The sequence below is a fragment of the Mesorhizobium sp. B283B1A genome (assembly GCF_020165735.1).
Taxonomy (GTDB): domain Bacteria; phylum Pseudomonadota; class Alphaproteobacteria; order Rhizobiales; family Rhizobiaceae; genus Mesorhizobium; species Mesorhizobium opportunistum.
The window spans coordinates 111,668-166,610 of record NZ_JAIUIQ010000011.1 but is presented as its reverse complement, the minus strand read 5'-3'; the positions used below and the strand labels follow the sequence as shown (position 1 = coordinate 166,610).

The 54,943-nt window shown below is 64.3% G+C and carries 58 protein-coding genes, 1 pseudogene and 1 riboswitch (2 of these 60 cut by a window edge); of the genes and pseudogenes, 24 read left to right on the top strand and 35 right to left on the bottom strand.

All coding sequences use genetic code 11. From position 1 onward, the window contains the following. Positions 1-76, top strand: the 3' end of a protein-coding gene (locus LB577_RS12285) for an adenylosuccinate synthase (RefSeq protein WP_023766155.1). The gene continues 1,223 nt to the left of window position 1, outside the view; only the last 76 of its 1,299 coding nucleotides appear in the window; its start codon lies beyond the left edge, outside the window; it ends in the stop codon at positions 74-76. 76 nt (positions 77-152) lie between these two features. After that, positions 153-1,802: a hypothetical protein gene (locus LB577_RS12280; RefSeq protein ID WP_224686892.1), complete on the top strand. Its 1,650-nt coding sequence runs from the start codon at positions 153-155 to the stop codon at positions 1,800-1,802. A 26-nt stretch (positions 1,803-1,828) separates the two neighbouring features. Here the strand turns inward: LB577_RS12280 and LB577_RS12275 are convergent, their stop codons facing one another. The 4 genes from LB577_RS12275 to LB577_RS12260 form a co-directional block, all read right to left on the bottom strand. Beyond that, on the bottom strand, positions 1,829-2,128 hold the full coding sequence (locus tag LB577_RS12275; RefSeq protein ID WP_023776983.1) for a CcdB family protein: 300 nt from the start codon (positions 2,126-2,128) through the stop codon (positions 1,829-1,831). Next, positions 2,128-2,370 carry a type II toxin-antitoxin system CcdA family antitoxin gene (locus LB577_RS12270; protein ID WP_224686891.1) on the bottom strand — a complete coding sequence of 81 codons (243 nt, stop codon included), beginning with the start codon at positions 2,368-2,370 and terminating at the stop codon, positions 2,128-2,130. Before LB577_RS12270 ends, LB577_RS12275 begins: the two co-directional genes overlap by 1 nt. Positions 2,371-2,448: 78 nt before the next feature. Continuing rightward, positions 2,449-4,269, bottom strand: a complete 1,821-nt coding sequence (locus LB577_RS12265; protein ID WP_224686890.1) for an ABC-F family ATP-binding cassette domain-containing protein — start codon at positions 4,267-4,269, stop codon at positions 2,449-2,451. A gap of 1 nt (position 4,270) precedes the next feature. Then, positions 4,271-4,915 (bottom strand): thiamine diphosphokinase, encoded by a 645-nt coding sequence (locus tag LB577_RS12260; RefSeq protein ID WP_224686889.1) that lies wholly within the window; start codon positions 4,913-4,915, stop codon positions 4,271-4,273. An 87-nt stretch (positions 4,916-5,002) separates the two neighbouring features. Beyond that, positions 5,003-5,117: riboswitch (TPP riboswitch) on the top strand. A gap of 43 nt (positions 5,118-5,160) precedes the next feature. Here LB577_RS12260 and thiB point away from each other — a divergent pair. From thiB to LB577_RS12240, 4 genes are all read left to right on the top strand, one after another. Continuing rightward, a complete protein-coding gene (thiB, locus tag LB577_RS12255; RefSeq protein ID WP_224686888.1) occupies positions 5,161-6,159 on the top strand; it encodes a thiamine ABC transporter substrate binding subunit in 999 nt (332 codons plus the stop codon). A 248-nt stretch (positions 6,160-6,407) separates the two neighbouring features. Beyond that, on the top strand, positions 6,408-8,027 hold the full coding sequence (gene thiP, locus LB577_RS12250; protein WP_224686887.1) for a thiamine/thiamine pyrophosphate ABC transporter permease: 1,620 nt from the start codon (positions 6,408-6,410) through the stop codon (positions 8,025-8,027). Further along, complete coding sequence (gene thiQ / locus LB577_RS12245; RefSeq protein WP_224686886.1) at positions 8,020-8,811, top strand: thiamine ABC transporter ATP-binding protein; 792 nt, start codon at positions 8,020-8,022, stop codon at positions 8,809-8,811. The genes thiP and thiQ overlap by 8 nt, the downstream gene beginning before the upstream one ends. A gap of 318 nt (positions 8,812-9,129) precedes the next feature. After that, entirely contained in the window at positions 9,130-10,536 is a 1,407-nt protein-coding gene (locus tag LB577_RS12240; protein WP_224686885.1) for a M48 family metalloprotease, read from the top strand. A 15-nt stretch (positions 10,537-10,551) separates the two neighbouring features. On the opposite strand, the gene LB577_RS12235 is transcribed toward LB577_RS12240, so the two are convergent. Further along, entirely contained in the window at positions 10,552-11,415 is an 864-nt protein-coding gene (locus LB577_RS12235) for an RNA polymerase factor sigma-32 (RefSeq protein WP_023769392.1), read from the bottom strand. Positions 11,416-11,736: 321 nt separating this feature from the next. Between LB577_RS12235 and LB577_RS12230 the strand changes: the two genes are divergently transcribed. From LB577_RS12230 to LB577_RS12220, 3 genes and pseudogenes are all read left to right on the top strand, one after another. Then, the gene (locus tag LB577_RS12230) at positions 11,737-12,510 is read left to right on the top strand and encodes an amino acid ABC transporter substrate-binding protein (protein ID WP_224686884.1); all 774 of its coding nucleotides are present in this window, start codon (positions 11,737-11,739) and stop codon (positions 12,508-12,510) included. Between the two features lie 118 nt (positions 12,511-12,628). Next, positions 12,629-13,308, top strand: a pseudogene (locus LB577_RS12225) (amino acid ABC transporter permease). Continuing rightward, positions 13,305-14,072: an amino acid ABC transporter ATP-binding protein gene (locus LB577_RS12220; protein ID WP_224686883.1), complete on the top strand. Its 768-nt coding sequence runs from the start codon at positions 13,305-13,307 to the stop codon at positions 14,070-14,072. Before LB577_RS12225 ends, LB577_RS12220 begins: the two are co-directional and overlap by 4 nt. A 159-nt stretch (positions 14,073-14,231) precedes the next feature. On the opposite strand, the gene LB577_RS12215 is transcribed toward LB577_RS12220, so the two are convergent. From LB577_RS12215 to LB577_RS12190, 6 genes are all read right to left on the bottom strand, one after another. Then, positions 14,232-14,813, bottom strand: coding sequence for a CarD family transcriptional regulator (locus tag LB577_RS12215; RefSeq protein WP_010911999.1), 582 nt, complete (start codon positions 14,811-14,813; stop codon positions 14,232-14,234). Between the two features lie 368 nt (positions 14,814-15,181). Beyond that, positions 15,182-15,520: a ferredoxin FdxA gene (gene fdxA, locus LB577_RS12210; RefSeq protein WP_013892564.1), complete on the bottom strand. Its 339-nt coding sequence runs from the start codon at positions 15,518-15,520 to the stop codon at positions 15,182-15,184. Between the two features lie 254 nt (positions 15,521-15,774). Next, positions 15,775-16,161 carry an RNA-binding S4 domain-containing protein gene (locus LB577_RS12205; RefSeq protein ID WP_013892565.1) on the bottom strand — a complete coding sequence of 129 codons (387 nt, stop codon included), beginning with the start codon at positions 16,159-16,161 and terminating at the stop codon, positions 15,775-15,777. A 27-nt stretch (positions 16,162-16,188) separates the two neighbouring features. Next, a complete protein-coding gene (locus LB577_RS12200; RefSeq protein ID WP_224686882.1) occupies positions 16,189-19,707 on the bottom strand; it encodes a helicase-related protein in 3,519 nt (1,172 codons plus the stop codon). A 725-nt stretch (positions 19,708-20,432) separates the two neighbouring features. Next, the gene (gene phbB / locus LB577_RS12195; protein WP_023776972.1) at positions 20,433-21,158 is read right to left on the bottom strand and encodes an acetoacetyl-CoA reductase; all 726 of its coding nucleotides are present in this window, start codon (positions 21,156-21,158) and stop codon (positions 20,433-20,435) included. A gap of 127 nt (positions 21,159-21,285) precedes the next feature. After that, complete coding sequence (locus tag LB577_RS12190) at positions 21,286-22,464, bottom strand: acetyl-CoA C-acetyltransferase (protein WP_224686881.1); 1,179 nt, start codon at positions 22,462-22,464, stop codon at positions 21,286-21,288. Between LB577_RS12190 and LB577_RS12185 the strand changes: the two genes are divergently transcribed. Further along, positions 22,445-22,678 (top strand): hypothetical protein, encoded by a 234-nt coding sequence (locus LB577_RS12185; RefSeq protein WP_224686880.1) that lies wholly within the window; start codon positions 22,445-22,447, stop codon positions 22,676-22,678. The two genes, LB577_RS12190 and LB577_RS12185, sit on opposite strands and share 20 nt — an antisense overlap. Positions 22,679-22,759: 81 nt before the next feature. After that, positions 22,760-23,368 (top strand): polyhydroxyalkanoate synthesis repressor PhaR, encoded by a 609-nt coding sequence (gene phaR / locus LB577_RS12180; protein ID WP_013892569.1) that lies wholly within the window; start codon positions 22,760-22,762, stop codon positions 23,366-23,368. A 19-nt stretch (positions 23,369-23,387) separates the two neighbouring features. Here phaR and LB577_RS12175 read toward each other — a convergent pair whose 3' ends face one another. Beyond that, a complete protein-coding gene (locus LB577_RS12175; RefSeq protein WP_224686879.1) occupies positions 23,388-24,530 on the bottom strand; it encodes a citrate synthase in 1,143 nt (380 codons plus the stop codon). Between the two features lie 91 nt (positions 24,531-24,621). On the opposite strand from LB577_RS12175, the gene LB577_RS12170 reads away from it, so the two are divergent. Both LB577_RS12170 and LB577_RS12165 read left to right on the top strand, forming a co-directional pair. After that, on the top strand, positions 24,622-25,710 hold the full coding sequence (locus tag LB577_RS12170) for a citrate synthase/methylcitrate synthase (protein WP_224686878.1): 1,089 nt from the start codon (positions 24,622-24,624) through the stop codon (positions 25,708-25,710). Between the two features lie 208 nt (positions 25,711-25,918). Next, positions 25,919-27,049: a patatin-like phospholipase family protein gene (locus LB577_RS12165; RefSeq protein ID WP_224686877.1), complete on the top strand. Its 1,131-nt coding sequence runs from the start codon at positions 25,919-25,921 to the stop codon at positions 27,047-27,049. Between the two features lie 335 nt (positions 27,050-27,384). Here the strand turns inward: LB577_RS12165 and LB577_RS12160 are convergent, their stop codons facing one another. Continuing rightward, positions 27,385-27,609: a hypothetical protein gene (locus LB577_RS12160; RefSeq protein ID WP_224686876.1), complete on the bottom strand. Its 225-nt coding sequence runs from the start codon at positions 27,607-27,609 to the stop codon at positions 27,385-27,387. 280 nt (positions 27,610-27,889) lie between these two features. Between LB577_RS12160 and LB577_RS12155 the strand changes: the two genes are divergently transcribed. The 3 genes from LB577_RS12155 (at position 27,890) to LB577_RS12145 (ending at position 32,569) form a co-directional block, all read left to right on the top strand. After that, on the top strand, positions 27,890-29,056 hold the full coding sequence (locus tag LB577_RS12155; protein ID WP_224686875.1) for an efflux RND transporter periplasmic adaptor subunit: 1,167 nt from the start codon (positions 27,890-27,892) through the stop codon (positions 29,054-29,056). Between the two features lie 78 nt (positions 29,057-29,134). Continuing rightward, complete coding sequence (locus LB577_RS12150; protein ID WP_224686874.1) at positions 29,135-32,311, top strand: efflux RND transporter permease subunit; 3,177 nt, start codon at positions 29,135-29,137, stop codon at positions 32,309-32,311. Between the two features lie 99 nt (positions 32,312-32,410). Then, positions 32,411-32,569 carry a DUF3309 family protein gene (locus tag LB577_RS12145; RefSeq protein WP_023763678.1) on the top strand — a complete coding sequence of 53 codons (159 nt, stop codon included), beginning with the start codon at positions 32,411-32,413 and terminating at the stop codon, positions 32,567-32,569. Between the two features lie 27 nt (positions 32,570-32,596). On the opposite strand, the gene LB577_RS12140 is transcribed toward LB577_RS12145, so the two are convergent. Further along, positions 32,597-33,556, bottom strand: a complete 960-nt coding sequence (locus LB577_RS12140; RefSeq protein WP_224686873.1) for an SDR family oxidoreductase — start codon at positions 33,554-33,556, stop codon at positions 32,597-32,599. Between the two features lie 112 nt (positions 33,557-33,668). On the opposite strand from LB577_RS12140, the gene LB577_RS12135 reads away from it, so the two are divergent. Then, the gene (locus LB577_RS12135) at positions 33,669-34,577 is read left to right on the top strand and encodes a LysR family transcriptional regulator (RefSeq protein ID WP_224686872.1); all 909 of its coding nucleotides are present in this window, start codon (positions 33,669-33,671) and stop codon (positions 34,575-34,577) included. On the opposite strand, the gene LB577_RS12130 is transcribed toward LB577_RS12135, so the two are convergent. The 4 genes from LB577_RS12130 to LB577_RS12115 all read right to left on the bottom strand — a co-directional run bounded on the left by LB577_RS12130 (position 34,541) and on the right by LB577_RS12115 (position 37,577). Beyond that, positions 34,541-35,716, bottom strand: a complete 1,176-nt coding sequence (locus tag LB577_RS12130; protein ID WP_224686871.1) for an MFS transporter — start codon at positions 35,714-35,716, stop codon at positions 34,541-34,543. The two genes, LB577_RS12135 and LB577_RS12130, sit on opposite strands and share 37 nt — an antisense overlap. A 412-nt stretch (positions 35,717-36,128) precedes the next feature. Further along, a complete protein-coding gene (locus LB577_RS12125) occupies positions 36,129-36,437 on the bottom strand; it encodes a DUF1244 domain-containing protein (protein ID WP_224686870.1) in 309 nt (102 codons plus the stop codon). An 11-nt stretch (positions 36,438-36,448) separates the two neighbouring features. Then, positions 36,449-37,246, bottom strand: coding sequence for an N-formylglutamate amidohydrolase (locus tag LB577_RS12120; RefSeq protein ID WP_224686869.1), 798 nt, complete (start codon positions 37,244-37,246; stop codon positions 36,449-36,451). A 142-nt stretch (positions 37,247-37,388) separates the two neighbouring features. Further along, positions 37,389-37,577 (bottom strand): hypothetical protein, encoded by a 189-nt coding sequence (locus LB577_RS12115; protein ID WP_198028412.1) that lies wholly within the window; start codon positions 37,575-37,577, stop codon positions 37,389-37,391. Between LB577_RS12115 and LB577_RS12110 the strand changes: the two genes are divergently transcribed. After that, positions 37,534-37,980 carry a DUF1036 domain-containing protein gene (locus LB577_RS12110; RefSeq protein WP_411969250.1) on the top strand — a complete coding sequence of 149 codons (447 nt, stop codon included), beginning with the start codon at positions 37,534-37,536 and terminating at the stop codon, positions 37,978-37,980. The genes LB577_RS12115 and LB577_RS12110 overlap by 44 nt on opposite strands. Beyond that, on the top strand, positions 37,977-39,410 hold the full coding sequence (gene pyk, locus LB577_RS12105; RefSeq protein WP_013892581.1) for a pyruvate kinase: 1,434 nt from the start codon (positions 37,977-37,979) through the stop codon (positions 39,408-39,410). Before LB577_RS12110 ends, pyk begins: the two co-directional genes overlap by 4 nt. 9 nt (positions 39,411-39,419) lie before the next feature. Here pyk and LB577_RS33455 read toward each other — a convergent pair whose 3' ends face one another. The 5 genes from LB577_RS33455 to ykgO all read right to left on the bottom strand — a co-directional run bounded on the left by LB577_RS33455 (position 39,420) and on the right by ykgO (position 41,946). After that, a complete protein-coding gene (locus LB577_RS33455) occupies positions 39,420-39,698 on the bottom strand; it encodes a hypothetical protein (RefSeq protein WP_411969247.1) in 279 nt (92 codons plus the stop codon). After that, complete coding sequence (locus LB577_RS33450) at positions 39,695-39,856, bottom strand: hypothetical protein (RefSeq protein WP_411969246.1); 162 nt, start codon at positions 39,854-39,856, stop codon at positions 39,695-39,697. Before LB577_RS33450 ends, LB577_RS33455 begins: the two co-directional genes overlap by 4 nt. A gap of 52 nt (positions 39,857-39,908) precedes the next feature. Then, complete coding sequence (locus tag LB577_RS12095; protein ID WP_224686868.1) at positions 39,909-40,976, bottom strand: alpha/beta fold hydrolase; 1,068 nt, start codon at positions 40,974-40,976, stop codon at positions 39,909-39,911. Positions 40,977-41,112: 136 nt separating this feature from the next. Beyond that, the gene (locus LB577_RS12090) at positions 41,113-41,712 is read right to left on the bottom strand and encodes a tetratricopeptide repeat protein (RefSeq protein WP_224686867.1); all 600 of its coding nucleotides are present in this window, start codon (positions 41,710-41,712) and stop codon (positions 41,113-41,115) included. Between the two features lie 108 nt (positions 41,713-41,820). Next, complete coding sequence (gene ykgO / locus LB577_RS12085; RefSeq protein WP_006327841.1) at positions 41,821-41,946, bottom strand: type B 50S ribosomal protein L36; 126 nt, start codon at positions 41,944-41,946, stop codon at positions 41,821-41,823. Positions 41,947-42,177: 231 nt separating this feature from the next. On the opposite strand from ykgO, the gene LB577_RS12080 reads away from it, so the two are divergent. Continuing rightward, positions 42,178-42,597: a lysozyme inhibitor LprI family protein gene (locus LB577_RS12080; protein WP_224686866.1), complete on the top strand. Its 420-nt coding sequence runs from the start codon at positions 42,178-42,180 to the stop codon at positions 42,595-42,597. A gap of 70 nt (positions 42,598-42,667) precedes the next feature. Here LB577_RS12080 and LB577_RS12075 read toward each other — a convergent pair whose 3' ends face one another. The 11 genes from LB577_RS12075 to LB577_RS12025 all read right to left on the bottom strand — a co-directional run bounded on the left by LB577_RS12075 (position 42,668) and on the right by LB577_RS12025 (position 50,939). Then, positions 42,668-43,744, bottom strand: coding sequence for a 5-(carboxyamino)imidazole ribonucleotide synthase (locus LB577_RS12075; protein WP_224686865.1), 1,077 nt, complete (start codon positions 43,742-43,744; stop codon positions 42,668-42,670). Further along, positions 43,741-44,238 carry a 5-(carboxyamino)imidazole ribonucleotide mutase gene (purE, locus tag LB577_RS12070; protein WP_023763690.1) on the bottom strand — a complete coding sequence of 166 codons (498 nt, stop codon included), beginning with the start codon at positions 44,236-44,238 and terminating at the stop codon, positions 43,741-43,743. Before purE ends, LB577_RS12075 begins: the two co-directional genes overlap by 4 nt. 86 nt (positions 44,239-44,324) lie before the next feature. Next, the gene (locus LB577_RS12065; protein WP_224686864.1) at positions 44,325-45,233 is read right to left on the bottom strand and encodes an anti-sigma factor family protein; all 909 of its coding nucleotides are present in this window, start codon (positions 45,231-45,233) and stop codon (positions 44,325-44,327) included. Then, positions 45,230-45,769 (bottom strand): sigma-70 family RNA polymerase sigma factor, encoded by a 540-nt coding sequence (locus LB577_RS12060; RefSeq protein WP_224686863.1) that lies wholly within the window; start codon positions 45,767-45,769, stop codon positions 45,230-45,232. The genes LB577_RS12065 and LB577_RS12060 overlap by 4 nt, the downstream gene beginning before the upstream one ends. A 46-nt stretch (positions 45,770-45,815) precedes the next feature. Next, positions 45,816-46,019, bottom strand: coding sequence for a hypothetical protein (locus LB577_RS12055; protein WP_224686862.1), 204 nt, complete (start codon positions 46,017-46,019; stop codon positions 45,816-45,818). A 137-nt stretch (positions 46,020-46,156) separates the two neighbouring features. After that, the gene (locus tag LB577_RS12050) at positions 46,157-47,362 is read right to left on the bottom strand and encodes an aminotransferase class V-fold PLP-dependent enzyme (protein WP_224686861.1); all 1,206 of its coding nucleotides are present in this window, start codon (positions 47,360-47,362) and stop codon (positions 46,157-46,159) included. A gap of 25 nt (positions 47,363-47,387) precedes the next feature. Next, complete coding sequence (locus tag LB577_RS12045) at positions 47,388-47,852, bottom strand: RidA family protein (protein ID WP_013892592.1); 465 nt, start codon at positions 47,850-47,852, stop codon at positions 47,388-47,390. Positions 47,853-47,921: 69 nt separating this feature from the next. Further along, complete coding sequence (locus LB577_RS12040; protein WP_013892593.1) at positions 47,922-48,716, bottom strand: amino acid ABC transporter ATP-binding protein; 795 nt, start codon at positions 48,714-48,716, stop codon at positions 47,922-47,924. Between the two features lie 4 nt (positions 48,717-48,720). Continuing rightward, entirely contained in the window at positions 48,721-49,371 is a 651-nt protein-coding gene (locus tag LB577_RS12035) for an amino acid ABC transporter permease (RefSeq protein WP_224686860.1), read from the bottom strand. Position 49,372: 1 nt separating this feature from the next. Beyond that, positions 49,373-50,038 carry an amino acid ABC transporter permease gene (locus tag LB577_RS12030; protein WP_013892595.1) on the bottom strand — a complete coding sequence of 222 codons (666 nt, stop codon included), beginning with the start codon at positions 50,036-50,038 and terminating at the stop codon, positions 49,373-49,375. A gap of 70 nt (positions 50,039-50,108) precedes the next feature. Then, complete coding sequence (locus LB577_RS12025; protein ID WP_174324795.1) at positions 50,109-50,939, bottom strand: transporter substrate-binding domain-containing protein; 831 nt, start codon at positions 50,937-50,939, stop codon at positions 50,109-50,111. 169 nt (positions 50,940-51,108) lie between these two features. Between LB577_RS12025 and LB577_RS12020 the strand changes: the two genes are divergently transcribed. Next, positions 51,109-51,897, top strand: a complete 789-nt coding sequence (locus LB577_RS12020) for an IclR family transcriptional regulator (RefSeq protein WP_224686859.1) — start codon at positions 51,109-51,111, stop codon at positions 51,895-51,897. Positions 51,898-51,932: 35 nt separating this feature from the next. Here the strand turns inward: LB577_RS12020 and LB577_RS12015 are convergent, their stop codons facing one another. Further along, positions 51,933-52,136: a YdcH family protein gene (locus LB577_RS12015; RefSeq protein ID WP_013892598.1), complete on the bottom strand. Its 204-nt coding sequence runs from the start codon at positions 52,134-52,136 to the stop codon at positions 51,933-51,935. Between the two features lie 239 nt (positions 52,137-52,375). Here LB577_RS12015 and LB577_RS12010 point away from each other — a divergent pair, with 239 nt between their 5' ends. From LB577_RS12010 to LB577_RS12000, 3 genes are all read left to right on the top strand, one after another. Continuing rightward, a complete protein-coding gene (locus LB577_RS12010; RefSeq protein WP_013892599.1) occupies positions 52,376-52,549 on the top strand; it encodes a YdcH family protein in 174 nt (57 codons plus the stop codon). A 310-nt stretch (positions 52,550-52,859) separates the two neighbouring features. Then, a complete protein-coding gene (ispG, locus tag LB577_RS12005) occupies positions 52,860-54,113 on the top strand; it encodes a flavodoxin-dependent (E)-4-hydroxy-3-methylbut-2-enyl-diphosphate synthase (protein ID WP_224686858.1) in 1,254 nt (417 codons plus the stop codon). 5 nt (positions 54,114-54,118) lie between these two features. Further along, positions 54,119-54,943 carry the 5' portion of a lytic transglycosylase domain-containing protein gene (locus LB577_RS12000; RefSeq protein WP_224686857.1) on the top strand. 30 nt of this gene lie beyond the right edge of the window, so only the first 825 of its 855 coding nucleotides appear in the window; its start codon is at positions 54,119-54,121; the stop codon falls past the right edge of the window.

Below are 54,943 nucleotides of genomic sequence, written 5' to 3'. Positions count from 1 at the left end.
CGCACCGGTAGCACTCCTCTCCACCAGTCCGGAACGGGACGATACGATACTTGTGACCGATCCGTTTCAAGACTAGTTTCTGAAGCCTTTCCGGGCATTGCGGCTGATTTGCGGGGGCCGGCGCGGAAGCAAAAATACAGGTCGACTGAAGCATGGCAGATTTCGTTGCTGTTCTGAAGAAAACGATAGACAACCTCAGCGATCAGTCGCCGGAGATGCGGGCGAGGGTCTATGACAAGGCCCGCTCGACGATCGCAGCCAAGATTGCCCTGCGCGATCCGCCGCTGTCGCCGTCGGATGCCGCCAAGCAGAAGCGCGGTCTGGAAGATGCTATCTCCAGTGTCGAGCGCGACTACACCAAGAGCGTGCCGGAGACGGATCCGCTCGCCGAGTTGGAAAACATCTTTTCCTCCATCGACCGCAACAAGAACCAGCCGAACCACACACGCCAGCCGGCGAATGCGGGGCCGTCGTGGCCAGCGCCCGCAGCGGCGCCCACCGCAAAGCCGGAACCTTACCGGCCCGCGCCGCCGCCCGCCGCCAAGCCCGAGCCAAGCTGGCCGAAGCCCGCGTCGGTGCAGCCGGCATCCTTCAATCTGGCTGACAAGAACCTGCCGGGCATGGACGCGGACCAGGAACACGACCAGCCGGATGTCTTTCCCAATGATGACGAGCCGGCCACGGCCGACACCTTCCAGCGTTTGCGTCCCGCCGAGCGCAAGCGCAGCTATGGCGGGCTGATTGCCGCCGTCGTCGCCCTGCTGGTCGTTGCCGGCGGCGGCTATGGCATCTGGCTGAACAAGGATGCCTTCGGCAAGATGCTGGGCCTGGACGGCAGCAAGGTTGCCAAGACCGAACCGGTGAAACCGGCGCCGGCCAAGCCGGCGACCGACGCGGCGGCGCCGCCGGCGGCAGGCGCCGAAGCGACGAAGTTCACGCAGCGGCTGACCCCTGAAGGCGGCGAAACCGATCCCGGCCCGGCCGGTGGGCAAAGCGGCATAGGCGAGGGCGAATCCGTCGCCGCGTTGACGACGCCGCCAACGGCAACGAACGCGCCGGCCAATACGCCTCCGGCCGCCGCCACGCCTGCCCCCGCCGCGACCCCGCCCGAGGCGGGTGCTGCGCCGGCAACGCCGCCCGCCAACGGCACCGCACCCGCGGCACCGGCCGATGCCGCCGCTACGCCGCCGGCTCCCGCGGCCGCCACGCCGCCCGCGGCCGCCGCTCCGGCGACGCAAGCCGCGGTGCCGGTTGGCCAGAAGGCGATCTTCTATGAGGAGCGCACCAGCACCGCGCAGGGTTCGGCCGAGCCCGGCAGCATCGTCTGGTCGCTGGTGCAGGAATCGCCCGGCGGCGACCTGCCGCCCGAGCCGGCGATCCGCGCCGAAGCGACCATCCCCGGCAAGGACATCCAGCTGCGCATGACCATCCGCCGCAACACCGACCAGACGCTGCCGGCGAGCCATATCATCGAGATGATTTTCCTGACGCCCGACGGTTTCGAGGGCGGCGGTGTCGACAACATCCTGCGCGTCGCCATGAAAAGCTCCGAACAGGATGCCGGCAGCCCGCTGATCGGCATTCCGGCCAAGATCGCCGACGGCTTCTTCCTCGTCGCGCTCAACGACACCAAGGCCGACGAGGACGCCAACATGACCTTGCTGCGCGGCCAGGACTGGATCGACGTGCCGGTCGTCTACAAGACCGGACGGCGGGCGCTGCTGACCATGGAAAAAGGCATACCCGGCGAGAAGGTGTTCGACGAGGCGATCAAGGCCTGGCAGGCCAAGACGGCGGGTTGAGGGGGCGGCCTAACGATCGCCTTCGTTCAGAAACCCTGGAACAGCATGTCGAGCGCGGCGACGATGTCGTCGTGATGCTTCGTCAGGTTCAGCCGACTTTCACTCAATTCAGTAGCCGGAACGGTGGCAATCAGGTGTGTCGCCATTACCAGCTTCCGGCCGCTGATCTCAAAAATGGGATGAAGCTTTCGCATCGGGGGTGGCACCATTGCAACCGGCAGCAGCGGAACGACTACCCGCGTCTTGAAGTTGTCGAGCAGGTCGGATTGAACGTCGAGCAGATAATTGCCCTCGACGCGACTGGCGAAGACGTCGTAACGCGCCATCAGAACTGCCGATATTCTTCCAGCGGAATACCGTTCTTTTCGACATAGTCGTTCCACGCCTCCATTGTGGCGCGGTTCTCAAGTTTCCACAGCCGCGTTTTTTCCGCAGCTACCGCCTCCGCGATGCCCGCTTCCGCAGCGCGCGAGACATTGACGTCAAGCCCTTTGGCTTCTCTCATGAGGTTCGAATCGATCGACAGGTTTGCTGGCTGACGGATCGCATTCAAGGCAATCTTTCGCATGGCGACCTCCGCAACATGCGCATAATGTATGCGCATATCCGCATCATGGCAAGCAACACCAATCGCGGTTAGCGAGACCTAGCCTTCCATCTCCTCGCGCAGCATCTCCAGTTCCAGCCACTCTTCTTCCAGTGCGGCCAGCGTAGCGCGTTCCTTGTCGAGGGCGGCGATGGTCTTTTGGAACGAGGCTGGATCGCGCTCGTAATAGGCCGGATCGGCGATGTTGTTTTCAAGCCGAGAGATCGAGGCGGTCACCGCCTCGATTTTCTTGGGGAGCGATTCCAGTGCGAATTTCTGCTTGAACGATAGCTTCTTCGCCGGCCCTTTTGGCGCTGCCGGCTCGCTCCTGGCCTGGGCCGGCATATCGGCGGCTTCAGTCTTGGCGCGCGCCTTGCGGTCGTCGAGCCTGGTGCCGCCGCGTTGGGCCAGCATGTCGGAATAGCCGCCGGCATATTCGACCCAGCGGCCGCCGCCGTCCGGCGCGATGATGCTGGTGACGGTGCGGTCGAGGAAATCGCGGTCGTGGCTGACCAGGATGACGGTTCCGGCAAAACCGGCGACCAGTTCCTGCAGGAGTTCCAGCGTCTCCATGTCGAGATCGTTGGTCGGCTCGTCGAGCACCAGGAGGTTCGCCGGCCGCGCCAGCACGCGCGCCAGGATCAGCCGCGCCCGCTCGCCACCGGACAGTTCACGCACCGGCGTGCGCGCCTGTTCCGGCTTGAACAGGAAATCCTTCATGTAGGAGACGACATGGCGCTGCTCGCCATTGATGACGAGGTTTTCGCCGCGCCCGTCGGTGAGATATTGCGCCAGGGTCTCCTGCGGGTCGACCGCCTCGCGCTTCTGGTCGAGCGTGGCGATTTCGAGATTGGTGCCGAGCCGGACCGAGCCTGCATCCGGCGCCAGTTCGCCGGTCAGCATCTTCAAAAGCGTCGTCTTGCCGGCGCCGTTCGGCCCGACGAGGCCGACGCGGTCGCCGCGCTGGATGCGGGTCGAGAATCCCTTGACCACGGTGAGATCGCCAAAACTTTTCTCGATGTTCTTGGCTTCGATCACCAGCTTGCCGGATTCGGCGGCGTCGCTGGCCACCATGGTCGCCGAACCCTCGGCGCCGCGATGGCCGCGAAAATTCTTGCGCATGGTCTGCAGCTCGCCGAGGCGGCGCATGTTGCGCTTGCGCCGCGCCGTCACGCCATAGCGCAGCCAGTGCTCCTCGCGCACGATCTGGCGGCCGAGCTTGTGCTGCTCGCGCTCTTCCTCTTCCAGCACCTGATCGCGCCACTCCTCGAAATGGCCAAAACCCTTGTCGAGCCTGCGGGTCTGGCCGCGGTCAAGCCAGATGGTGGCGCGCGAGACGCGTTCGAGGAAACGGCGGTCGTGCGAGATGACGATAAGTGCCGAGGAGGTGCGGACAAGCTCTTCTTCCAGCCACTCGATGACCGACAGATCGAGATGGTTGGTCGGCTCATCAAGCAGCAGGATGTCCGGTTCCGGCGCCATGACGCGGGCAAGGGCGGCGCGCCTGGCCTCGCCGCCGGACAGATCGTTCGGCCGCTCCTCGCCCGACAGGCCGAGATGCTCCATCAGATAGCTGGCGCGGTAGGGATCATCGGCGGGGCCGAGGCCTGCCTCGACATAGGCGCGGACCGTCGCGAAGCCTTCCATGTCGGGCATCTGCGGCAGATAGCGCACGGTCGCCGACGGTTGGCGGAACACCTCGCCGTCCTGGGGTTCGATCAGGCCGGCGGCGATCTTGAGCAGCGTCGACTTGCCCGAGCCGTTGCGGCCGACCAACGCGATCTTGTCGCCGGCCGAAGCGGTCAAGGCGGCGCCATCGAGCAGCGGCGTGCCGCCGAAGGTCAGTTTTATCCCGTCGAGATTGAGAAGAGGCGGGGCCATGTCAGCTTTCGGGCAAGGGATAGGGATGAGCGAGCAGCAGCGCGCGGCCATGGCCGAGCGCGATTTCGAGGCCCCCCCTGACCTCGTTGGAGATGGTCAGCGATGAACCGAAGGCCACCTCGACATGGTTCAGCGGCCATTTGGCGCCGGTGACGGTCAGGCCGGCGAGGTCTGAAAAGCCGAGGATCGAAAACAGCGTGCCGTCGGCATAGTCGAAGCCCGCCTTTCCCAACAGCAAGGGCACGCCTTCCTGGGCGCCGCTGGTCAGCACCACTCCGGTGCCGGTCTCGGCCAGCCGCAGGGCGAGCGACAGATGCAGGAAAGCATGGTCGGCCCGTTTGCCGCCGAAAGCGCCTGCCAGCACCAGGCGGGTCGCGGCGCGCGCGAGCGCGGCGGCGATCGCCAGTTCGCCATCGGTCTTGTCCTTCTCCGGCGGAAAGGTCTGGCGGGGCACGGCGGCCAGATCGTCAGGCAGATTGGCCGGCACCGAATCGAAATCACCCACCCAGAGTTCCGGGACAAGGCCGAGCAGCCGCGCATGGCCGATGCCGGCGTCGGCGGCGATCACGCGGCAGCCTTCGATCTGGCGGTCGAGCCGCGGCGTGCGGATGAGATCGCCGCCAAGCAGGATGGTGAATGTGCTCATATCGTGTGGCCCTTACCAGCCCGACACGCGAAACGGAAGGCGGCAAACTCCCACTTGCGCGGTTCATTGGCCCGGCCTATGTGTCGAAACGCTCTAACGGGGTGCCGGACGCGATCTTCGCGGACCGGCTGAGAGGCAGTCTCGCCAACCCGCTGAACCTGATCCGGTTTGTACCGGCGGAGGGATTAGACGTTTCGGACAGTCCGACGCCTCAATTCCTTTCAACTCGAACGAAGGAGGCGCCGATGCGCACGCTTTTATACTCTCTTGTCTCGGCAGCGGTTCTGGCGCTGTCCGGGCCGGCCTTGGCCAAGGACAAGCTCACCGTCTACACCTATGAAAGCTTCACCGCCGACTGGGGTCCAGGCCCTGTGGTGAAGAAGGAATTCGAGGCCGAATGCGGCTGCGATGTCGAGTTCGTCTCGGTCGCCGACGGCGTGGCGCTGCTCAATCGCGTCAAGCTCGAAGGGGTCTCGACCAAGGCCGATATCGTGCTCGGCCTCGACACCAATCTCACCGCTGACGCCAAGGCCACCGGCCTGTTCGCGCCGCATGGCGCGGTCAGCGACGTCAATGTGCCGGGCGGCTGGAGCGACGATACTTTCGTCCCCTTCGACTACGGCTATTTCGCCGTCGTCTATGACACGCAGAAGCTCAAGACACCGCCCAAGAGCCTGAAGGAATTGGTCGAGGGCAGTGCCGACGACAAGATCGTCATCCAGGATCCGCGCACCTCGACGCCCGGCCTCGGCCTGCTTTTGTGGGTCAAATCGGTCTATGGCGACAAGGCGCCGGAGGCCTGGGCCAAGCTCAAGGCGAAGGTGCTGACGGTGACGCCGGGCTGGAGCGAGGCCTACGGCCTGTTCACCAAGGGCGAGGCGCCGATGGTGCTGTCCTACACCACGTCGCCGGCCTATCACATGATCGCCGAGAACACCGAGCGCTACCAGGCGGCGTCCTTCGAGGAGGGCGAATACCTGCAGATCGAGGTCGCCGGCATCACCACCACGGGCACCAGGAACCCGCTGTCTGCAAAGTTCATGGCCTTCATGACCAGCCCGAAATTCCAGGACGCCATCCCCGAGACCAACTGGATGTTCCCTGCCGGCAAGACCGACAAGCCGCTCAACCCGGCCTTCGGCAAACTGGTCAAGCCGACCAAGACCTTGCTGTTCAGCCCCGAGGAGGTCGCCGCCAATCGCAAGGCCTGGGTGGACGAATGGCTTTCGGTGATGAGCAAGTAGGGTTGAGGCAAACCGAGCGAAGATGATTGCTCTACGGCGCCCCCTTCTGTCCTGCCGGACATCTCCCCCACAAGGGGGGAGATCGAACGTCATCGGTGATTTCGCAAATCGCCGACGCTGCAGATATAAGCTAAGCGCGGAAACTGCCAATCTCCCCCCAAGTGGGGGAGATGTCCGGCAGGACAGAGGGGGGCGCCGTAGAGCACAATCCTTTGTAAGTGCCGCGACGCGAAGACAGGCGGTCCAGCGTGCAACGCGCGTCTGACCCCCGCGTCACCGCCGGCACCATCGGGCTCACCGCGATCGCGCTGCTGATCGGTGGCGCGTTTACCGGGTTGCTCGTCGAAGGCGCTGACGATTTCTCCGGCGCTTGGGCGGCCTTCGATCCCTATCTGCTGCGCGTCGTGCGCTTCACGCTCTGGCAGGCCGCCCTTTCGACACTTCTGTCGGTGATACCGGCGCTGTTCGTGGCGCGTGCGCTGTCGCGGCACCCGCGCTTCCTGGGCCGCGCCTTCATGCTGCAGCTCTTCGCCGTGCCGCTGGCGCTGCCGGCCATCGTCGCGGCTCTCGGCATCCTGGCGCTCTACGGCCGCGCCGGTTATTTCGCCGGCCTGTTCGGCGCGGTCGGCGGCCAGGGCTGGCCAGGCATTTACGGCCTGTCCGGCATCCTCGTCGCCCATGTCTTCTTCAACCTGCCGCTCAGCACGCGTCTGTTCCTCGAGGCACTGCAGACCATTCCTGCCGACCAGTGGCGGCTGGCGAGCCAGCTTGGCATGGGCGCGCGGCCGGCGTTCCGGCTGATCGAATGGCCGACGCTGCGCGCCGCCTTGCCCGGCGTCGCCGGGCTCGTCTTCATGCTCTGCATTACCTCCTTCACCATCGTGCTGACGCTCGGCGGCGGACCAGGCGCGACGACGCTGGAAGTCGGCATCTATCAGGCGCTGCGCTTCGATTTCGATCCCGCGCGGGCGGTCGCGCTGACGCTGCTGCAGATCGCCTTGACCTTCATCGTGGTGCTGACGCTGACGCGGCTTGGCACCAATATCGTCGGCGACACCAACCTGCCGGTCGCACCGCGCCGTTATCTCTCCGTCAACCGGACCGAGACCTGGCTGAACGCGGCGCTCATCGTGTTGGCGCTGCTGTTCGTTGCCGGACCGATGACAGCCACGGTGATCGCCGGGCTTGGCGCCGATCTCGGCCGGCTCGCCGGCGAGGCCGCAGTCCGGCAGGCGACGCTGACGAGTGCGGTGCTGGCCTTCCTGTCGGCGCTGCTTTCGGTGATGCTGTCGCTGGCCTTGACCATGGCGCGCCGGGCGCTGGCGCTGAACCGCCGCTCCGGGCCAAGGACGCTGCTCGAACACGCCACCGATACCGGCGCGGGGTTCGTCCTGGTCGTGCCGCCCATCGTCATCGGCGCCGGCTGGTTCCTGCTGCTGCGCCATGCCGGCGATGTCTTCGCCATCGCCCCGGTCATGGTCGTCACCGTGAATGCGGTGATGGCGATGCCTTTTGCGTTGCGCGCCGTCCGTCCCGCCTATGATGCGGGCAGCGAGCGTCACGAACGGCTCTGCGCGCAGCTCGGCATAGCGGGCTGGGCCAGGCTGCGGCTGGTCGACTGGCCGTCGCTGCGGCGGCCGCTCGCCACCGCCTTCGCCTTCGCCATGGCGCTGTCGCTTGGCGATCTCGGTGTCATCGCGCTGTTCGGCAGTGATTCCGTGCAGACATTGCCCTACCTTCTGCTGGCGCGCATGGGCAGCTACCGCACCGCGGACGCCGCCGGCCTGGCACTGTTGCTCGGCCTGGTTTGCCTGGCGCTGGTCCTGGCAGCGGACCGGCTGGGGAAAGGAATGGCCCGCGATGTCTGACGGGGCGATTGGCAGGAAAGACGGGGCGATTGGCAGGAAAGGTGTTCCGGTGCGGCTGGATAAGGTTTCGTTCAGCTATGGCGAGGCGCCGCTTGCCTTCGATGTCGCGTTCGCGGCGGCGGAAATCACCGCCATAATGGGGCCGAGCGGCTCGGGCAAATCGACGCTGCTCAACCTGGTCGCCGGGTTCGAGACGCCACGCTCCGGCCGTGTGCTGATCGGTGGGGCCGATGTCGGCGGTGCGCCTCCGGCGGCGCGGCCGGTGTCGATGGTGTTCCAGGAAAACAACCTTTTCGCTCATCTCAGCGTCGAGCAGAATGTCGGGCTCGGCCGCTCGCCGTCGCTGCGGCTGACCGAGGCCGACCGCGCGGCGATTGCCGACGCGCTTGCGCGGACCGGCCTTGCCGGCAAGGAACAACGCTTGCCGGGCGAACTCTCTGGCGGTGAGCGCCAGCGCGTCGCCCTGGCCCGCGTGCTGGTGCGCGATCGTCCGGTGCTGCTGCTCGACGAACCCTTCGCCTCGCTCGGGCCCGCTTTGCGCGACGACATGCTCGACCTCGTTGCCGGCGTCCATGCCGACCATGGCATGACGGTGCTGTTCGTCACGCACCAGCCGCAGGATGCGCGCCGTATCGGCCAGAATGTAGTGTTTCTGGACAATGGCGCCGTCGCGGCCACCGGCTCCGCCGACGATTTCTTTGCCGGGGCTGGTCCCGAGGCGTTCCGGCGCTATATCGGTGCTGGGGATGCCGTATCACGAGATATTGCCCGGAAGCGGACATAATTTACGGTCAAACCGGCTTCGGGCGAAGTGGCGCTTGCTTGCCATGGCAGACGTAGTGTGGCTAGGTCCGCCCTATTGATCCGGCACAGGCCGTGATTTGCCTACAGCATCCGCCGCACGCCCCGAGGGACGTGTGACGGATGCTGTAGTAGTTTGTTTGCGCATGACAATTCCGAAGATCGCCCCCGATTTTCGCGGTCATGCGCCGGGACCCGAAAGGAAGCCGTTCTGGCGATCGGCGTTGACAGACCAAGATGGAACCCGCTGGCGCGCTTTCTGGCGCTGGCCGGTTTTGCCGTGGCGCTCGCAAGCTGCCAGATGTTCACACCTCCGGCAGTCCAGGAATCCGGCTTCCAGCCGTCCGACAGGCCGATCACGGTCGACAATGTCGGCGCCAACAACAAACTCGCCGAACTGGCCAAGGCGCAGCACCCGCGCATCCTGGCGACCTATGGCGGGGAATATTCCGATCCCAAGCTCGAGCGCATGGTCGCCAAGGTGGTCGGCAGCCTGACCGTGGTGTCCGCCAATCCGACCCAGACCTATCGCATCACCATTTTGAATTCCCCCAACGTCAACGCCTTCGCGCTGCCGGGCGGTTATCTCTACATCACGCGCGGCCTGCTGGCGCTGGCAAACGATTCGTCCGAACTCGCCGCGGTCATCGCGCACGAGATGGGCCACGTCACCGCCAACCACGGCCTGCAACGCCAGCAGTTGGAGGCCGAGGAAGGCCTGGCGACCAAGGTCGTCTCGGATGTGCTCGGCGACAGCCCGACCGCCAAGGCGGCACTGATCCGCGGCAAGCTCAGGCTGGCGCAGTTCTCGCGCAACCAGGAGCTGGAAGCGGACGCCATCGGCATCAAGTCGATTGGCGAAGCCGGCTATGATCCATACGCCGCCGGCCGGTTTCTGCAGTCGATGTCAGCCTATACCGATTTCCGCTCGATCAGCGGTGCCACCGACGCCAGCCTCGACTTCCTGGCGACGCACCCCAACACGCCGCAGCGCATCGACCTGGCGCAGCGCCATGCCCGCCAGTTCGGCGCACCCGGCGTCGGCACGCGCGACCGCGATTCCTTCCTCGCCGGCATAGACGGCCTGCTCTATGGCGATACGCCGGAGGAAGGCTATGTGCGCGGCGAGACCTTCCTGCATCCGGGCCTCGGTGTGTCATTCACGGTGCCGGATGGCTTCATCATCGACAATTCCGCGGCAGCGGTGACGGCGACCGGGCCGGGTGACATAGCCATCCGCTTCGACGGCGTTTCGATCGACAAGAACCGCGCCTTGACCGACTACATCCGCAGCGGCTGGGTCGCCGGTCTCGACGACAGCACCGTCAAGCAGGAAACGATCAACGGCAACGAGGCGGCGACCGCGCATGCCGGCGCCGAAGGCTGGCAGTTCGACATCGCGGTGATCCGCGCCGGCGGCCAGGTCTACCGGCTGCTGACCGCGGCCCCCTCGGCCAGCACCTCGCTCGACACGGTGGCACGCTCGGTCAGCGGGTCGTTCCGTATACTGAGCCCTGCTGAAAAAGCGGCCCTGAAGCCGCTGCACATCCGCGTGCTCACCGTGCAGCCGGGACAGACCATGGGCTCGCTCGCCGCGCAGATGGTGGGCGTCGACCGCAAGCTCGACCTGTTCCGCGTGCTCAATGCGCTGTCGCCGGGTGCCGCTGTTTCGGCCGGTGACAAGGTCAAGATCGTTACCGACAAGTAAGAGCCGGCTTCGCGATCAGGCGGCTGTCGCCAGGAACTCCGGATTCTGCTTCACCAGCGCGACCTTGAGCTTTTCCATGGCGCGGGCCTCGATCTGGCGTACGCGTTCCTTGGAAATGCCGAGCGTTTCGCCGAGTGCCTCAAGCGTCGCACCCTCGTCGCTGAGCCGGCGTTCCTCGATGATGCGCAGTTCGCGGGCGTTGAGCGCGGCGAGAGCCGCTTTCAGCCAGACGGAGCGGCGCGCCACATCGATGCGGTCGCTGACGACCTCATCGGGCAGGGGATCGTCCGAGACCAGGAAATCCATCCGCTCGGTGGCGCCCGCATCGTCGGCCAGCGGCACGTTGAGCGAGGAATCCGGAGCCGACAGCCGCGAATCCATCATCGCCACATCGGCTTCGGAAACACCAAGCGCAACCGACACTTCGCGATACAAGGTTTCGTTGGAGAGCGGCTCGGCGCCGTTTGCCAAACGGGCACGCAAGCGCCTGAGATTGAAGAACAGAGCCTTTTGCGCTGAACTCGTGCCGCCGCGCACGATCGACCAATTGCGCAGGATGTAGTCCTGCATCGAGGCGCGGATCCACCATGTCGCATAGGTCGAGAACCGAACCTCGCGTTCGGGCTCGAAGCGCGCGGCGGCCTCGAGCAGGCCGACATGGCCTTCCTGGATCAGGTCGCCAAGCGGCAGGCCGTAATGGCGGAATTTGGAAGCCATGGAAATGACCAGCCGCATATGGGCGACGGTGATGCTGTGCAAAGCGTTCTGGTCGTTGTCTTCTTTCCAGAGCAGGGCCAGCCGATGCTCCTCGTCGCGCTCCAGGTAGGGGGCCTTCATGGCCGCGCGGACCATGGTCCGTCCTGCCGTGTCTTCCATCATGAGGCACTCCCTGGCTCAGGCGATGCGAATAACGAACTGGCAGGGCGTCGGGTTGAAATCGCGGCGTCGTGCCCTAGAACAGCCAAAACTGCCATGCGCGAGAAAAGTTCCGCCCGCGCGGGCAGGCGAGCGGTATCATCCGGGCGATTTCGCAGCGGTTGCCTGGAGCGTCAGGGTGCGCGAATAAATCCCCTGCGGAGAATGCGGTTCCGGAAATCCATTGTTTTTGAAATTTCGTTCCTTATTTTTTCGACCTGCATCTGTCATTTTCCAGCCCTCACAACATGCCGGGTTGCCGGCCAAGGACGGGATCACAGAAAAATGAAATGGCTCAAGTCGCTCATCATCGCCGGAACGCTGCAAGCCCTGGCTGTCGCATCGGGCCATGCCGGCGCCAATCTCGACCAGATCAAGCAGGCCGGGGTCCTCAAGGTCGGCACGGAAGGCACTTACGCACCCTTCACCTATCATGACGCTTCCGGCGCGCTGGTCGGCTTCGATGTCGAAATCGCCAAGGCGATCGGCGACAAGCTCGGGGTGAAGGTCGAGTTTCTCGAGGGCAAGTGGGACGGGCTGATCGCCGGCCTCGACGTCAACCGCTACGATGCCGTCATCAACGAAGTCGGCATCACCGACGCCCGCAAGGCCAAGTATGATTTCTCCGACCCCTACATCGCGTCCAAGGCGGTGCTGATCGTGCGCGGCGACAACACCGACATCAAGACCTTCGCCGATCTCAAGGGCAAGAAGTCGGCGCAGTCACTGACCTCGAATTTCGGCAAGCTGGCCGAGACGAACGGCGCCGAACTGGTCGGCACCGATGGCTTCGACCAGTCGATCCAGCTGCTTTTGACCGGCCGTGCCGATGCCACCATCAACGACAGCCTGTCGTTCCTCGACTTCAAGAAGCACAAGCCCGATGCCAATGTGAAGATCGCCGCGCAAGAGGAAAACGCCGACTATTCCGGCGTCATCGTGCGCAAGGGCGATCCCGAGCTGGTCGCCGGGATCAACAAGGCGCTGGCCGACATCAAGGCGGATGGCACCTATCAGAAGATCGCCGACACCTATTTCGGCCAGGACGTTTCGAAGTAAGTTTTCCTGGGATGGGCCGGTTGCCGGCCCGTGCGATGCATCCAGCGGCGAGCCGTCTTTGACGGTTTGCCGCTTTTGTCGTGATATGGCTGACGTCTAGCATTCTGGAGGGTCTTTCGTGCCGCACTGGCTGCAACTGATGCTGGAGTCGCTGCCTTCGCTGCTGTGGGCCGCGCTGATCTTTACCGTGCCGTTGACGCTGCTGTCCTTCGTGCTTGGCCTGACGGTCGGCCTGGGCGCGGCGCTCGGCCGGCTGTTCGGACCCAAGCCGCTGGTCGCGCTCGTCCGCTTCTATGTCTGGATCTTTCGCGGCACGCCGCTCCTGGTGCAGCTGTTCCTGATCTTCTACGGCCTGCCGTCGGTCGGCATATTGCTCGATGCCTTCACCGCGGCGCTGATCGGCTTCACGCTCAACATCGGCGCCTACACGTCGGAGATCATCCGCGCCGCCATCGGCTCGGTGCCGAAAGGCCAGTGGGAGGCCGCCTATTCGATAGGCATGACCTGGAGCCAGGCGATGCGGCGTACCATCCTGCCGCAAGCCGGCCGGGTCGCGGTGCCGCCGCTGTCAATACCTTCATCTCGCTGGTCAAGGACACCTCGCTGGCAGCCGCCATCACCGTGCCGGAGATGTTCCAGGCGGCGCAGCGCATCGTCGCCACCACCTACGAGCCGCTGATCCTCTATGTCGAGGCGGCAATCCTCTATCTGGCGATGAGCTCGGTGCTGTCGGCCCTGCAGACGCGGCTGGAGGAACGGCTCAACCGCTATGGCGGCTTCCTGGAGGCACGCTCATGATCGGCCTCACCGACATCGAAAAGCGCTTCGGCGACAATCTGGTGCTGAAGGGTGTGACCGTCGCCATCGACGAAGGCAGCGTCACCGCACTTGTCGGCCCTTCGGGTGGGGGAAAAAGCACGCTGTTGCGCTGCATCAACCTTCTGGAGATCCCGACATCGGGCACGGTCCGCATTGGCGACGAAACGCTGGAATTCCGCCCGGGCATCAAGGTGGCGACCGCCGACATCAGGCGCCTGCGCCTGCAGACCGGCATGGTGTTCCAGAATTTCCAGCTGTTTCCGCACCGCACCGCGATCGAGAATGTCATGGAAGGCCTGGTGACGGTGCTGAAATGGTCGCCGCAGAGGGCGCGCGAGCGGGCGCTGGCGCTGCTGGAGAAGGTCGGCATGGTGCACAAGGCCGATGCGTGGCCGGCGACGCTGTCGGGCGGCCAGCAGCAGCGCGTGGCCATTGCCCGGGCACTGGCGCCGTCGCCGAAAGTGCTGCTCTGCGATGAGCCGACCTCGGCGCTCGATCCGGAATTGGCACAGGAGGTGGTCGACGTGCTTGGCAAGCTCGCCAGCGAGGGCACGACCATGGTGATGGCGACGCATGACCTGCGCCTCGCCTCCAAGATCGCCCAGGAAGTGGTCTTCCTCGATGCCGGAATCATCGTCGAAAAGGGGCCGTCCGCCGTGCTGTTCGGCAATCCGGAGCGCGAACGGACCAAACGGTTCATCGCGACGCTGAAGCAGGAGGCGGAGAAGGAGGCTAAGGGGTGAGTCTTCTACTTCCCCCCTTGTGGGAGGTCGGACCGAAGGTCCGGAGGGTAGGCGCTGCCCCCCCATCCCGCTGCTTTGCAGCGACCCTCCCCACAAGGGGGAGGGTAAGCAAAAACCCGGCGCGAGGCCGGGTTTTTTAGAACTCGAAGGTTCAAAGGCTCAGGCAGCTTCTTCCTGCTCGGCTTCCTCGTTGTCGGCCTTGGCGCCACGCTTAGGGCCCTTGTTGAGGTTGACCTCGATCAGACGGACGGCTTCGGTTTCCGACATGCGGTTGACGGCCGCGATCTCACGGGCCATGCGGTCGAGCGCCGCCTCATAGAGCTGGCGTTCGGAATAGGACTGCTCCGGCTGGTTGTCGGCACGGTAGAGGTCGCGCACGACTTCGGAGATCGAGATCAGGTCGCCCGAATTGATCTTGGCATCATATTCCTGGGCGCGGCGCGACCACATGGTGCGCTTGACGCGGGCGCGGCCCTGGACGACCTTCAGCGCGCGCTCGACATAATCCTCTTCCGAAAGCTTGCGCATGCCGATGGAGGTCGCCTTGGCGACCGGCACCTTCAGGCGCATCTTGTCCTTCTGGAAGTCGATGACGAACAGTTCCAGCTTGTGACCGGCCACTTCCTGCTCGTCGATCGACACGATCTGGCCGACGCCGTGCGCCGGATAGACAATGTACTCACCGGTCTTGAAACCATGACGCGCGCCGGTGGACTTCTTCTGCGGGGTGATCGTAGCCATTACGCCGTGAACTCCTTGTTGTGGTGCCGGCGTCCTGCCGGCCCGAACTCGTGCGATCGGGGGACCCGATCCTTAGCCGCACAACAGATGAACCCATCGGAAAAGCCGGACCGGCAAACCGCACAGATTGCGACCGCCTGGCCCAGATCGCTCTGGTCCGGAATGGGATTTTCACCTTTCAGTGATTTGGGGCGTCTGCGCCATAAATCGACGTGTGTCACCGGCATGTTTCGCTGATGTAACACAAAAAGTCGGAAGAATCAAGGTTTTGCTGCGTAAGCGAAGGCCACAGGTCCGTGCCGCCTGTCAAGACGATCAATGCGGCATGGCTCTTACCTTGGGTAATACCGGCCTTCGCGGCCGGCTTGTCAATCGCCTTCGCCGGGCTCGGCGGAGAAGTATTTCTCGAATTTGCCAGCCTCGCCGTCGAAGGTTTTAGCGTCGGCCGGCGGCTCCTTCTTGGCGGTGATGTTAGGCCATTTCTCGGCGTATTCGGTGTTGATCTGCAGCCATTTGTCGAGGCCCGACTCGGTGTCGGGCTTGATCGCGTCAGCGGGGCATTCCGGCTCGCAGACGCCGCAGTCGATGCACTCGTCGGGATGAATGACGAGCATGTTCTCGCCTTCGTAGAAACAGTCGACCGGACAGACCTCGATGCAATCCATGTATTTGCATTTGATGCAGTTGTCGGTCACGACATAGGTCATCGGTCGGCTCCGGGACGTCCCAGCTCTATTGGGCCAGTTTTGTTGGGCTTTTTCCGTGAGGTAACGCCTTTGTCCGTCGCTTGCAAGGGCAGCCATGCCCGGCGGCATCGGCGTTCCGGAATGAAATTCCAGCACGCCGGCTGCAGCAGGGGCATTTGGTGTCCTGTTTGCCGGGTCCGGTTCCGTCTGGTGTCTGTCGCCGTGCCCAAAACGATAGCAGGCGCGCTTGGTCACAACCTCTTGGGCGACAAGCCTCAATCTTCGCCGAGCAAGCGGTCGGTCTGGCGGCGCTCCCGTTTGGTCGGGCGGCCGCTGCCGGCCTCGCGCAGCGCCGGTATGGCATCTGGCAGGGTGTCGGCCTTCGGCGTGGGCGGCGGCGACATGTCCTCGTAGAGGGTACGGGCCTCTTCGGCCGGGCCGCGCCGCACACCGGCGCCGAGCACCTTCCAGACGAAAATGCGCCGGTCGAGCGTGATGGTCAGCACGTCGCCCGGCTTGACCAGATCCGAGGCCTGCGCTGCTTTGTCGCGATTGATTCGCACGCGGCCGGCGACCACCAGCTTCGCCGCCAGCGAGCGCGATTTCACGGCCCGCGAGAAGAAGAGCCATTTGTCAATGCGCTGGCGGCCTTCAGCAACCATCGAAGCGCTATCTCTTGGTCTAGGGGCCTACTTCTTCAGCTGGTCGCGCAAGGCGGCGAGCTTGGCGAAGGGTGAGTCCGGATCGAAGCGCACCGGGCGTTCCTCGCGCGGCTTCGGCTGGAAAACGGGCTTTGCGCCCCCTTGATCGGGGCGACCGCCCTTGCCTTCCGGCCTGCCGCCCTTCCAGTCGGGCCGGCCGTCGCGGCGTTCTGGACGCTCGCCTTGCGGGCGGCCGTCGCGGCGCTGTTCACCTTCGCCCTGCGGCTTGGGCTTGAACTTCGAGCGGTCGAAGCGCGGTTTGCCGGCGCCGTCGCGGCGGCCTTCATGGGCCGGACGCTCGCCTGGCGCGCCCGTTGCCTGGGCGCCGACGGCATCGGCCGGTGCATTGCCTCGGCCGCGCGCCGGGCCGTTGCGCTGGCGATTGTTGCGGCCCTCCTGGTGACGGGGGCGCTGGTCGAAACGGCCCTGACGCCACAACAGGATCGGCTTGGGTGCCTCGGCTTCGGCGGGCTCGCTGGCCTCACCCTCCCCCTCGTGGGGAGGGTCGGCGCGCAGCGCCGGGGTGGGTGGAGCGCCAGTACCGTCAGCACCGCCTGCATCACTGGCTTCATCAGCACGACGTGCATCGTCTGCGCCATCACCCCCACCCGCATCGCTTCGCGCCGCGACCTCCCCCATCGAGGGGGAGGTGGGGGCGTCGGCGCCTTCTGTGGCAGTGACGTTGGCGACAACTTCTGCAACAGCCGGAGCTTCTTCCACGATTTCTGCGGGAGTTGCGACTTGCTCTTCCGTGACAAGCTCTGACGCTGTTTCCGCAATGGCTGAGGTTTCGATTGTAGTTTCAACAGCCGTTTCCGCGACAGGTTCTGCGGCTGTTTCCGCAATGGCTTCGGCCGGAGCTTCGACCGCCGCCTCCGCGACAGCCGGCTCAGAACCTTCGACCGCGGCTTCGGCGGCTGCATCCGTTGCGGCGGCTTCGGCTGCCTTGGCCTGTTCGGCGCGTGCGGCCTCTTCCGCCGCGAGCTTGGCGGCTGCCGCTTCGCGCGCGGCATTGTCCTGCGTCTCCAGCCGTGCCTTGACCTCGGCCGCCGGCTTCGGCTCGGCGCGGTAGCCGAGGCCCTTCAGGATCTCTTCCATGTCGTCGGCGGTGGCGCCGAGGATCGACATCATCGGCGGCGTCACCATGAAGGACTGGCCGTCATAGGCGCCGTCCGGTCGCTGGCCAAGGCCGGGCTTCCAGTTGGTCGCCGGACGAATCAGGTCGGCCAGCCGCTCCAGAATATCGATGCGCACGGCGCGGCGGCCAAGATTGCGGTAGCCGGCAAGCTTGTAGAAGGCCTTGTCGAAGGTCGGATCGATGACCACCGAGGTGCGGCCCGATGCCAGCGCGTGGACCACGTCGCCAAAGCCGGGCTTGTCCTTGCCGTCGTTCTTCAGCGCCCACAGCAAGGTCACCAGTCCGGCCGGTGCCGGCTTGATCAGCGCCGGCACGAAGACATGATAGGCGCCGAAGCGTACGCCAAGCCGGCGCAGCGCCGCACGGCCTTCCTGGTCGAGCGACTTCATCTCCTCGGCGATGTCGCGGCGGTTGATGAGGCCGAAATTCTCGACGAGCTGGAAGGCGATGCCACGGCCGATGCCGGAAATCTGGTCGGCATTCTTCAGATCGACCAGTGGCTTCAGCAGCGTTTCGATCTGGAAATTGACGAACCGTTCGGCACGCGCGGCGACCTTGTCGCGCGCCGGGCCGGTCAACTGTTCGTCGGCCAGCAGCACCAGGCGCGGCTTCAGTGCGTCCTCGCCTGAAACCAGCGTGCCGATCGGTGCGCCGATCCAGCGCAGCGTGCCGTCAGAACCAAGCGCAAGGTCGCCATTGGCGCAGGCGCCGAAGCGTTCGGCGCGCGCCTCGAATTCGGCGGACAGCGCCTTTTGCGCGGCGGTGCGCACGGCTTTTGCGTCTTCGCCGCCGGCTGTCTGGTCGGCGGTGAAGCGGAACCCTTGCAGCTCGCCGACATGATGGCCTTCGACAAGGACGGTTCCGGTAGGACTGATTTCGGCTTCAGGCATGGTATTTTCTCTAAGGCGCCGCATGAGGACGGAAGTCCTGCGGTCTACGAAGCGTTTCGTCAACCGCTCATGCAGCGCATCCGACAATCTGTCTTCGATTTCGCGCGTCTTTTCCTGCCAGTGTGCCTGATCGGCCAGCCAGCCGGGCCGGTTCGACACGAATGTCCAGGTGCGGATCTGGGCAATCCGGTGCGACAGCGTGTCGATGTCGCCCTCGGTGGTGTCGGCGCGGCGCACCTGCTCGGCCATGTAATTCTCGTCGACATGGCCATGCCGGGCAAGGTCCATGTAGATCGAGGCGATGAGGTCGGCATGCTGGGCCGGGGCGATCTTGCGGTAGTCGGGGAGCGCGCAGGCCTCCCACAGCAGCGCCACGCGCCTAGCATCGGTGGCCAGCGCGCGGATGTCGCCGTCGCGCGACAGATATTCGAGCGCCTGTGCGTCGACCGCCGGCAGCGCGCGCGTCAGGCCCTCGACCGGGGCGTTGGTCTCGATCGAGCGCTTCAGCGCGTCGAGGCTGGCGAAGTCGAAACGTGCGGTGCGCCACTGCAGCACCTTCACCGGATCGAATTCATGGCCCTCGATCTTCTTGACCAGTTCTTCGTCGAGCGGATCGACCTGGCCGGTGACGCCAAAGGTGCCGTCGCGCAGATGCCGGCCGGCGCGGCCGGCGATCTGGCCAAGCTCGGCCGCCGTCAAATTGCGGTACTGGTAGCCGTCGAACTTTCGGTTCTGGGCAAAGGCGACATGGTCGAGATCGAGGTTGAGACCCATGCCGATAGCATCGGTGGCGACGAGATAGTCGACATCGCCGGACTGGAACAGCGCCACCTGAGCGTTGCGGGTGCGCGGCGACAGCGCGCCGAGCACGACGGCGGCGCCACCTTGCTGGCGGCGGATCAACTCGGCGATGGCATAGACCTCATCGGCGGAGAAGGCGACGATCGCGGTGCGACGCGGCAGCCGGGTCAGCTTCTTGGAGCCGGCATAGGCGAGATGCGACAGCCGCGGCCGGGTCACCACCGAGACGCCCTTCAGCAGCCGCTGCAGGATGCCATGCATGGTGGCCGCGCCAAGCAGCAACGTCTCCTGGCGGCCGCGCAGATGCAGGATACGGTCGGTGAAGATGTGGCCACGCTCGAGATCGCCGGCCAGTTGCACCTCATCTATGGCGACGAAGGCGGCGTCGGTCTCGCGCGGCATGGCCTCGACGGTGCAGACGGAATATTGCGCGCCTTTCGGCTGGATCTTCTCCTCGCCGGTGATCAGTGCCACCTTGTGAGCTCCGACCTTTTCGCAGACGCGGGTGTAGACCTCCCGCGCCAGCAGCCGGAGCGGCAGGCCGATGATGCCGGTCTCATGCGCCACCATGCGCTCGATGGCGAGATGGGTCTTGCCGGTGTTGGTCGGCCCAAGCACGGCGGTCACGTCGCGGCCCGACAGGATCAGCGGCTCGGTGTGTTTCGGCTGGATGTTCATCGGCTCGGAAATAGGGCTTTCTGGCCTCTCATTGTCGGGAGCGTGCCCTGGACGGCGCGTATGACAGGCGACACATAGGGATTTCGGGCGCGAAGCGAAAGCGGAATGTTCCACCGTCGGCTCGAAGGCGCCTTTGTCAAGCTCCCGATCGGTTGCGGATTAAGAGTTGGAACGAGTCTGGAACGAATCGGCGACGAATCGCTGACTCCGTCAGATTCAGCTTTTGTTCACGGCTACATATGGATTTTGTGACGATGAGTCTCACCACATGCTGAATCGTTGAACTGGCCCGTTTTATGCTAGGTGGCCTCCGTCGTTAATCTTTGCCGGCAAATGAGGAGAGCGGCTCGATCCGCCCCACTCAAGGTGATGGGATTGTTAATCTTTCTGAATTGATCGTTAAAGCATTGCGGATGATTTCGGGCCGTTAATGTTAACTTCCGCTCAAAGCCGGAACGAATCGGCGACAAAACAGCGCCGACGGTACTTTCCCCTTTTGTTCTCCCAATATCTTGTGTTGTGAACAGCTTATCCACCGAGAATCCACAGGCCTGGCGACGGGTTTTGCACAGATGCCGCTGCCGCCATTAACCTTTGCGTGCCGGATTGGATCATCGTGCTGGAACGAGGCATTTTGCTGCGACAGCATATCAACGAAAAACGGACCGGTTTCCCGGTCCGCCCGGGTTTTCGTTCTCCCAGCTTGTCTCGCTGAAACCATCGCCTCAGGTGAAATACTGACCGCCATTCGCGGTGAGGGTCGAACCAGTGATGAAGCCGGCATCCTGCGAAGCCAGGAAAACGACACAGCGCGCGATCTCTTCCGGTTCGCCGAGGCGGCCGACGGGGATCTGCGGGATGATGCGCTCGTTGAGCACCTTCTCGTCGATCGCCTTGACCATCTCGGTGGCGATGTAACCGGGGCAGATCACGTTGACGGTGATGCCCGCGCGAGCCCCCTCCTGAGCGAGGGCCTTGCTGAACCCGATGTCGCCGGCCTTGGCTGCCGAATAGTTGACCTGGCCGGCCTGGCCCTTCTGGCCATTGATCGAGGAGATGGTGATGACGCGGCCGAACTTGCGGTCGCGCATGCCGCTCCACAGCGGGTGCGTCATGTTGAAAACACCGGACAGATTGGTGTCGATGACCTCTTTCCACTGCTCGCGCGTCAGCTTGTGGAACATGGCGTCGCGGGTGATGCCGGCATTGTTGACCAGCACCGAGACCGGGCCGAGATCGGCCTCGACCTGTCTGATGCCGACGGCACAGGCATCATAGTCGGCGACCGACCATTTGTAGACCGGAATGCCGGTCTCGGCCTTGAACTTCGCCGCCGCCTCGTCGTTGCCGGCGTAGTTCGCGGCAACCGAATAGCCGGCGTTTTTCAATGCGATCGAAATCGCGGCGCCGATGCCGCGCGATCCACCCGTGACGATTGCAACCTTGGTCATGCGCTCCCTCCCTTTGGTCGGGAGAGCGAATAGGGAGTAGCGAATAGCGAGTAGGGATCAACGTCCCGTCGCGCTGACGCAATTCTTCCCTATTGGCTGCTCCCTATTCGCTATTCACTTCTCTTTGTTAGAGCGCTTCCACGCACATGGCGACGCCCATGCCGCCGCCGATGCACAGGGTGGCCAGGCCCTTCTTGGCGCCACGGCGGCGCATCTCGAAGACCAGCGTGTTGAAGACGCGGGCGCCGGACGCACCGATCGGGTGGCCGATGGCGATGGCGCCGCCATTGACGTTGACGATCGAAGGATCCCAGCCCATGTCCTTGTTGACGGCGCAGGCCTGCGCGGCAAACGCCTCGTTGGCCTCGACGAGATCGAGATCGCCGACCGACCAGCCGGCCTTTTCCAAGGCTTTGCGCGAGGCGGGAATGGGTCCGGTGCCCATGATGGCCGGATCCACGCCGGCCGTTGCCCAGGAGGCGATGCGCGCCAGCGGGGTGATGCCGCGCCTGGCGGCTTCCGCCTCGCTCATCAGCAGCGCGCCAGCGGCACCGTCATTGATGCCGGACGCGTTGGCGGCGGTCACCGTGCCGTCCTTGTCGAAGGCCGGCCTCAGCTTGGTCATGGCATCGAGCGTCGCGCCGTGGCGGATATACTCGTCCTGGTCGACAATGGTGTCGCCCTTCTTGCCCTTGATGGTGAAAGCGACGATCTCGTCCTTGAACTTGCCGGCCTTCTGGGCGGCTTCGGCCTTGTTCTGCGAGGCGAGCGCGAAATGGTCCTGGTCTTCACGCGTGATCTGGAACTGGCGGGCGACGTTCTCGGCGGTGTTGCCCATGTGATAACCGTTGAAGGCATCCCACAGCCCGTCCTTGATCATGGTGTCGATCATCTTGTAGTCGCCCATCTTGACGCCGGCGCGCAGGTGCTGGGCGTGCGGCGACATCGACATCGATTCCTGGCCGCCGGCAACGATCACCTTGGCGTCGCCGGTGGCGATCTGCTGCATGCCGAGCGCGATGGCGCGCAGGCCCGAGCCGCAAACCTGGTTGAGGCTCCAGGCTGTGGTTTCCTTCGGCAGGCCGGCCATGATCGAAGCCTGGCGGGCCGGGTTCTGGCCCTGAGCCGCGGTCAGCACCTGACCGAGGATGACCTCGTCGACCTCGGCCGCTTCGACACCGGCGCGGGCCAGCAATTCCTTGACGACAACAGCGCCGAGCTCATGCGCCGGGGTGGCGGCAAAGGCGCCGTTGAAGGAGCCGACCGCGGTACGCGTGGCGCTGGCAATGACGATGGAAGCGGACATTTTCTTCTCCAGACTTCATGGGTTTGTTCTGCCGTTGAGGACTTTTCTTGCCCTTTCCCAATCCCAAGTCAAACCGGAAATGGGCATGGCGCCCATGCGCCGCAAGCAGGCCGCGCATCGGCGTGACGGCAGGGCGGGCGCTGCTGCGCAACATATTTCGCCTGCTATGCAGCAATATATGATCCCGCACTGCACAAACTGCTTGGAATTATGAGGCTTTTGCGCATATCCTTAAAAAGGGCGCAATCGTTACCGGCCGCTTACTCAGGCGCGCCGGTGTCCGGGGAGGATGCAGATGGCCGCTAAAGACGATCCGATTGTTATCAAGAAATACGCCAATCGCCGCCTCTACAATACGGGGACGAGCACCTATGTGACGCTCGAGGATCTGGCCGAGATGGTCAAGAAAGGCGAGGAGTTCACCGTCCAGGACGCCAAGACCGGCGACGACATCACGCATCCGGTGCTGACCCAGATCATCTTCGAACTGGAGAACAAGGACGGGCAGAACATGCTGCCGATCCCGTTCCTGCGCCAGCTGATCGCCTTCTATGGCGACCAGATGCAGATGATCGTGCCGAGCTTCCTCGAACAGTCGATGATCGCCTTTTCCAAGGAGCAGGAGCGCTTTCGCGAGCAGATGAAAGGCGCCATCGGCAAGTCGCCGCTCGACGTGATGAAGATGGCGACCCCGATCAAGGCGCTGGAAGAACAGACGCGCCGCAACATGGAAATGTTCCAGAACGCGATGCGGCTGTTCACGCCATTCCCGCCCGCGGGCTCGGCGCCTGCCGCGGCTCCCGCCGAGCCGGCCAGGAAGGAAGCGCCGGAGAAACCCGACGACCTGCAGCAATTGAAGGACCAGATCGCTGCCATGCAGCGCAAGCTCGACACGATGTCGTGAGCGCTATCATTCACGCAATCTACGGCAGCAATCCCTCATAGCGACCGCGCGGCCTGATGATGCTGCCGCTCACGATCTGTTCGACCACATGCGCGGCCCAGCCGACGCTGCGTCCGAGTGCGAACAAATGGAATGGCGCATCGCGGGGCAAACCAAGACTGCGCGCCAGCACGGCCAGGGCGAAATCGATATTCGCTGAAGCGCCGGTCGCGGCCATGGCGGCGGTTTCCAGCGATCGCAAGGTCTCGTCGGTGTCGTCGATGGCCGCCAAGAGCGCTGTGGCGCGAGGATCGCCCTCGGGATAAAGCGGATGGCCGAAGCCCGGCAGCGGCCGGTCGTGGCCGAGCCAGCGCCGGATCGTGGCATCGGCGCCGTGCCGTGCCGCATCGTCGGCAAGTTGCATCACCGCTTCGCTGGCGCCACCGTGCCGTGGGCCGGAAAGCGTCGCCAGGCCTGCCAGCAGGCAAGCGGCGGGCGAAGCTCCGGTCGAGGCCGCGACGCGGGCGGCGAAGGTCGATGCGTTGAGTTCGTGGTCGGCGAGCAGCACAAGGGCGCGCCGGATTGCTTCCGCACCGCCATCATCCACCGACCAGCCCCGGGCCAATCGCCGATGCACCGGGTCGGATCCCGGCGAGGCGCCGATGGCGCTGGCCAGCACGCTGATCGCGCGCGCGGCATCGGCGCAGAGCGAGGCGGCGCTGCGTCCAAGCGAGGGCCGCCCCTGGCCGGCAAGCGTGGCAAGTTGTGCGAAGGCCGGGGCCCGGCCAAGCTGGCTGGAGGCATCCGACGCCTGCGCTTCGAAACTCACCGGTTCTGGCCGGGCCCAAAGCACGGCGGCGGTCTCTTCCAGCGTGGCATGTTCGCAGAGCGCAACGGCGTCCCGGCCCCGATAGACGAGCCTGCCGTGCCAAACGGTCGAGATCGCCGTTGCGATCGACGGCTCGCCCCAGGCGATGGCGCTTTCGGCGATGGCCGAGGGGCTGCGTCCGCGCGCCCTTCGCGTCGCTAGCGCCGCCACATCGTCGGCGCGGTACTGGCTGCGGCGCGGATCGGCACGGTCGGGCCGCATGCCGATGCGCCCGCGGCTGACATAGGCGTAGAGCGTCTGCGGCCGCACCTTGAGCCGTTCCAGCGCCTCTTCCCGTGACAACCATTCGGACATGTCGAGCCTTGATATTGATTCTGTTGATCAAGATTGATGCTTGCGTCGCCCACCCTTATCTCCCATGCGCAAAAGCTTCAAGGAGACAGCTATGGCGAATGGGCTCGATGACGTGGTGGCGGCCGAAACAATCCTGTCGGACGTGGATGGCCTGGGCGGCCGCCTGACGATCCGTGGCCATTCCTTGCCGGAATTGGCGGGACGATGGACCTATCCGCAGGTCGTCCGCTTGCTGCTGGACGGCTTCTTCGACGACCTGCCCGGCGATACCGAACTGGCGGCGAGCCTGGGCGAGGCTCGCGTCGAGGTGTTCGAGCGGCTCCAGCCTTCGCTGGTGTCGCTGGCGCCGCTCGACGTCTACAGCGCCATGCGCGCCGGCATGGCGCTGCTGCCGGACGGCGAGACACTGAAGGATGCCTTGCGGCTGATCGCGGCGCCTGCGGTGCTGACGCCAGCCCTGTTGCGCCTGCAGCGCGGCGAGCAGCCGGTTGCGCCGGACGGCAAGGCCGACCATGCCGCCGACATGTTGAGGATGCTCAGGGGTTCCGCCCCGCCAACGGCATTGGCAAAGGCGCTGGATAGCTATCTGGTGACGGTCTGCGATCACGGCCTCAATGCCTCCACCTTTGCCACCCGCGTCGTTGCCTCGACACTGGCCGGGCTGACCTCATCGGTGCTGGCCGGCCTCGGCGCGCTCAAGGGACCGCTGCATGGCGGCGCGCCCGGCCCGGTGATCGAGATGCTCGATGCCATCCAGGCGCATGGCGCCGCGGCCGGCTGGCTGCGCGACGAGATCGCACATGGCAGGCGGATCATGGGGTTCGGCCATCGCATCTACCGCGTGCGCGATCCGCGCGCCGACGTGCTGAAGGCCGTCGTGCGGCAGATCGGCGGCGAGGGCGAGGCCGGCCGCCGGCTGGCCTTCGCCGAAAAGGTCGAGCAGACGGCACTCGATGTGCTACGGGTTGCCAAGCCGCAACGCTCGCTGCAGACCAATGTCGAGTTCTACACGGCGCTCGTGCTGGAGGCCGCGGGCTTTCCGCCAAAAGCCTTCAGCAATGTCTTCGCCGCTGGGCGCGTCGCCGGCTGGATCGCCCATGCGCGTGAGCAGCAAACGACCGACCGGCTGATCAGGCCGCAATCGCGCTATGTAGGGCCGGTGCCGAACCTCGTCGCCTAAGCCTCCTGTCTGTTTCAAAAGACGCCTCTTCTTCGCTTTGCAGCGGAGAGGCTTCTGCGCATGACCGAAATTTCATGTGATCACGCGACCGTGTTCGTGTTCTTGCCTTGGTCCGCCCTTATATGCTGCACTGCAACATAGGCCTGCCGTGACCCTGCCGCTCCGATCCCGGATCGGATGGGTCGGGCACCGAGGTGACAGGAACGCCATGACGAAGAACGGCAAGGCGGAGGAAAAGAAGAAGATCAACATCGCCCTTCAGGGAGGCGGCTCGCATGGCGCGTTTTCCTGGGGCGTGCTCGACCAGCTGCTGGAGGACGGACGGCTGGAGATTTCGGCGGTGTCCGGCACCAGCGCCGGGGCCATGAACGCGGTGGCACTGGCAGATGGATTTGTGCGCGGCGGGGTCGACGGCGCGCGACAAAAGCTCGATGATTTCTGGCATGCGGTGGCGGCAAAGGGCCGGTTCAGTCCGGTGCAGCGCATGCCATGGGACGTCGCTTGGGGCAATTGGTCGATCGAGAACTCGCCGGGCTATGTCTTCTTCGACACCATGTCGCGGGTGTTCTCGCCCTATGTCGCCAACCCGCTTGGCCTCAATCCGCTGCGCGACGTGGTTCAGCAGGAGATCGATTTCAAGAATGTCCACGCCTGCAAATCGATGGAACTGTTCATCTCCGCCACCAATGTCGAGACCGGACAACTGCGGGTGTTCTCCGATGGCGAGATCGATCTCGACACGGTGATGGCCTCGGCCTGCCTGCCGCAACTGTTCCGCGCCGTCGAGATCAAGGGCGTGCCCTACTGGGATGGCGGCTATGGCGGCAACCCGGCGCTCTATCCGTTCTTCAAGACGGCGGCGACCGAGGATGTGCTCCTGGTTCAGATCAATCCGGTGGTGCGGGAGGGAACGCCCAGGAGCGCCAACGAGATCCAGAACCGCATCGACGAGATCACCTTCAACGCCGGGCTGCTGCGCGAATTCCGCTCGATCGCCTTCGTCAAGGAACTGATCGCCGCCGGCCGCCTGCCGCATGGCGAATACCGCGACATCCGCATGCATCGCATCGATGCCGACGAGGCGTTCAAGGACCTGTCGGCGTCATCGAAGGTCAATGCCGAATGGGCATTCCTGACCTATCTGCGCGATCTCGGCCGCACGGCCGCCAGCGACTGGCTGGAGGAGAATTACGACGCCGTCGGCAAACGGGCGACACTCGATCTTTCCGGCGAACTCGATGATGGTTTCAAGCCGGTGCGCGGTCCCGCACCCGGCCGGCGGGTGAAGGAATTCCTGGCGGCGCGCAAGAACCCGGAGGTGGAGCGCCGTCGGGCCTGACCCTGTCTGTTGCCGAAGAGCGGTGGCCGATCTGGATCAGCGAGAGTTTTCGGCATCCATGGATTTCGGACAGAGCGACAACCAATGCGTACCGGCAACCAATGCGTGTGAACAACGCATCATCATGCTGACGCCTGCTGCCACCGATCTTCCGGCAATGCCATGCACTGTCGCGATATTGATGGAAACCGGCGAGCGGAATGGTCGGCATCGTCGTTGCGCGTCGCATGGACAATGACCGGCGTTGCTGCGCCCACAGGGCGTTCGGGGATGCGTCATGAATGGGAGGTCCGGCGCCCTCCGGTGCTGGACACTCAGGCGTTTCTGGCGACGCCTTAGATGCCGACGGACTGGTCTTTGCAATGTCGGCTGGAATAAATTCTCGGCTGTTTCATCAGTAATTCCAACGCGTTGCTTAGGCTTTCCGACGTCGGGAATTGGTGTCTTTCATGGGGCGAAATGATTTGTTCATCGATGAAAACCAGTGTCCGGATCACAATCCGGCGCGCGACGGCAGCTGTATTTTTCGAGAACGCCACGCTGCCCGCCGGCAATGCCAAGCCGGTCGTCCGGGCTGGTCGTGAGGGCAGATCGTGAGCCGGCAGCAGGCGCTCCTCAGGGGCTGGCCAGGACAGTCACGGACCGTTCCGCGGCTGCCACACTCTGTCCGGTTCCGCAATGCCGTTGCAACTTTCCGACTATATTGCGGTGCAACTTTGATGTAAAAGCCCGCTCGCCGATCACGGCAATTTGAACACGGTCAGGCGCGCACCCATATCGGCGACGCGCCCGCGTCATGAGGGCGCGGTGCTGGCCGAACCCGCAGTGGAAAAAACGACGATGCCGAGAATCAGGTTTCACAAGCTTGCAGCCATTGTTGTGCTTATTGGTTTCGCGGCCTGGATGGCGACAGGCGAATTCTCGTCGGTGGGCAGCGCCGCTGTTGACCACCAAAAGGCGGGCGAGCCCGCCAAGGCGCAGGACGCTGGCAAGCCGAAGGCTGAAGCCGAGCCGAAGGCGCCGTTGCGCACCGTCGCGGTGGTGACGCCGCCGCGCAAGACCTATGCGCGCGCCATCCGTGTTTCCGGGCTGACCGAGGCCGACAAGCGCGCGGTGCTGGCAACCCGCGTCGCCGGCGTCATCGACAAGCTGCCGGTCAAGCAAGGCGATCACGTCAAGACCGGCGACCTGGTGCTGATGCTGGCCGCCGAGGAAAAGATCTCGATGGTCGACAACGCCAAGCAGCTCGTTGTTCAGCGTAAGGCGGAGCTCGATGCGGCGGAGCGGCTCGCCAAGACCGGCAATCTGCCCAAGCTGCAGCTCGACACCGCCCGCTCCAATCTGACCCAGGCGCAATCCCAGCTGGATACCGCGCAGGCCGAGCTGGACCGTAACGAAGTCAAGGCGCCGTTCGACGGCGTCATCGACCGGGTGCCGGTGGAACTTGGCAGTTCGGTCATGCAGGGCGGCGAGGTGGCGACCATCCTCAAGCTCGATCCGGTGATCGCCCGCGGCGAGATCAGCGAGCGCGACCTGGGCTATCTCAAGCTCGGCGACAAGGCCAAAGTGCGGCTGGTCAGCGGTCAGACCGTGGAAGGCACCGTGCGCTACATCAGCCGCGACGCGTCGTCGGCGACCCGCACCTTCCGCGTCGAGGTGGCGATCCCCAATGCCGACGGCTCCGTGCCGGCCGGCATGACGGCGGAAATCCAGCTCAGCGCGCTGCCCACCGACGCGGTGCTTTTGCCGCGTTCGGTGGTGACGCTCGGCGACAAGGGCGATCTGGGCATCCGCGCCGTCGGCAAGGACAACAAGGTGGCGTTCTTCCCGATCGACCTGGTCGACGACACGCCGACCGGTCTCGTGCTCGGCGGTATCCCGGCCGATGCGCGCATTATCGTCGCCGGCCAGGAACTGGTGAAGGAAGGCGATGAGGTCAAGCCGGTCGAGGCCGACCAGGCGACCATCAACAAGCTGATCGGCGAAGCCACCGCCGGGACGCAGTAGCGCGGCGACGCCGGCGCCGGGCCTTGCCCGGCGACGTCAGTCGGTTCGCCACTCTCGAAGCAACAGCAGGCAGATGTCATGGATATCGTCAGACTCGCAATCAACAATGCCCGCCTGACCATCTCGGTCCTGGTCTTCCTGCTGATTGCAGGCTGGGTCGCCTATCAGTCGACACCGAAGGAAGCGGAACCCGACGTTCCGATTCCGATGATGTATGTCAGCCTGATCTATCAAGGCATTTCGCCTGAAGATTCCGAGCGCCTTCTGCTGCGGCCGATGGAAAGCAAGCTGAAAAGCCTGAAGGGCCTCAAGGAAATGCGCTCGGCCGCCTTCCAGGGCGGCGGCTACGTGCTGGTCGAGTTCCAGCCGCAGACCAACCTTGCGACGGCGCTGCAGGATACGCGCTCCAAGGTGCAGGACGGCAAGGCCGACCTGCCGCAGGCGGCCGAGGAGCCCGTCGTCACCGAGGTCAATATTTCCGAATTTCCGGTGCTCGTCGTGACCCTGTCGGGGGATCTGCCCGAACGCGTCCTGACCGCCGCGGCGCGCGAATTGCGTGACCGTATCGAGGAAGTGCCCGGCGTTCTCGAAGGCTCGCTGCAGGGCTCGCGCGACGATCTCGTCGAAGTCGTCATCGATCCGATGAAGTTGTCTTCCTATGGCTTGCAGCTCGACCAGCTGATCGGCGCCGTCGGCGCTTCCAATAGCCTGGTCGCCGCCGGCAATATCGAAGGCTCCCAAGGCAAATACGCGGTCAAGGTGCCATCGCTGATCGAGACGCCCGAGGATGTTGCGGCCTTGCCGGTGGTCGCCGGTCCCAATGCCGTGGTGCAGGCCAAGGATATCGCGACGATTCGCTCGACCTTCGCTGATGCGGAGACGATCACCCGCCTCAACGGCAAGCCGGCCATCGCCATCGAAGTCAAAAAGCGCATCGGCGCCAATCTGATCGACACGCTCACCAAGGTGAGGGAGGTGTCCGACGGCTTCGTCAAGACGATGCCCGAGGGCATGCACGTCACCTACACGCAGGATAAGTCGGTCTTCGTCAACCAGTTGCTTGGCGACCTGCAGAACCATGTGATGATCGCGGTGATCCTGGTGTTCATCGTCATCCTCTATGCGCTGTCCGGCCGTGCCTCGCTGCTCATCGGCCTGGCCATCCCGTCGTCCTTCCTGATCGGCATCCTGTTGCTGGCCATGATGGGCTACACGATCAACATGATCGTGCTGTTCAGCCTCATCCTGGCCGTCGGCATGCTGGTCGACGATGCCATCATCGTCACCGAATTCGCCGAACGGCGCATGAGCGAGGGCATGCCGAAGCAGGATGCCTTCGCGCTGGCCGCCAAGCGCATGGCTGGTCCGGTCATCGCGGCGACGATGACGCGCATTGCCGCCTTCTCGCCGCTCCTGTTCTGGCCCGGCATCATCGGCGATTTCATGAAGTACATGCCGATCACGCTGATCGTCACGCTGTCGGCGTCGATGCTCTACGCGCTGGTCTTCGCGCCGACGCTGGGCGCGATCTTCGCCAAGGCGCCGCAGCATCACGAGCATGACAATCGCGATGGCTGGTACATGGCCGTCGTCAAGCAAGCGGTGCGCTTCCCCATCACCGTGATGGTGCTCACCGTCGTCTTGCTGGCCGGCATCTTCGTCGGCTATTCGAAATACGGCGCAGGCGTCGAGTTCTTCCCGAGTGTCGAGCCCGACTACGGCCTGCTCTATGTGCACGCCCGCGGCAACCTTTCGTTGGCCGAAATGGACACCGCGACGAAGATCGCGGAAAATCGGATGCTTGGCTGGCCCGGGATCAAATCCGTCTACACCCGTGTCGGCAAGACGCAGGGCGGCGGCCAGGATGTGCCCGAAGACGTGGTCGGCGTCATCCAGTACGAATTCATCGACTGGCGCGAGCGCAAATCGGCGAACCAGATCCTGAACGATCTGCGCGGCGTCATGGCCGGCATTCCGGGCGTCGACGTCGAAGTCCGCGTGCCCGAGGCCGGACCGCCGACAGGCAAGCCGATCCAGATCAGGCTTTCGGCTGTCGATCCCAAGGGGCTCGACGACAAGGCCCGGGCCGTTGCGGCGCGCGTGGCCAAAGTGCCCGGCGTCATCGATATTTCCGATGGCCTGCCGCCGCCCGGTGTGGACTGGGCGCTCGAGGTCGACCGCGCCAAGGCGGCGCAATACGGCATCAGTCCGACCGCTGTCGGCACCGTTGTCCAGCTGGTGACCAACGGGCTGAAGCTCTCGGAATACCGGCCGGCCGGCGCTGACGATGCCGTCGATATCAGACTGCGCCTGCCCGAAGACCGGCGCACACTGTCGACGCTCGACGAACTTCGTGTGCAGACCTCGCAAGGCTCGGTGCCGATCTCGAACTTCGTCATCCGCAAGCCCGAGCCGACGGTCGGTATCCTCAACCGCATCGACGGCGCGCGTACGGTGGTGGTGCAGGCCAACGTTGCCGCCGGCCAACAGGTCGCGGCTGTCCAGCAGGAGGTCACCAAGGCGGTCGCCGACATGGATCTCGGCAGCGGCATCCGCTGGAAGCTGGCCGGCTCGAACGAGGACAGCGCCGAAGCCAGCGCCTTCCTCAGCAAGGCCTTCGGCGCCGCGATCTTCCTGATCTTTCTGGTGCTGTTGGCGCAGTTCAACAAGTTCACCAGCGTCTGGCTGGTGCTGTCCTGCGTGGTCATGGCCACGATCGGCGTGTTCCTCGGACTGCTGATAACGGGCGAGACGTTCGGCATCGTCATGTCGGGCATCGGCGTCATCGCTCTGGCCGGCGTGGTGGTGAACAACAACATCGTGTTGATCGACACCTATGACCGGCTGCGCGAAGAGGGCTGGGACAAGATGGAGGCCGTGCTGCAGACCTGCCGCGAGCGCGCGCGCCCGGTGGTGCTGACGGCGGTGTCGGCCATCCTCGGCGTGCTGCCAATCGCCTTTGGCCTTGGCCTGGAAATCTTCCACCACGAGACGACGATCAACGCGCCGTCGACGCAATGGTGGATTTCGCTGTCCTCGGCGATCGTCTTCGGCCTGTCCTTCGCCACGGTGCTGACACTGGTGGTGACGCCTTCGATGCTGATGGTGTTCACCCGTGCCAAGGTCAAGCCCGGCGCCCGGCGCAGCTTGTTCAGCCGGCTGTTCCGGCGCGGCAAGGGCGAGATCTCGTCGGATGCGCCAAAACCGGATGCCGGTTCGGAACCAGCGATCGCCTTCCCGAAAGCCGCCGAATAGGCACGACTTTCCGATTTGAGTGCAAAAGGCCGTCCGGAACAACCGGGCGGCCTTTTGCATTGTCCCTCAGCCTCATGGGTTCAAATGCGGGGAAGTCTCATGCCGATCACCACCATCGTCATTATCATCCTGGTCCTTGTCCTCATCGGCGCGGTGCCGGCATGGCCGCATTCACGCTCCTGGGGTTATGGGCCGTCGGGCATTCTTGGCGTGGTGCTGGTGGTGGTTTTGATACTTGTGCTGATGGGCCGGATCTGAGCTGACGCGCAGCCGTTGGCGGTGCGTTCAGGCGGTCTTGGCCAAAGTTCCGGCCGTCGCGATGCCGATGTCCTCCAGAGCCTCGGCGACAGCCTGGTCGAGCGCCGTATGCGGGATCCCGCCGATGATGCCTTCCAGCCGCGTCGAGGCCAACCGGTGCGGCTCGAAGCGCAGATAGGACATCGAGACGATCTCACGCCACATCGCCACGAACGGGCTGCCGGCGCGCAGCACCCACCAAGGCATCGAGGTCATCTTGAGCGGGTGGCCAACAGCCTTCTCGGCCGCCGCCTTGATCTCCAGGTCGGTGACCGCGTGGCCGGGAAAGTTCAGCGCCTCGTAGGAGCCGAGCTTGTCGAGATTCTTGACCAGCGCGACGAAGCCCACGGCGAAGTCAGGCAGATAGGCCCATTCATGCACCAGATCGGCCGGGCCGGGCGCGGTGTAGATGCCCTTGGCGATCTTGGCGGCGACGATCAGGTCGAACCACGAGCCGCTGCCAGTGCCACCGAAGAAGTCGCCGGCCCGCAGAACAATGGTGCGCACGCGGCCGGCGTCGGCCTCGCTGCGAAAAAGCGCCTCCATGGCGCAGCGGATGCGGCCTTTTTCCGTCGTCGGGTGGAAGGGCGTGTCCTCGGTGATCACCGCCGGCATCGGCGAGCCGTAGTTGTAGACGGTGCCGGGGAAGAGATGCAGCGCGCCGTTGGCATGGCAGGCGGCCATGACGTTCTCGGCCATCGGCAGGCACTTGCCCCAGTCGGTGTAGATCGGATTGAGGCCGTTGAAGACGATGTCGACACCTTGCGTGGCGCGGATGAGGGCCTCGCGGTCAAGCGCGTCGCCGGCAATTGCGGTCGCACCCTTGAGTTCGGCCGGCAGCTTGCCGGTGCGGGTGACGGCGCGGACGTCGAAGCCGGCATCAATGAATGCCTTGGCGACGACGCGGCCGAGCCGACCATTGGCGCCGAGAATTGCGATCTTGGTCATTTGAGTTACTCCTGGTTTGTTGCGGTCGGTATCGGTGTTTGCAGGCCGAATATGATTGCCGCACGGATGAATTGAAATTGACCATGGATGCAGTCCTGATATTCATTATTGAATGGTTGATATCGACTGGAACCTGATCAAGAGCTTCGTCACGGTGGCGGAAACCGGCAGCCTGTCGGCCGCGGCGAGAAAGCTGTCGGCAAGCCAGCCGACGCTTGGCCGCCACATCTCGGAATTGGAACAGGCGCTCGGCGTCACCCTGTTCCGGCGCGGGCGAAGCGGCTATGCGCTAACGGAAGCCGGGGCCACGCTGTTCGAGCGTGGCAAGACGGTGAGCGAGCAGGCAAGTGCCTTCTCACGGCTGGCGCTGGGCTCGGTCGAGGCCATCGAAGGCACGGTGCGCATTGCCGCCAGCGAGGTGGTGGCTGCCTATGTGCTGCCGGAGATGATGGGGCGCCTGGGCATCGAGGAGCCCGGCATCGAGGTCGAGATCGTCGCCTCGAACCAGGTCGAGAACCTGCTGCGCCGGGATGCAGACATCGCCATCCGCATGGTCAAGCCGGTGCAGAACGAACTGGTGGCGCGCAAGGTCTGCGATATCAAGCTCTGCGCCTGTGCGGCCATTTCCTATCTCGACAGGCGCGGTCGCCCCTTGGGGCCGGCCGATCTCGTCAATCACGCGCTGATCGGCTTCGACCGCAGCGACGAGATAATCAGGGGCTTTGTGCAGTTCGGCATTCCCGTGACGCGGAACAGTTTCCGCTTCAGGGCCGACAACCAGATCGTTCTATGGGAGGCGGTGCGAGCGGGAAACGGCATTGGGCTTGGCCAGGAGCCGCTGGCCGAGCGTGACCCGCTGGTGGAGAAGGTGCTGCCCGGCCTGCCGCTGCCAGCCTTGCCGGTCTGGCTGGCCATGCATCGCGACGTGCGCAGCAGCGTGCGCCTCCGCCGCGTGGCGGATTTCCTCCACGAGGAACTGAAATGCTATTCGGCCGGTGCGGGTGCGAATTCGGCCCGGTGAGCAAGGCCCGCCATCAACAGCACGGCGATCAGCAGACCAGACATGGCAATGAAGATCGGGCCGAAGCTGGAATGTTCGGCGACGAAGCCGATCGCCGATGGCGCCACGAGGATGCCAGAGTAGCCCATGGTGGTGACGACACTCATGCCGGTGCCCGACGACATGCCTTCCTGGTTGCCGCCGGCCGAAAAGATGATCGGCACCATGTTGGCGATACCAAAGCCGCAAAGGGCAAAGGCCGCGATGGCGAGCCAGGGCGAGGGCGACAGGCCGGCGACCAGCATGCCGGCGGCGGCGACAACTGCCGAGCCACGCAGGGTCGTCACGGCTCCGAAACGGTTGCGTATGCCGTCGCCGAAGAAGCGCATGATGGCCATGACGCCGGAAAAGGCGGCATAGGCGAGGCCGGCAATGGCAAGGTCGGCGCCGAGTTCCTGCTTGAGGTAAAGTGCTGCCCAGTCGAGCACCGCGCCCTCGGAGACCATCGTCAGCAACGCCATCAGCCCGACCAGATAGACCAGCGGGTTCGCCGGCAGGGAGAACTTGTGATGCTCGGCCGCCTGCGGCTTGCCCTCGGCAATGAGATAGCCGACCCCCAACGCGATCACCGCGAAAGCGAGTGCGGTCACCACCGCGGCATGGGCGAGATGGCCGTAGTTCTGGATGGCGAAGCCGCCAAGGGCGCCACCGGCGAAACCGCCGAGGCTCCAGAAGCCATGCGAGGACGACATGATCGCACGCGTCAATTTTCGCTCCACCACCACGGCATTGGCGTTCATGGCGACATCCATGCCGCCGATCGAGCCGCCGAAGATGAACATGGCGATCGCCGCCAGCGGCACGTTGGGCGCCAGCGCCACGACCAGCAAGCCAAGGCTGCCGCAAAGACCGAACCAGCGCAGCACGGTGCGCGAACCATGTTTCGAGATCAGGTGGCCGCACCAGGTCATGGCCGTAACGGCGCCGGCGCCAAACAGCAGGATCAAAAGCCCGAGCGTGAACTTCGAGATATCCAGTCGGGTCAGGAACACCGGGATCTGCGGCGCCCAACTGCCGGTTAGGAAGCCGTTGGCCAGAAAAATGGCCGCGACGGCCCACCGTCCGCGAATGGCAGTCTGCACGGCGGTTGACGCATTCATACGGCGAATCCGGTCGAGAATTGGAGTTGCGCGGGAAATTAGATCGATTCAATTTGCAGTCAAGCGTCGGTTGCCCGGAAGTGCTTGGACCAAGACGCAAATAAGGCCGGTATCGTTCGTAGCGGACTTATCCGCGTTGGAGATTAGCGAAAACGCTTCTCTCTTCGTCATCCACGGGCGGAGCAAGGAGCGAAGCGACGCGGCGCAGACCCGAGGATCCATGCCGCGACTTCTGAGCGATGCTACGGTGCAGAACTCGCTCCGGCTGGGCGCGGCGATCATTCTGAACCGCTGTGCTTTTTGGCGACCGTCACGGCATGGATCCTAGGGTCTTCGCCGCGTCGCTTCGCTCCTTGCTTCGCCCTAGGATGACGAAGGCGCGTAGCATTATCGATGAAGAACGTGGATTGCTCTAATGATCCGTGGGCCGCCTTGCCTCGAATTCGGCCTTCTTGGCTTCGGAAGCTTCGGTCTGGTGAAGCGCCTGCCATCGCGCATAGGGCATACCGTAGACGATCTCGCGCGACTGGTCCTTGTCGAGATCGACGCCTTCGGCGTTTGCCGCCTCGCGATACCAGTTCGACAGGCAGTTGCGGCAGAAGCCGGCGAGGTTCATCAGGTCGATGTTCTGCACGTCGTTGCGTTCCCTGAGATGCTCGACCAGCCGGCGAAAGGCGGCGGCGTCGAAGTCGCGTTTCTGCTCATCGCTGAGTTTGGTCATCAAAACCTCCGTCATAACGGCCCGGTGCGCGAGCCGAACATCTTTACCGCATGTATATCGGGACGGCGGTCGATGGCGTCAACGATCGGCGCCAGGCGTTCAGCCCAGGCGATGGCGCCCTTCTGATCCGATATCAGGTCCTGGCGGATTTCAATCAGCGCATGGGCATAGCCGTTGACGATGGCATGCTTGAACATGGTGTCGCCGCGCAGCGCGCCGTCATAGGGTTCATTATCACCGACCACGAGGCTCTTGTCCTCGGCCAGCATGTCGATCAGCGGTCGTGCCACCCGGTCATCCCGATCCCAGAGGATCCCGACATGCCACGGACGCTGCCTGCCTTGCATGACCGGCGTGAAGGAATGCACGGAGAAGATGAAAGGTGCCTGACCGGACGCTTGCGCAACCGAAGCTATCATGGCGCCGACCGCATCGTGATAGGGCCGGTAGAAGCGGTCGAGCCGCCTTTCACGCTCCTCAGGCGCGAGCGGATAGTTTCCGGGCACCACCGTGCCGTCGTAGAGCTGGCGGATGAGCGTCGGGTCGTCCTCACCGCGATTGGGATCGATCAGCAGCCGCGAGAAATTGGCGAGCACCGCCGGGACGTCGAGCAAGGCGGCGAGTTCGCGCGTCACCGCTTCGACACCGATATCGTAGGCGATGTGGCGGTCGAACTCCGCCGGGGGCAGGCCGAGGCTGCCATACTCGTCGGGCAGGTCGCGGCGGGCATGATCGGCCAGGAGCACGATGCCTCGCTTGCGATCGCCCTCGACAATGTCGAAAGGCGCGAAAACTGTGGATCGGGTCATTGGCGGGAAATGGTCTGTTCGCTGGCTTCCGGGGAGGGTGCTATCGTCATTCCACGAAGGCGACGCTTGCGCAATGCCGTTGTTTGGCCAAGGTTTCCCGGGAAATCTGGCGGAGGTCGGCGAATTGTGCGCCGGAGCCTTTCTAAATCGATTGGAATTGAACAAAACGGTGCGTTGACATGCGCCCGGACTTTTCCGAAAAGGGGCGCAGAGAGATGCTGATGTGGTTCTTGAGGGGTTTTGGAATGGGTTCCGCCGGCAGGCAGCGCATGCGCTCTGTCTTTGCCATGCCGCTCCTGACCCTGACCGTCGGCATGTCGGCAATGGTCATGGCCTCGCCGGCGCGTGCCGATTTCCGTGTCTGCAACGCCACGCAGAACCTGATCGGAGTTGGCATCGGCTATCGCGCCAAGGCCGGCTGGATCACCGAAGGCTGGTGGCACATCGAAGGATCGAGCTGCAAGACGTTGATCGAAGGGCCGCTGTCATCAAGGTTTTACTATCTTTATGCAGAAGACGCCGAGCGCGGTGGACGCTGGGACGGCCCGATCAACATGTGCGTGGCTGAAAAAGAGTTCAAGATCGCCGGCGTAAACGACTGCGTCGCCCGGGGCTTCCAGCGCGCCGGATTCCAGGAATATGACACGGGCGAACAGGCAAGCTGGATGGTCCAGCTGACCGATGAGCCCGCAACGGGAGGCGCTCCAGCCGCCCCGGGAACAAATAGTCAATGAGACGCAGCCGCAAGGTCAAGATCCTAGCCACCATCGGTCCGGCCTCCTCCTCCGAGGAGATGCTGAAGAAGCTGTTCGAAGCCGGTGCGGATGTCTTCCGCATCAACATGAGCCATACCGATCACGAACTGATGCGCACGCTGGTCGGCCGCATCCGGGCCGTCGAGGAACAGGTCGGCCGGCCGATCGGCATCCTCGCCGACCTGCAAGGGCCGAAGCTGCGCGTCGGCAAGTTCGCCAATGGCAAGGAAGTGCTGACGCTGGGCCAGACCTTCACGCTCGACGACAATCCAGAGCCGGGTACGTCGGCCAGGGTCTATCTGCCGCATCCGGAAATCCTGAGCTCGGTTGAACCAGGCCACCGCCTTCTGATCGACGACGGCAAGCTCGAACTGAAGGCGGTGAAGAGCAACGGCAAGTCGATCGTCTGCACCGTCGTTGCCGGTACCACGATTTCCGACAAGAAGGGCGTCAGCCTGCCCGATACCGACCTGCCGGTCGGCGCGCTGACCGAAAAGGACCGCAAGGATCTCGACGCGGTGCTCGCCACGGGCGTCGACTGGGTCGCGCTGTCCTTCGTGCAGAGGCCCGAGGATCTGGCCGAGGCGCGCAAGATCGCACGCGGCCGGGCGCTGATCATGGCCAAGATCGAAAAGCCGCAAGCCGTTGCCCGGCTGGCCGAGATCATCGAATTGTCCGACGCGCTGATGGTCGCCCGTGGCGATCTCGGCGTCGAGATGCCGCTCGAGGCCGTGCCCGGTATCCAGAAGCAGATCACGCGCGCCGCGCGCCGCGCCGGCAAGCCGGTGGTGGTGGCCACGCAGATGCTGGAATCGATGATCACCGCGCCCGTGCCGACCCGCGCCGAGGTGTCCGACGTCTCGATCGCCGTGTTCGAGGGCGCCGACGCCATCATGCTGTCGGCCGAATCGGCGGCTGGTGCCTATCCCGTCGAAGCGGTGGCAATGATGAACCGCATCGCCGCCAAGGTCGAAACCGATCCGACCTATGCCGGTATCATCAACGCGCAGCGCTCCGAGCCCGAAGCGACCGGCGCCGACGCCATTTCGCTGGCCGCCCGCGAAATCGCCGAAACGCTGAAACTGTCGGCGATCATCACCTACACCGCATCCGGCACCACCGGCCTGCGCGCTGCCCGCGAACGGCCACAGGTACCGATCATCGCGTTGTCGCCGATTCTCAACACGGCCAGGCGGCTGTCGCTGTTGTGGGGCACGCATTGCGTCGTCTCGCCCGATGCCACCGACCTCGACGACATGGTCAACCGTGCCTGCCGCATCGCGCTCGAAGAGGAATTCGGCAAGCCTGGCGACCGCGTCATCATCACGGCCGGCGTGCCGCTGAGGACGCCCGGATCGACCAACATGCTGCGCATCGCCTATGTCGGATCGGAAACTGCCGGCCGGTAAAGCGGGGCTTCAGCCTGTCGCAATTCTGAGTGCTCGTGCCGCGGCTTCAGCGTGATCCCTGCGCTGAAGAAACCGGTGTGCGCGAGGAATAGGGTCGTGCAGGTACTGATCCGGGCCCAGTATCTTTCGCCGGTTGAGTTCGGCCGTGTCGAGCAGATCGAAATCGACCTTCTCGATCGTGCAATGCCATCCCGCACTTTGCGAGGCCCATCCTTTGCTGTGGTGTACCAGGAGCCGCTCACGGCTGGAGTAGCCGTGGTAGTCGAAAGCGACGATGCCGTTCGTCACATAGATATGATCCGCTCTGCGTAAAATCCCCCCAGAGGGGGATGCTTGAGGAAGGTGCCGGCGAGAATGGCGCATGCGCCATGACCGAAGAAGATGCGATCCGGCAGTGCCCATCGCTTTTCGGGGTTTCTCTTTATGCCGTGCTTCAGGACGTACATGCCGCTCGGGTCCTGATGGCGCCTTGCGATGACGGTTTTCGGGAGACGCGCATCAGGTCGCTGCCAGCTCCGCTTCAGGTTCCTTGATGTCGGCGCACTTGCCGGCACCGTATGTATCGCCTGCAATCCGTGCTTCCACCACCTTGGCCATCGCCTCCAGATCGACGGTCTTGCCGGCAACCTTCCCGATGGCGCCAACCACGAGGTCGGCGGCGATCCAGTCGGGCTTGTGACCGAGATTGCGCACCCAGATCAGTTCAGCGCCCGATATGTCACGCGCCAGGCCGACGGAATGGATATGCGCATAGACGACCTCGTCGCGGTCGCCGGAGATGATCACGGTCGGCGCCGTGATCCCGTTGTAGCGCGGTGCCGCGCCGAGCGCATAGCGATAGAGCCCGGCGACGTCGGTGGCGTTGGCGCGAAAGGCCGCCGGTCGCAGCACGAGCGGGATCGAGGCCATGCCGGGATAATTGTCCGGCACCTTGTTGGGCGAGAACACGCAGGTGGTGGCATCGGCCATCCGCAGCGTTCCGGCGGGATAGGCCAGCGTTTCGGAGAACAGCCGGCCGATCACCGGGAGGGTGGTCAGGTCGTAGTACCAGGCAGTCGCGCCGCCCGGCCAGGGATGGGTCGCGGGCGCGAGGAAGACGAGGCCGAGCGTCTTGTCGGCGTGTTCGCGGCCAAAGGCGGTGGTTATGGCTCCGCCGAAGGAATGGCCGACGATGATCGCCTTGCGGATGCCGAGATGATCCATGAGTGCGGCCAGCGTTCTTGCCTGAGCCGACGGATCCCCATTGTTGCCGGGGCCGCGCCCCGACCAGCCGTGCCCTGGCCGATCGAAGAACAGCATTTCGGCGCGTCCTTCGAGCGGTTGCCGCAGCGGCAGCATCTGATCCCGGAGATTGGCGCTGGCGCCGTGGATGAAGACGATCGGCGGCAGGTCCGCATTGGCGGGCGCCGGGACATGGACATAGTGGATGCGCGCGCCGTTGATGTCGGCGAATTCACCGATCGGCGGATTGCGACGCTCGATCAGCCATGAGCCGACGCGGGTGACGCCGACAAGGGCAAAGATAAGCGCCATCAGGAAGGCGAGTACGGCGGAGATCAGGTTCATTCGGGGAGATACGGGGGTGGGGAGGGATAAGTTCTGGAACAGGCAGTAGGCAGTAGGCAGTAGGCAGTAGGCAGTAGGGCTGCGTTTCACAGTGCAATCTGCAACCCTACTGCCTTACTCCCTATTCCCTACTGCCTCAAATGCCTTCTCCGGCAAGCTCTTCCGAAAGCGTCGCGACCTGGTCCTGGGCGCTGCGCATCATCGGGTAGATGACCAGCACCTTCTGCCAGGCCTCGAGCGCCGACTGCTTGTGGCCGGTCAACGCCATGATCTGCGCCAGGCCCGACAGCGCGCCGAAATGGCGCGGCTCGAGCTGCAGCGTATGGTCGATGTCGGACATCGACTTGCCGTAGTTCTTCATCATGAAATGCACCGTGGCGCGCCGGTTCCAGCCCTCGGCGTAGCTTGGCTGCAAGGTCACCACCTGATCGAGGAAATCGAGGGCGACGTCGAACTTCTGGTTCTCGATCGCCTTTTGCGACCATTGCATCATCAGGTCGATCGAGGCGCTGCCCGACTGGGACCATTCGTTCCAGATGCTGCCGGCGATGCGTTCGGCCGCCTTTTCGTTGCGCTCGCGCTTCAGGTCGGTGAACAGCTTGTCGAGCCGGTCCTGCTTCGTCATCGGCGCGGCCGGTGCATTCGGGGCTGCCGGCGGAGCCGCCTCGTCATCCGCCAAGGCCGGCAGGGCGCCCGAAACGAGCAAAGCCGTCAAGAATGCAAAAAGAATCCGCATCGCCCGATCCTAGTCCCGGGCGGCGGAACATCAAAGTGATTTTAGCGTGAGAGGCCGGCAGGCCGACAAGCATCAATTGGCGGAGGCAAAAAGCCTCCGGCCGAAAACTCAGCCCTGGCGCGCCTTGTAGCGGGGGGCGGTCTTGTTGATGATGTAGACGCGGCCTTTGCGGCGAACCAGCTGGTTGTCGCGGTGACGTGCCTTCAACGCCTTGAGCGAATTCTTGATCTTCATGGTCTTGCCTGTCGGTATGGACCCGGTCCCGGGTCGAAATTTTAAGGCGCGCCAGAAGACGCGCCTTTGAACTGTGGGTGGCTCATAAACGAGGAGCCTTGTCCGTGTCAACCGCAAGCGTGCTCCACTCCGCCTTATCATCAAATATCCGCCATGTCGGCCTAGCGGCATTGCATGGTCGTGGCCCGGCTGGAATGATCCGCCAGCCGTGACGTGATTTGGGGGATGACCATGCGCCGAATTTTCCTGTCCGCCTGCCTTGTCCTGCTGGCCGGAACCTCGATTGTCCGGGCGCAGGAATGCGACCGCTCGGACGACAGTCAGCAAATGATGAACATCTGTGCCGGCGAGGATTATCAGGCCGCCGACGCTAGGCTCAATGCGGCCTACCAGGACCTGATCAACTCGGACGATGCCGACGGCAAGAGATTGCTGCAGGTGGCACAGCGTGCCTGGATCACCTTCCGCGACGCCGAGTGCGCGCATTCCACGGCCGCCAGCGCAGGCGGTTCCATTCACGCGATGGCGGTTTCGCAATGCCTTACCAGGCTGACCGATGATCGCACTAGGCAACTCGCCGCCGCGGCCAATTGCGAGGAAGGCGATGTCAGTTGCGCCAGCCCCGACGAGGACAGCGACGAGGTGCAATAGCTCGTGTCTTGCGACTTGTTTTTATGCATGTCGTTCTCCCAAAACCGAGGTCACTTTTGGGCGACATGCACTAAGCCAGGCGGCTGATGCGGGTGAAATGGCCCATCTTGCGGCCTGGGCGCGCCTCGGCCTTGCCATAGAGATGCAGCATCAGGTCGGGCTCGGCGAGCAGTTCGGGGACCCGCAGCACGTCGTCGCCGATCAGGTTCTCCATCACGCAATCGGAATGACGCCTCGGGTCTCCCAGCGGCAGGCCGGCCACGGCGCGGATGTGCTGCTCGAACTGCGAGACGGCGCAGGCGGCTTCGGTCCAATGGCCGGAATTGTGGACGCGCGGGGCGATCTCGTTGGCCAGCAGCGAGCCATCGGCCAGCACGAAGAACTCGACGCCGATGACGCCGACATAGTCGAGCGCCGACAGGATCTTTGCCGCCGCCGCTCGCGCCGCCTGCGCTGTTTCAAGCCTGATGGCGGCCGGCAAGCTCGAGGTGTGGAGGATGCCGTTGCGGTGGACATTCTCGGCCGGGTCGTAGGCAGCCACGGTTCCGTCCAGGCCACGCGCCGCGATCACCGATATCTCGCGTTCGAACGGCACGAAGCTTTCCAGGATCAGCGGGACATTGCCCATCGCCTCGCAGGTGCCGGCAAAACCGCCGGTTTCCATGTTGCGGAAGACGCGCTGGCCCTTGCCGTCATAACCCATGCGCCGCGTCTTCAGGATGCCGCTGCCGCCGAATACTTTCAGGGCCGCCGTCAGTCCGTCATCAGTGTCGACGGGGCGGAAATCGGCCGTGGCAATGCCGATGTCGTTAAGGAACGTCTTCTCGCCCACCCGATCCTGCGCCACTTCGAGGGCGCGTGGCGGCGGGTAGACCGGCACCTTGGCGGCAAGCGCGCCTGCGGCGGCAACCGGAACGTTCTCGAACTCGTAGGTGACGACTGCACTTGCCGCTGCCAGTTCGGCAAGGGCCGCCGGGTCGTCATAGGCGGCCGTTATCTGCCGGTTGGCGACTTGCGCGGCGGGACAATCCGCTTGCGGCTCCAGCACCACGGTGCGGTAGCCGAGGCGGGCGGCTGACATCGCCAGCATGCGGCCGAGCTGGCCGCCGCCAATGATGCCGATGGTCGATCCCGAGGGCAGGCTCACGGTGTGTCCGTCGGCTCGGTCGCGACCTTGGCGGTCTGCGAGGCGCGCCAGGCATCGAGCCGCTGGGCGAGCTTGTCGTCGTTCAGCGCCAGCACGGCAGCGGCCAGCAGGGCGGCGTTGGCCGCACCAGCCTTGCCGATGGCCAGCGTCCCCACCGGAATGCCGGCGGGCATCTGGACGATGGAGAGCAGCGAATCCTGTCCAGACAGCGCCTTCGATTCCACCGGCACGCCGAACACCGGCAGCGGCGTCATCGCCGCCGTCATGCCTGGCAGATGAGCCGCCCCACCGGCGCCGGCGATGATCACCTTGTAGCCGGCAGCCTTGGCGCCCTTGGCGAATTCGTAGAGCCGGTCGGGCGTGCGATGCGCGGAGATGATCAGCCGCGTGTGCGGAACGCCCAGCGCCTCCAGCGTTTCGGCGGCCTGGCGCATGGTCGCCCAGTCGGACTGGCTGCCCATGATGATGGCGACGTCGGCGCGTTGATCGTTCAAGCTAATGCTCCCGGCGACAAAGGCGCGCCTTAGCGGAATTCGGGCGCCACGGCAAGGATACGCAGCCGAAGTGGCCGCGTATTGGCTCACACCGCAGCCTTGCGGAAGCGGGCGACGAAGTCGTCAAGCTCCGGCCGCTCCATGTCGGAGATCGCCCAGTAGGAGAAGGCGCCGTCGCTCCAGTGGACCATCGAGAAGCCGCCCGACGAAAGGTCGTCCGGCTGGGCAGTCTTGCCGCCTTGCTGCGGCTCGGCGACGAGTGTGATCAGGTGCTCGCGGTGCCGGTAGACCAGTGCCGGCACTGGGCGGCCCGATATCACCTCGACCCGGCCGCCGATCAGCGCGAAGCCGTCCTGGGCAAGATCGGGCGCCGGCGGCGAGACGCCGATCCGGGCATCGAGCCAGGGCTTGACCGTATGGCGGTCGGACGAGACGATGTCGATCGGGCTCGCGGCCAACAGGCTGCGGCGGTGGCCGCTGGCGACCGCGGCGGCAAAGCCATCTTCCGCGCCGCTGAACATCACCCACTGCGTCGCCCCGCTGGCCAGCACCGCGCTGATCATGATCGACGCGGCCATGGCGCGCCAATCGAACGAGCCGAAGCGGCGTGCCCTCGACGATGGCCGCGCCTGGGAAGGCTGTGTCCCGGCTTCCCGTCGCTGGCCGCCGCCGGCACCTGCGATCAATCCCGGCAGCGCCGACGGTGCGCCACGCTGCGGCTCCGTCGCCCCGGCCTGCGCCTGTTGTTCGGTGCCAGCCATGCCGATCGCCGCGATGCGGGCTCGAAAGGCATCGCTGACATCGGGGCGCGGCAAGCGGCTCACCGCTCCCCGCAAGGCCATGATACGGGCATGCTCGGCGGCAAGCCGCGGGTCGGCGGCGATGCGCCGCTCCACGGCAAGTGCGGCGGCCGCATCGAGCTCACCATCGACAAGGGCATGGATCATCAGTCTGATACCTTCGGGATCGTTGGGCAGTCCGTCGTCGTGTGTCATGACGCTCTCCCCAGTTCAGTCGCCAGCAGGCCGCGAGCACGGGCCAGCCTGGACATCACCGTGCCGATCGGCACGTCGAGCATGGCCGCTATCTCGCGATAGCTGAGGCCATTGATGTCGCGCAGCACCAGCGTTTCGCGAAACGGCTGCGGCAAGGCGGCGATCGCCGCCTCGAGTGCCGCTGTATCGGCCCTGGCGATCAGGCTTGCCTCCGGGCCATCCTCGTCCGGCAGGCTGGTGCCGTGCGCGGCCGCCATGTCGTCGAGATCGCCGAGATCGCCGACGGCCATCATGCCGCGCGGCCGGTTGCGCGCCATCCAGGTGTAGGAGGTGTTGCGCACGATGGTCAGCAGCCAGGCGCGCGAATTGCCGCCGGCATAGCCTGCGATCCCGGCATGCGCCTTGATGCAGGCGTCCTGCACGACGTCCTCGGCATCGGCGGCATTGCCGGTCAGCCAGCGGGCAAGTGCCAGCGCGTCGCCGAGATGCGGCAGCACCACCTCGTTAAAGCGTTCCGCCAGCGCCCTCTCGCTCAAAGCAGCACCATGATCCGATACTCCGGACAAGACCGGGCGTGCCGCCTCAGGACGCGACAGCGACTTTGCCTTGCTCGCAGGGGTAAAGCCCCCAGGAGCAGGCAAGGTCGCCTGCCTTGCTGGAAGTGAATTCATCTGCTTCACCGGTGTCAAGAACCACGGAGTAGGGACCGATGACGATCATGCGCTCCAGCACATGGCGACGGCTGACGCCGCGACCATGTTCGCCGGGCTCGCGATGATAGGGCATGCCGATCTCCTCAACGCCAGCAGTGGCGTATGACAAGGAGACTTGTTGCAGCTGGGGTTTATTCCCGCAGTGCGCAAATCAGGCTGTTCACAGTCGCGTGATCAGCCTGATTTAGCCGGTCGATGCTGGTTCCGCGTTCAATCCGGCCAGCGCAAGACGCCGGACGAATCCTTGCGGGCGGCTTTCATCGCATCGGCAGGCCGGTCCTTCGCGGTCAGTACAGCGCGCAGCCGTTCGGCGACGATCTCGGCCTCGCCGGGGTGAAGGTTGCAGGGGTCGAGGAAGAAATGACCGCGCTCGACCTCGTGGTTGCGCACGATGATCGGCGGCGAGCCTGCCGCCAGCGCCGAGGCGAGGCCGGCGGCACTGAACCGGCTCTCCGGCGAGACTAAGATCTGCAGCCGGTCGAGCGGATTGGCGGTCGGATCGGGGATGATGTTGGCAAAGATGCCCGGCAGTCCCTGCAAAGCGTCCTTCCAGAGATTGAGCGCTGCCTCCTCGCGGCGGCGGATGCCGGCGTGGTCGCGCTTCTCCCAGGCTTCCAGCGCCGCCATGGTGCCGGCGATGCTCTCCTTGCCAACCTTCATGGCGCGCGCGACGCCGCGGTTCTGCAGATAGGCGGAGCGTACCAGGTCCTTGCGCCCGGTGACGATGCCGCTGGTCGGGCCTGAGAGGAATTTGTGACCGCTGTAGATCACGACGTCGGCGCCGCGCGCGAGGAAGCCGCGCAGATCATATTCGGAAGCGGCATCGACAATCACCGGCACGCCCTTGGCGTGGCAGATCTCGCAGAATTCCTCCAGCGACAGCATGCCGTACTGCACGGTGTGGTGGGCGACGACGTAGAGGCCGGCGGCCGTGCGCTCGTTGATCGCTTCGCGCACGTGATAGTCCTGCGTGACGCTGACGGTGCCGGCGGGGATCACTTTGGCGCCGGCGACGCGGACCGACTGGTCGATCGGCGCGCCGTAATTGACGATGTGGCCAAGCTGGATGACGACCTCCGACTTGAGGTCGCCGGTGTCGTCAGGCAGGCGCTCGATGGCGAGCAGGCTGGTTCCGGTCATCGCTCCTGCGATCGCCATGGTGATGCCGCTGGCGCAGCAGGCGGTGATGAAGCCGGCCTCGCCGCCGGTGAGGCGCGCGACGACCGTGCTCGCGGCACGCTGCAGATCGTCCATCTCCACCCATTGCGAAGCCATTTCGGCCATGGCGCTGATCGCTTCGGGAACGACGATCGATGCGCCCAGCGCGGTCATTGTGCCGGAGACATTGATGATCGGCCGCAATCCCAGCCTTTCGCGGATGGTGGTGTTGGAGCCGGTGTCGGAATAGGTTTTCATGTCAGCAGGTCCCGTGAGTGACAAATCAGGCTGCGGCGATCTCGACGACCGCCTCAATTTCGACAGTGATGTTTCCAGGCAGCGAGCCGACGCCGATCGCCGAGCGCGCATGGCCGCCGATCTTGTCGAAGACATCGGCGAACAGATCCGAGCAGCCGTTGACCACCTTCGGATGGTCGCTGAAGGTCGGCGTCGCATTGACGAAGCCGAGCAGCTTGACGACGCGCACGATGCGGCCGAGATCGCCGGCGGCGGCATGCATGACGGCGAGCAGATTGAGCCCGGTGAGGCGGGCATGCTCATAGGCCTGCTCGACCGTCACGTCCTCGCCGACCTTGCCGGTGCAAAGCGTGCCGTCGGCGCGCAGCGGCCCCTGGCCGGAGAGGAAGATCAGCCGGCCGCTCTCTGCATGGGTGACGAAGTTGGCGATGGGCGTCGGCGGCTCGGGCAGCTTCAGGCCGAGTTCGGCGAGCCGGATGTAAGGCGTCATGGAAGAAGGCTCCCTTGGATGGCTTCAGCCACCCGATATTCAAAAATGGGCGGTGTCGGCCGTCCGATGTCAGAAATGCGAGGCGCGGAAGCGCGCCAGGAAGGTGCGGAGGCGCTCGTTGCTGGTCTCCGCCGCGAGGATTTCCTTGGGCGGACCAACAGCGCTGACGCCACCATCGGCCATGAAGACGATGCGGCTCGATGCGTCGCGGGCGAAGGCCATTTCATGCGTCACCATCAGCATGGTCATGCCGTCCTCGGCAAGGCTGCGCACCACGGCCAGCACCTCGCCAACCAGCTCGGGGTCGAGCGCCGAGGTGATCTCGTCGAGCAGCAGGATCTTCGGCTCCATGGCCACGGCGCGCGCGATGCCGACGCGCTGCTGCTGGCCGCCGGAGAGTTCGGCCGGCAGGCTGTCGGCCTTGTGGGCCAAACCAACGCGGCCGAGCCAGTGTTCGGCCGCCTGGCGCGCCTCGGCCTCGCTCTTTCCCCGTACCTTGGTGAGCCCGAGCATGATGTTGCCGGCCGCCGTCAGATGCGGAAACAGGTTGAAGCTCTGGAACACCATTCCGGTCTCGGCGCGCATGCTGGCCAAGTCGCGTTCGCTGCGGCGCTGGCGCGTTGCGGCCTCGCGGTAGCCGACCTCCTTGCCGTCGATGCGGATCGAGCCGCTGTCGTAGCTCTCCAGGAAGTTGACGCAGCGCAGCAGCGTGGTCTTGCCGCTGCCGGAGGGGCCGATGACGGTGACCACCTCGCCGCGCTTGACCTCAAGGCTGACGGAACGCAACACCTCGACGGCGCCGAAGGCCTTGGAGACATCGCGCACGTCGAGCAGCGCGGGACTGGCGGTTGAGGCTTCGGACATCGTACTATTCCCGGATGAAGGAGAAACGCCGCTCGAGTCGCCGGCTGGCGAGCGAGAGCGCGTAGTTGACCGCGAAGTAGATGAGCGCGCCCAGTATATAGAGCGGCATCGCCTCATAGGTGCGGCCGATGACCTGGTTGATGGCCTGCATCAGATCGGTGATGCCGAGCAGCGACACCAGCGCGCTGCCCTTGACCGCATCGGTGACGCCGTTGATCCACGGCGGCAGGAAGCGTCGGAAGGCCTGCGGAAAGATGACGTAGGCCAGTCGCTGGCGGAAGGTCAGCCCGATCGCCATCGCCGCTTCGGACTGGCCCTTCGGGATGGAGCCGACGGCGCCGCGCACATATTCCACCACTTGCGCGGTCTTGAACAAGGTGAGCGCGAACACGGCGGCCCAGAACGATGGCAGATGAAGCCCGATCGCCGGCAGGCCGTAATAGACGAAGAACATCAGCACCAGGATCGGGATGCCACGGATGGTGTCCGAGAAGATGCGCACCGCCCAGCGCAACGGAGTGGGGCCATAGACCAGGCCGACCCCCAACAGGACACCGGCGATGAGCGACAGGACGACGACCAGCAGTGACACCCACAAGGTCACGGCGAAGCCTTCGGCGAGGAACGGCAAGGCGTAGAAGATCTGGCCAAGCATGTCAGCGCGCCGCCCTGAACCGGCGCTCGACGAGCCTGAGCGCGAAAAGCAGGGCATAGCCGGTGACCAGATACATCGCCGTGGTGACCAGATAGACCTCGACGATGCGGAAGGTGTTGAAGTTGATCCACTGGGCGCCGTAGGTGAGCTCCGGCACCGAGATGACCGAGGCGATCGAGGTGTCCTTGAACAGCGATATGAAGGTGTTGGACAGCGCCGGCAGCGTGATGCGCAGCATGGTCGGCAGGCGCACATGCAGCAGCCTCTGCCACGGTGTCAGGCCGATCGCCTTGCCGGCATCGAGCTGGCCGCGCGGGACGGCTTCGAGGCCCGAGCGAAACACCTCGACCAGATAGGCGCCGCTATAAACCGACAGCGTCAGCACGAACGAGGTCGGCGCGCTGTAGGCGAGGTCGACCACGGTCGGCAGGCCATAGAAGACGAGATAAACCAGCAGAATCAGCGGTACGTTGCGGATGAATTCGACATAGGCGGCGATCACCGCCCGCACCACGCGTCCGGCCGAGACATACCAGACCGCGAGCACCAGCCCGATGACGACGCCGATGGCGATCGAGATGACGGCAAGCTCGAGGCTGAGCAGCAGGCCGCCCCAAAGCTTGTCGAAATGCCGCCAGATCAGGTTGAAATTGAGGGCATAGCCCATGCTTCCGCCTCGGTGTGAAGGGCGTCGGAAGAAAAGCGGAAGGGCGAATGCCGCCCTTCCGCCTGCTGGGTCAGATGACCGGAAAGCCGGGGTGGCGCGCCGGCGGCTCCTGGCCGAAATAGTCCTTGAAGGCAGCGTCGTAGAGCGCCGATTCATGGCCGAACATGGCGATGGTGAAGGTCTGGTCGACGAAGGTCAGCCAGTCGAGATCGCCTTGCCGCAGGGCCGCGCCATAGAGCATCGAGTACCAGCTTTTGCCGGCATCGAAATATTTGTCGGGATTGCGCGAGGCGAGCCAGCGCACGGTGGAGAGATCGACCGCGGCCGCATCGACCCGCTTGGACTCCAAGGCCTGCAGCACGTTGGCCTGGGTGTCGATCTGCATCACTTGCGCCTGCGGCAAGGCATAATGGACCGAAGTTTCCGCATCGACGTTCTGCAGGATCGAGATGCGCGTCGCCGAACCGCCGGCAAGCAATTTGTCGAAGGTCTTGTTCTCGGCGTTGGGAAGCGTCAGCAAGGCGACGCCTTCGACGTAATACGGCCTGGTGAAGTTGATCAGCTGCGAGCGCTGCGCCGTCATCGTCATGAACTGGATGGTGATGTCGACCTTGTTGGTGGTGACGTTGGGAATGCGCTGCGCCGGATCCTGCATGACGAACTCGACCTTGGTCGGATCGTCGAAAAGGCCCTTGGCCAGGATGCGCCCCATGGTGATGTCCATGCCGACCAACTCGCCGGCATCGTTCTCGAAATGCCAGGGCGCGTTGGTGCTGCCGGTGCCGACGATGAGCTTGCCGCGATCGAGCACGGTGCGCAGCAAGCTGTCGGACGCTGCCTGGGCGGCGGCCTTCTGGGCATCGACGGTTGCCAAAACGCCGGCCGTCGCCAGTCCCGCCATTCCTAATTTCAGAAAATCACGTCTTCCGGATGTGTCGTTCACGGCGACCTCCTTTCGTGTTGTGTTCCCCTATGCACAGGCAAGACACGTCATTGTTTTCACAGCGATTGTCTCTTACAAGAGACGTATGTATCCTGTACAAGACAGATACTAACATCAGGAATTGACAATGCAAGATACCAATACCCTGGCTGTTTCAGCCGGCGAGAAGATTTCAGGCTCTCGGGAAAAGGGTCTCAACCGGGTGCTCGAAATCCTGGAGTTTCTTCATACGACGCAGCGCGCCATCGGCATCGGCGATCTTGCCAAGGGGGTGAATGCACCGCGGTCGACGACCTACACGCTGGTGCGGTCGCTGGTCGACGCCGGCCTGCTGGAGATGGAAGGCGACGGCAACCGCGTCTATTTCGGCAAGAAGCTCTACCTCTACGGGATGGATTATGTGCGCGGTAACGACCTGATGCGGCGAGGGCGCCAGGAGGTCGACAATGTGTCGCGCGAGACCGGCGAGACCTCGGAACTGTGCATGTTGCAAAGTGGCCGCTACACCATCGTCCACGCGAGCCCGGGTACCAGGCCGTTCCGCATCAGTTCGGCCACCGGCCTGCAGATACCGCTGCCGTGGACCGCTTCGGGGCGGCTGCTGCTGGCGGGGCTGGACAGGGCCGCGATCGAAGCCATGGTATCGGACGACGATCTCGTGCTGCCCGACGGGCGCAAGCTCAAGCTCGACGATTTCGTCGCCGACATCGCCAAGGCGCGGGTCACCGGCTACTGCGTCACTTCGGGGCTGGTCGATGCCTATACGAAATGCCTTGCCGTGCCGGTCTTTTCAGCGCCGGGCAAGGTCGAGGCGACGATGTGCCTGGTGGTTCCCATCGATACCACCGATGAGCGGACCGCCAGCCTCATCGGCCTGCTGCGCGAGCGCGCCGCCAGGCTATCGATCGCCGGATAGGCGAAGCATGATGGAGGACGCTTGGTGCCCGCGGCTCAAGCGATGATGTCGGGGATGATCTTGTCTTCCAACGCCATCAGCCGATCCTTGAGGACCAGTTTCTTCTTCTTCATGCGCTGGATTTGCAGCGGATCACAACCCATGGCGATCATCGCGTTGATCGCCGCGTCGAAATCGGCGTGTTCCTGCTTCAGCCGGGAAAATTCGAGGCGAATATCGGCCTGTTCCTGATCGGACATTCTCTACCGTCTGCACGTCTGCGGCGCCCAAAACTGGGCCTGATTGGGCGGGGGCGGCAATTTCTGCCACCGGCGCGCAGGCCATATCACATTTCACATTGTCGTGGAATGCTACCACGCAGCATTCGACATCCCAGCCGGAAGGTGGCACAGTGTCATTGTGCCGTCACAGAAGCGACCTGCGGTGGACGTGCCTTTGACGGCTGCAATCGAGGAAACCATGAAAGGGAGAACCAATCATGTCTCTTGCATCCCATCTTGATGAGTTGCAGCGGAAACACGGCGACATCGAACGCGAGATCGATGACGCGATGAACCACCCGTCGGTGGACGACCTCGAAATCGTGAATCTCAAGCGACGCAAGCTGGCACTCAAGGACGAGATTGAAAAACTGAGGGCGACCACGCATTGACGCTCACCTGATATAGCCGCTCGTTACTTGCGGTTTTCCTTGCCGGCGGCAAGCGCCGCCGGTGTGAGTTTTGATTTTCACCGCTCCACCATGAGCCGCAGCTAATATCCTTTCCGGTCTCGCTTTTGACCCCGGTCGTGGACCGTTTCAGGTCCCCGGCGGGGATCAATTGCTGCCAGTGGCGACCTGTCGCCATTGACAAGCCATCTTTGCTCATCCACCTCATGCCCGAACTTCAGCGTATCGGCCCCGGGGAGCGTTCGTGTGTCCAAGTGGACGCATGGGGCTTCAGAGACAAAAGGCTGCCGGCATGACCGGATATTTTTCCTTTCCCTTCCCTCGCCGCACCTCGGTCGGCGTCGATGTCGGCGGCGTGGTCGTCGGCGGCGGCGCGCCGGTCGTCGTGCAGTCGATGACCAACACCGATACAGCCGACATCGACCAGACGGTCGCGCAGGTCGCGGCGCTGCACCGCGCCGGCTCCGAGATCGTGCGCATCACCGTCGACCGCGACGAGAGCGCGGCCGCCGTGCCCCGTATTCACGAGCGCTTGCTGCGGCTTGGCATCAACGTGCCGCTGGTCGGCGACTTCCACTATATCGGCCACAAGCTCCTGGCCGACCATCCGGCCTGCGCCGAGGCGCTTGCCAAATACCGCATCAATCCCGGCAATGTCGGCTTCAAGGACAAGAAGGACCGGCAGTTCGCGGCGATTGTCGAAATGGCGATCAGGTACGACAAGCCGGTACGCATCGGGGTGAACTGGGGCTCGCTCGACCAGGAGCTTTTGACCCAGCTGATGGACGACAACCAGGACAAGGGTTTCCCGCTGACCGCGCAGGAAGTCACTCGCGAGGCGATCGTGCAGTCGGCGATCCTGTCGGCCGAGATGGCCGAAGAGATCGGCCTCGGGCGCGAGAAGATCATCCTGTCGGCCAAGGTCAGCGGCGTGCAGGACCTGATCGCGGTCTATACCGAACTTGCCACCCGCTCCAACCACGCGCTGCATCTTGGCCTGACCGAAGCCGGCATGGGTTCGAAAGGCATCGTCGCCTCGTCCGCCGCGATGGGCATCCTCTTGCAGCAAGGCATCGGCGACACCATCCGCATCTCGCTGACGCCGGAGCCGAATGGCGACCGCACGCGTGAGGTGCAGGTGTCGCAGGAGCTGCTGCAGACCATGGGTTTCCGGCAGTTCGTGCCGATCGTCGCCGCTTGCCCCGGCTGCGGTCGCACCACCTCCACCGTGTTCCAGGAACTCGCCCAGAACATCCAGGCGGACCTGCGCAAGAACATGCCGGTGTGGCGTGAAAAATATCCCGGTGTCGAGAACCTCAAGGTCGCGGTGATGGGCTGCATCGTCAACGGCCCGGGTGAATCCAAGCATGCCGATATCGGCATTTCGCTGCCCGGCACCGGTGAGACGCCGACGGCTCCCGTCTTCGTCGACGGCAAGAAGGCGGCGACATTGCGAGGGCCGTCGATCGCATCGGATTTCGAGAAAATGGTCGCCGACTATATCGAGCAGAGGTTCGGTCGCGGCGGCAAGGCCGCGGCAGAGTAGGGCAAATGCAGCGTTTCCTCTGGGTGGCGCTGATTTCCCTATGCGGGCTGGCCTGGTCGACGCTGGTTCAGGCGGACCCGCCGCAATCGGCCAAGCAAAGGCTGATCGACAAGGTCTGCAATCTGATCCAGGCCCATGCCGACCAGAACGGGTTGCCGCGGGATTTCTTCGCCCGGCTGATCTGGAAGGAAAGCCGGTTCGATCCCAACGCGGTCAGCCCCGTCGGCGCCGAAGGCATCGCCCAGTTCATGCCGGGCACCGCCAAGATGCGCGGGCTCGCCAATTCCTTCGACATCAACCAGGCGATCCCGGCGTCGGCGAAATACCTGGCCGAAATGAAAACCAGCTACGGCAATCTCGGCCTGGCGGCGGCCGCCTACAATGCCGGCGAAAGCCGGGTGTCGCGCTGGCTGGGTTCGGGCGGCTTCCTGCCGATGGAGACCGAGAGCTATGTCTTCGACGTCATGGGCGAGCCGGTCGACAAGTTCACCGACCGTGCTTATGCCGGTAAGATCGAACCCCTCGACGCAAAGAGGGATTTTGCCGCCGCCTGCCGCAAGCTGCCCGTGATCATGTCGAGGACCGTCGCGATGGCTTCGATCAACGTCAAGCCGTGGGGCGTCCAGGTGGCGGGCAATTTCCGCCGCAGCGCGGCGATCGGCCAATGGCTGCGGGTGAGAGGCCGTTTCCCGGCCCTGCTCAGCGGCCATGATCCGGTGGTGAGCCGTGTGCGTACGCCGATCGGCCGGCGCGGCATCTATGCCGTCAGGATCGGGGTGAATGACCGCGCCGACGCCAATCTCATCTGCCAGAAACTGCAGAGTGTCGGC

Coding starts and splice junctions, on each gene's coding strand:
- LB577_RS12280 (WP_224686892.1), top strand. CDS start 153: ATGGCAGATTTCGTTGCTGTTCTGAAGAAAACGATAGACAACCTCAGC.
- LB577_RS12275 (WP_023776983.1), bottom strand. CDS start 2,128: ATGGCGCGTTACGACGTCTTCGCCAGTCGCGTCGAGGGCAATTATCTG.
- LB577_RS12270 (WP_224686891.1), bottom strand. CDS start 2,370: ATGCGAAAGATTGCCTTGAATGCGATCCGTCAGCCAGCAAACCTGTCG.
- LB577_RS12265 (WP_224686890.1), bottom strand. CDS start 4,269: ATGGCCCCGCCTCTTCTCAATCTCGACGGGATAAAACTGACCTTCGGC.
- LB577_RS12260 (WP_224686889.1), bottom strand. CDS start 4,915: ATGAGCACATTCACCATCCTGCTTGGCGGCGATCTCATCCGCACGCCG.
- thiB (WP_224686888.1), top strand. CDS start 5,161: ATGCGCACGCTTTTATACTCTCTTGTCTCGGCAGCGGTTCTGGCGCTG.
- thiQ (WP_224686886.1), top strand. CDS start 8,020: ATGTCTGACGGGGCGATTGGCAGGAAAGACGGGGCGATTGGCAGGAAA.
- LB577_RS12240 (WP_224686885.1), top strand. CDS start 9,130: ATGTTCACACCTCCGGCAGTCCAGGAATCCGGCTTCCAGCCGTCCGAC.
- LB577_RS12235 (WP_023769392.1), bottom strand. CDS start 11,415: ATGATGGAAGACACGGCAGGACGGACCATGGTCCGCGCGGCCATGAAG.
- LB577_RS12230 (WP_224686884.1), top strand. CDS start 11,737: ATGAAATGGCTCAAGTCGCTCATCATCGCCGGAACGCTGCAAGCCCTG.
- LB577_RS12220 (WP_224686883.1), top strand. CDS start 13,305: ATGATCGGCCTCACCGACATCGAAAAGCGCTTCGGCGACAATCTGGTG.
- LB577_RS12215 (WP_010911999.1), bottom strand. CDS start 14,813: ATGGCTACGATCACCCCGCAGAAGAAGTCCACCGGCGCGCGTCATGGT.
- fdxA (WP_013892564.1), bottom strand. CDS start 15,520: ATGACCTATGTCGTGACCGACAACTGCATCAAATGCAAATACATGGAT.
- LB577_RS12205 (WP_013892565.1), bottom strand. CDS start 16,161: ATGGTTGCTGAAGGCCGCCAGCGCATTGACAAATGGCTCTTCTTCTCG.
- LB577_RS12200 (WP_224686882.1), bottom strand. CDS start 19,707: ATGAACATCCAGCCGAAACACACCGAGCCGCTGATCCTGTCGGGCCGC.
- phbB (WP_023776972.1), bottom strand. CDS start 21,158: ATGACCAAGGTTGCAATCGTCACGGGTGGATCGCGCGGCATCGGCGCC.
- LB577_RS12185 (WP_224686880.1), top strand. CDS start 22,445: ATGACGATGGAAGCGGACATTTTCTTCTCCAGACTTCATGGGTTTGTT.
- LB577_RS12190 (WP_224686881.1), bottom strand. CDS start 22,464: ATGTCCGCTTCCATCGTCATTGCCAGCGCCACGCGTACCGCGGTCGGC.
- phaR (WP_013892569.1), top strand. CDS start 22,760: ATGGCCGCTAAAGACGATCCGATTGTTATCAAGAAATACGCCAATCGC.
- LB577_RS12175 (WP_224686879.1), bottom strand. CDS start 24,530: ATGTCCGAATGGTTGTCACGGGAAGAGGCGCTGGAACGGCTCAAGGTG.
- LB577_RS12170 (WP_224686878.1), top strand. CDS start 24,622: ATGGCGAATGGGCTCGATGACGTGGTGGCGGCCGAAACAATCCTGTCG.
- LB577_RS12165 (WP_224686877.1), top strand. CDS start 25,919: ATGACGAAGAACGGCAAGGCGGAGGAAAAGAAGAAGATCAACATCGCC.
- LB577_RS12155 (WP_224686875.1), top strand. CDS start 27,890: ATGCCGAGAATCAGGTTTCACAAGCTTGCAGCCATTGTTGTGCTTATT.
- LB577_RS12150 (WP_224686874.1), top strand. CDS start 29,135: ATGGATATCGTCAGACTCGCAATCAACAATGCCCGCCTGACCATCTCG.
- LB577_RS12145 (WP_023763678.1), top strand. CDS start 32,411: ATGCCGATCACCACCATCGTCATTATCATCCTGGTCCTTGTCCTCATC.
- LB577_RS12140 (WP_224686873.1), bottom strand. CDS start 33,556: ATGACCAAGATCGCAATTCTCGGCGCCAATGGTCGGCTCGGCCGCGTC.
- LB577_RS12135 (WP_224686872.1), top strand. CDS start 33,669: ATGGTTGATATCGACTGGAACCTGATCAAGAGCTTCGTCACGGTGGCG.
- LB577_RS12130 (WP_224686871.1), bottom strand. CDS start 35,716: ATGAATGCGTCAACCGCCGTGCAGACTGCCATTCGCGGACGGTGGGCC.
- LB577_RS12125 (WP_224686870.1), bottom strand. CDS start 36,437: ATGACCAAACTCAGCGATGAGCAGAAACGCGACTTCGACGCCGCCGCC.
- LB577_RS12120 (WP_224686869.1), bottom strand. CDS start 37,246: ATGACCCGATCCACAGTTTTCGCGCCTTTCGACATTGTCGAGGGCGAT.
- LB577_RS12110 (WP_411969250.1), top strand. CDS start 37,534: ATGCCGCTCCTGACCCTGACCGTCGGCATGTCGGCAATGGTCATGGCC.
- LB577_RS12115 (WP_198028412.1), bottom strand. CDS start 37,577: ATGACCATTGCCGACATGCCGACGGTCAGGGTCAGGAGCGGCATGGCA.
- pyk (WP_013892581.1), top strand. CDS start 37,977: ATGAGACGCAGCCGCAAGGTCAAGATCCTAGCCACCATCGGTCCGGCC.
- LB577_RS33450 (WP_411969246.1), bottom strand. CDS start 39,856: ATGTACGTCCTGAAGCACGGCATAAAGAGAAACCCCGAAAAGCGATGG.
- LB577_RS12095 (WP_224686868.1), bottom strand. CDS start 40,976: ATGAACCTGATCTCCGCCGTACTCGCCTTCCTGATGGCGCTTATCTTT.
- LB577_RS12090 (WP_224686867.1), bottom strand. CDS start 41,712: ATGCGGATTCTTTTTGCATTCTTGACGGCTTTGCTCGTTTCGGGCGCC.
- ykgO (WP_006327841.1), bottom strand. CDS start 41,946: ATGAAGATCAAGAATTCGCTCAAGGCGTTGAAGGCACGTCACCGCGAC.
- LB577_RS12080 (WP_224686866.1), top strand. CDS start 42,178: ATGCGCCGAATTTTCCTGTCCGCCTGCCTTGTCCTGCTGGCCGGAACC.
- LB577_RS12065 (WP_224686864.1), bottom strand. CDS start 45,233: ATGACACACGACGACGGACTGCCCAACGATCCCGAAGGTATCAGACTG.
- LB577_RS12055 (WP_224686862.1), bottom strand. CDS start 46,019: ATGCCCTATCATCGCGAGCCCGGCGAACATGGTCGCGGCGTCAGCCGT.
- LB577_RS12050 (WP_224686861.1), bottom strand. CDS start 47,362: ATGAAAACCTATTCCGACACCGGCTCCAACACCACCATCCGCGAAAGG.
- LB577_RS12045 (WP_013892592.1), bottom strand. CDS start 47,852: ATGACGCCTTACATCCGGCTCGCCGAACTCGGCCTGAAGCTGCCCGAG.
- LB577_RS12040 (WP_013892593.1), bottom strand. CDS start 48,716: ATGTCCGAAGCCTCAACCGCCAGTCCCGCGCTGCTCGACGTGCGCGAT.
- LB577_RS12035 (WP_224686860.1), bottom strand. CDS start 49,371: ATGCTTGGCCAGATCTTCTACGCCTTGCCGTTCCTCGCCGAAGGCTTC.
- LB577_RS12030 (WP_013892595.1), bottom strand. CDS start 50,038: ATGGGCTATGCCCTCAATTTCAACCTGATCTGGCGGCATTTCGACAAG.
- LB577_RS12025 (WP_174324795.1), bottom strand. CDS start 50,939: ATGGCGGGACTGGCGACGGCCGGCGTTTTGGCAACCGTCGATGCCCAG.
- LB577_RS12020 (WP_224686859.1), top strand. CDS start 51,109: ATGCAAGATACCAATACCCTGGCTGTTTCAGCCGGCGAGAAGATTTCA.
- LB577_RS12015 (WP_013892598.1), bottom strand. CDS start 52,136: ATGTCCGATCAGGAACAGGCCGATATTCGCCTCGAATTTTCCCGGCTG.
- LB577_RS12010 (WP_013892599.1), top strand. CDS start 52,376: ATGTCTCTTGCATCCCATCTTGATGAGTTGCAGCGGAAACACGGCGAC.
- ispG (WP_224686858.1), top strand. CDS start 52,860: ATGACCGGATATTTTTCCTTTCCCTTCCCTCGCCGCACCTCGGTCGGC.